At 61.6% G+C, this 56297-nt stretch carries 58 protein-coding genes and 1 pseudogene (3 of these 59 only partly in view); 31 read left to right on the forward strand and 28 right to left on the reverse strand.

What is annotated here, in order from left to right:
- Positions 1-839, reverse strand: the 5' portion of a protein-coding gene (locus tag OU994_RS17430; RefSeq protein ID WP_281606904.1) for a diguanylate cyclase domain-containing protein. It extends 43 nt beyond the left edge of the window; the window shows 839 of its 882 coding nt (coding positions 1-839); the start codon lies at positions 837-839; the stop codon falls past the left edge of the window.
- Between the two features lie 337 nt (positions 840-1176).
- Between OU994_RS17430 and OU994_RS17435 the strand changes: the two genes are divergently transcribed.
- Entirely contained in the window at positions 1177-1710 is a 534-nt protein-coding gene (locus OU994_RS17435; protein ID WP_281606905.1) for a response regulator, read from the forward strand.
- Positions 1711-1920: 210 nt separating this feature from the next.
- Here OU994_RS17435 and OU994_RS17440 read toward each other — a convergent pair whose 3' ends face one another.
- Together OU994_RS17440 and OU994_RS17445 are read right to left on the reverse strand one after the other, a co-directional pair.
- Complete coding sequence (locus OU994_RS17440) at positions 1921-2358, reverse strand: hypothetical protein (RefSeq protein WP_281606906.1); 438 nt, start codon at positions 2356-2358, stop codon at positions 1921-1923.
- Between the two features lie 115 nt (positions 2359-2473).
- Positions 2474-2833, reverse strand: a complete 360-nt coding sequence (locus OU994_RS17445) for a response regulator (protein ID WP_281606907.1) — start codon at positions 2831-2833, stop codon at positions 2474-2476.
- A gap of 262 nt (positions 2834-3095) precedes the next feature.
- Here OU994_RS17445 and OU994_RS17450 point away from each other — a divergent pair, with 262 nt between their 5' ends.
- The 18 genes and pseudogenes from OU994_RS17450 to OU994_RS17535 form a co-directional block, all read left to right on the forward strand.
- Positions 3096-3608, forward strand: a complete 513-nt coding sequence (locus OU994_RS17450; RefSeq protein ID WP_281606908.1) for a hemerythrin domain-containing protein — start codon at positions 3096-3098, stop codon at positions 3606-3608.
- 615 nt (positions 3609-4223) lie between these two features.
- A complete protein-coding gene (locus tag OU994_RS17455) occupies positions 4224-4427 on the forward strand; it encodes a hypothetical protein (protein WP_281606909.1) in 204 nt (67 codons plus the stop codon).
- A 221-nt stretch (positions 4428-4648) separates the two neighbouring features.
- Positions 4649-5857 carry a sensor histidine kinase KdpD gene (locus OU994_RS17460; RefSeq protein WP_281606910.1) on the forward strand — a complete coding sequence of 403 codons (1209 nt, stop codon included), beginning with the start codon at positions 4649-4651 and terminating at the stop codon, positions 5855-5857.
- A 250-nt stretch (positions 5858-6107) separates the two neighbouring features.
- Positions 6108-7256 carry a sensor histidine kinase KdpD gene (locus OU994_RS17465; protein WP_281606911.1) on the forward strand — a complete coding sequence of 383 codons (1149 nt, stop codon included), beginning with the start codon at positions 6108-6110 and terminating at the stop codon, positions 7254-7256.
- A gap of 77 nt (positions 7257-7333) precedes the next feature.
- A complete protein-coding gene (locus OU994_RS17470) occupies positions 7334-7474 on the forward strand; it encodes a hypothetical protein (protein ID WP_281606912.1) in 141 nt (46 codons plus the stop codon).
- A gap of 446 nt (positions 7475-7920) precedes the next feature.
- Complete coding sequence (locus tag OU994_RS17475; protein WP_281606913.1) at positions 7921-9075, forward strand: PAS domain-containing sensor histidine kinase; 1155 nt, start codon at positions 7921-7923, stop codon at positions 9073-9075.
- 298 nt (positions 9076-9373) lie between these two features.
- On the forward strand, positions 9374-10708 hold the full coding sequence (locus OU994_RS17480; RefSeq protein WP_281606914.1) for a hypothetical protein: 1335 nt from the start codon (positions 9374-9376) through the stop codon (positions 10706-10708).
- A gap of 10 nt (positions 10709-10718) precedes the next feature.
- A complete protein-coding gene (locus OU994_RS17485) occupies positions 10719-12014 on the forward strand; it encodes a metallophosphatase family protein (RefSeq protein WP_281606915.1) in 1296 nt (431 codons plus the stop codon).
- A 12-nt stretch (positions 12015-12026) separates the two neighbouring features.
- Positions 12027-14453, forward strand: coding sequence for a DNA repair protein (locus tag OU994_RS17490; protein ID WP_281606916.1), 2427 nt, complete (start codon positions 12027-12029; stop codon positions 14451-14453).
- A gap of 477 nt (positions 14454-14930) precedes the next feature.
- Entirely contained in the window at positions 14931-15890 is a 960-nt protein-coding gene (locus OU994_RS17495; protein ID WP_281606917.1) for a hypothetical protein, read from the forward strand.
- Between the two features lie 9 nt (positions 15891-15899).
- A complete protein-coding gene (locus OU994_RS17500) occupies positions 15900-16127 on the forward strand; it encodes a hypothetical protein (RefSeq protein ID WP_281606918.1) in 228 nt (75 codons plus the stop codon).
- A 1223-nt stretch (positions 16128-17350) separates the two neighbouring features.
- A complete protein-coding gene (locus OU994_RS17505) occupies positions 17351-18727 on the forward strand; it encodes a hypothetical protein (protein WP_281606919.1) in 1377 nt (458 codons plus the stop codon).
- A 424-nt stretch (positions 18728-19151) separates the two neighbouring features.
- The gene (locus OU994_RS17510; RefSeq protein WP_281606920.1) at positions 19152-19334 is read left to right on the forward strand and encodes a hypothetical protein; all 183 of its coding nucleotides are present in this window, start codon (positions 19152-19154) and stop codon (positions 19332-19334) included.
- Between the two features lie 101 nt (positions 19335-19435).
- Positions 19436-20125 (forward strand): matrixin family metalloprotease, encoded by a 690-nt coding sequence (locus OU994_RS17515; RefSeq protein ID WP_281606921.1) that lies wholly within the window; start codon positions 19436-19438, stop codon positions 20123-20125.
- 28 nt (positions 20126-20153) lie between these two features.
- The gene (locus OU994_RS17520; RefSeq protein ID WP_281606922.1) at positions 20154-22748 is read left to right on the forward strand and encodes a caspase family protein; all 2595 of its coding nucleotides are present in this window, start codon (positions 20154-20156) and stop codon (positions 22746-22748) included.
- Positions 22745-23284 carry a hypothetical protein gene (locus OU994_RS17525; protein ID WP_281606923.1) on the forward strand — a complete coding sequence of 180 codons (540 nt, stop codon included), beginning with the start codon at positions 22745-22747 and terminating at the stop codon, positions 23282-23284. Before OU994_RS17520 ends, OU994_RS17525 begins: the two co-directional genes overlap by 4 nt.
- A gap of 519 nt (positions 23285-23803) precedes the next feature.
- Positions 23804-24793 (forward strand): hypothetical protein, encoded by a 990-nt coding sequence (locus OU994_RS17530; RefSeq protein WP_281606924.1) that lies wholly within the window; start codon positions 23804-23806, stop codon positions 24791-24793.
- 154 nt (positions 24794-24947) lie between these two features.
- A pseudogene (locus OU994_RS17535) lies at positions 24948-25606 on the forward strand (IS3 family transposase); the annotation flags it as partial.
- 344 nt (positions 25607-25950) lie between these two features.
- Here the strand turns inward: OU994_RS17535 and OU994_RS17540 are convergent.
- From OU994_RS17540 to OU994_RS17550, 3 genes are read right to left on the reverse strand one after another with little or no spacing between them, the layout of a single operon-like run.
- Positions 25951-26496 (reverse strand): hypothetical protein, encoded by a 546-nt coding sequence (locus tag OU994_RS17540; RefSeq protein WP_281606925.1) that lies wholly within the window; start codon positions 26494-26496, stop codon positions 25951-25953.
- 21 nt (positions 26497-26517) lie between these two features.
- Positions 26518-27072, reverse strand: a complete 555-nt coding sequence (locus tag OU994_RS17545; protein ID WP_281606926.1) for a hypothetical protein — start codon at positions 27070-27072, stop codon at positions 26518-26520.
- Entirely contained in the window at positions 27072-28604 is a 1533-nt protein-coding gene (locus tag OU994_RS17550; RefSeq protein ID WP_281606927.1) for a hypothetical protein, read from the reverse strand. The genes OU994_RS17545 and OU994_RS17550 overlap by 1 nt, the downstream gene beginning before the upstream one ends.
- Before the next feature lie 490 nt (positions 28605-29094).
- Here OU994_RS17550 and OU994_RS17555 point away from each other — a divergent pair, with 490 nt between their 5' ends.
- From OU994_RS17555 to OU994_RS17585, 7 genes are read left to right on the forward strand one after another with little or no spacing between them, the layout of a single operon-like run.
- The gene (locus OU994_RS17555) at positions 29095-29559 is read left to right on the forward strand and encodes a PRTRC system protein E (RefSeq protein WP_281606928.1); all 465 of its coding nucleotides are present in this window, start codon (positions 29095-29097) and stop codon (positions 29557-29559) included.
- A 12-nt stretch (positions 29560-29571) separates the two neighbouring features.
- Complete coding sequence (locus OU994_RS17560; protein ID WP_281606929.1) at positions 29572-29787, forward strand: PRTRC system protein C; 216 nt, start codon at positions 29572-29574, stop codon at positions 29785-29787.
- Positions 29784-30002, forward strand: coding sequence for a hypothetical protein (locus OU994_RS17565; protein WP_281606930.1), 219 nt, complete (start codon positions 29784-29786; stop codon positions 30000-30002). The genes OU994_RS17560 and OU994_RS17565 overlap by 4 nt, the downstream gene beginning before the upstream one ends.
- The gene (locus OU994_RS17570; RefSeq protein WP_281606931.1) at positions 29981-31009 is read left to right on the forward strand and encodes a PRTRC system protein F; all 1029 of its coding nucleotides are present in this window, start codon (positions 29981-29983) and stop codon (positions 31007-31009) included. The genes OU994_RS17565 and OU994_RS17570 overlap by 22 nt, the downstream gene beginning before the upstream one ends.
- 26 nt (positions 31010-31035) lie before the next feature.
- Positions 31036-31767, forward strand: a complete 732-nt coding sequence (locus tag OU994_RS17575) for a PRTRC system protein B (RefSeq protein ID WP_281606932.1) — start codon at positions 31036-31038, stop codon at positions 31765-31767.
- A complete protein-coding gene (locus tag OU994_RS17580; RefSeq protein ID WP_281606933.1) occupies positions 31760-32398 on the forward strand; it encodes a PRTRC system protein A in 639 nt (212 codons plus the stop codon). The genes OU994_RS17575 and OU994_RS17580 overlap by 8 nt, the downstream gene beginning before the upstream one ends.
- Positions 32395-33189: a PRTRC system ThiF family protein gene (locus OU994_RS17585; protein ID WP_281606934.1), complete on the forward strand. Its 795-nt coding sequence runs from the start codon at positions 32395-32397 to the stop codon at positions 33187-33189. Before OU994_RS17580 ends, OU994_RS17585 begins: the two co-directional genes overlap by 4 nt.
- A gap of 158 nt (positions 33190-33347) precedes the next feature.
- Here the strand turns inward: OU994_RS17585 and OU994_RS17590 are convergent, their stop codons facing one another.
- Positions 33348-33710, reverse strand: coding sequence for a hypothetical protein (locus OU994_RS17590; RefSeq protein WP_281606935.1), 363 nt, complete (start codon positions 33708-33710; stop codon positions 33348-33350).
- Complete coding sequence (locus tag OU994_RS17595; RefSeq protein WP_281606936.1) at positions 33694-33975, reverse strand: hypothetical protein; 282 nt, start codon at positions 33973-33975, stop codon at positions 33694-33696. Before OU994_RS17595 ends, OU994_RS17590 begins: the two co-directional genes overlap by 17 nt.
- 169 nt (positions 33976-34144) lie before the next feature.
- Between OU994_RS17595 and OU994_RS17600 the strand changes: the two genes are divergently transcribed.
- The gene (locus tag OU994_RS17600; protein WP_281606937.1) at positions 34145-34375 is read left to right on the forward strand and encodes a hypothetical protein; all 231 of its coding nucleotides are present in this window, start codon (positions 34145-34147) and stop codon (positions 34373-34375) included.
- On the opposite strand, the gene OU994_RS17605 is transcribed toward OU994_RS17600, so the two are convergent.
- The gene (locus tag OU994_RS17605; protein WP_281606938.1) at positions 34361-34822 is read right to left on the reverse strand and encodes a hypothetical protein; all 462 of its coding nucleotides are present in this window, start codon (positions 34820-34822) and stop codon (positions 34361-34363) included. The genes OU994_RS17600 and OU994_RS17605 overlap by 15 nt on opposite strands.
- Positions 34823-35369: 547 nt before the next feature.
- Here OU994_RS17605 and OU994_RS17610 point away from each other — a divergent pair.
- Entirely contained in the window at positions 35370-35684 is a 315-nt protein-coding gene (locus OU994_RS17610) for a hypothetical protein (protein ID WP_281606939.1), read from the forward strand.
- 65 nt (positions 35685-35749) lie between these two features.
- Here OU994_RS17610 and OU994_RS17615 read toward each other — a convergent pair whose 3' ends face one another.
- Positions 35750-36433, reverse strand: coding sequence for a restriction endonuclease (locus OU994_RS17615; RefSeq protein WP_281606940.1), 684 nt, complete (start codon positions 36431-36433; stop codon positions 35750-35752).
- A complete protein-coding gene (locus tag OU994_RS17620) occupies positions 36405-37460 on the reverse strand; it encodes an integrase domain-containing protein (RefSeq protein ID WP_281606941.1) in 1056 nt (351 codons plus the stop codon). The genes OU994_RS17615 and OU994_RS17620 overlap by 29 nt, the downstream gene beginning before the upstream one ends.
- A gap of 1227 nt (positions 37461-38687) precedes the next feature.
- Here OU994_RS17620 and OU994_RS17625 point away from each other — a divergent pair.
- Complete coding sequence (locus tag OU994_RS17625; RefSeq protein WP_281606942.1) at positions 38688-39749, forward strand: PRTRC system protein D; 1062 nt, start codon at positions 38688-38690, stop codon at positions 39747-39749.
- Entirely contained in the window at positions 39742-39990 is a 249-nt protein-coding gene (locus OU994_RS17630) for a hypothetical protein (protein WP_281606943.1), read from the forward strand. The genes OU994_RS17625 and OU994_RS17630 overlap by 8 nt, the downstream gene beginning before the upstream one ends.
- Positions 39991-40014: 24 nt before the next feature.
- Here OU994_RS17630 and OU994_RS17635 read toward each other — a convergent pair whose 3' ends face one another.
- The 3 genes from OU994_RS17635 to OU994_RS17645 all read right to left on the reverse strand — a co-directional run bounded on the left by OU994_RS17635 (position 40015) and on the right by OU994_RS17645 (position 42066).
- Positions 40015-40404: a GntR family transcriptional regulator gene (locus tag OU994_RS17635; RefSeq protein ID WP_281606944.1), complete on the reverse strand. Its 390-nt coding sequence runs from the start codon at positions 40402-40404 to the stop codon at positions 40015-40017.
- Between the two features lie 77 nt (positions 40405-40481).
- Positions 40482-41480 carry a S49 family peptidase gene (locus OU994_RS17640; protein ID WP_281606945.1) on the reverse strand — a complete coding sequence of 333 codons (999 nt, stop codon included), beginning with the start codon at positions 41478-41480 and terminating at the stop codon, positions 40482-40484.
- Between the two features lie 16 nt (positions 41481-41496).
- The gene (locus OU994_RS17645; RefSeq protein ID WP_281606946.1) at positions 41497-42066 is read right to left on the reverse strand and encodes a hypothetical protein; all 570 of its coding nucleotides are present in this window, start codon (positions 42064-42066) and stop codon (positions 41497-41499) included.
- Here OU994_RS17645 and OU994_RS17650 point away from each other — a divergent pair.
- Positions 42065-42373, forward strand: coding sequence for a hypothetical protein (locus tag OU994_RS17650; protein ID WP_281606947.1), 309 nt, complete (start codon positions 42065-42067; stop codon positions 42371-42373). The genes OU994_RS17645 and OU994_RS17650 overlap by 2 nt on opposite strands.
- A 1-nt stretch (position 42374) precedes the next feature.
- Here the strand turns inward: OU994_RS17650 and OU994_RS17655 are convergent, their stop codons facing one another.
- Entirely contained in the window at positions 42375-45182 is a 2808-nt protein-coding gene (locus OU994_RS17655; protein WP_281606948.1) for a conjugal transfer protein TraG N-terminal domain-containing protein, read from the reverse strand.
- A gap of 34 nt (positions 45183-45216) precedes the next feature.
- A complete protein-coding gene (locus OU994_RS17660) occupies positions 45217-46635 on the reverse strand; it encodes a conjugal transfer protein TraH (RefSeq protein WP_281606949.1) in 1419 nt (472 codons plus the stop codon).
- Positions 46636-46644: 9 nt separating this feature from the next.
- Positions 46645-47484, reverse strand: a complete 840-nt coding sequence (locus tag OU994_RS17665) for a conjugal transfer protein TraF (RefSeq protein ID WP_281606950.1) — start codon at positions 47482-47484, stop codon at positions 46645-46647.
- Positions 47481-47876, reverse strand: coding sequence for a hypothetical protein (locus OU994_RS17670; RefSeq protein ID WP_281606951.1), 396 nt, complete (start codon positions 47874-47876; stop codon positions 47481-47483). Before OU994_RS17670 ends, OU994_RS17665 begins: the two co-directional genes overlap by 4 nt.
- Complete coding sequence (gene traN / locus OU994_RS17675; protein WP_281606952.1) at positions 47870-49180, reverse strand: conjugal transfer protein TraN; 1311 nt, start codon at positions 49178-49180, stop codon at positions 47870-47872. Before traN ends, OU994_RS17670 begins: the two co-directional genes overlap by 7 nt.
- 2 nt (positions 49181-49182) lie before the next feature.
- Positions 49183-49749: a type-F conjugative transfer system pilin assembly protein TrbC gene (gene trbC, locus OU994_RS17680; RefSeq protein ID WP_281606953.1), complete on the reverse strand. Its 567-nt coding sequence runs from the start codon at positions 49747-49749 to the stop codon at positions 49183-49185.
- A gap of 40 nt (positions 49750-49789) precedes the next feature.
- Entirely contained in the window at positions 49790-50776 is a 987-nt protein-coding gene (locus OU994_RS17685) for a TraU family protein (RefSeq protein WP_281606954.1), read from the reverse strand.
- 65 nt (positions 50777-50841) lie between these two features.
- Positions 50842-51495 carry a type-F conjugative transfer system protein TraW gene (gene traW, locus OU994_RS17690; RefSeq protein WP_281606955.1) on the reverse strand — a complete coding sequence of 218 codons (654 nt, stop codon included), beginning with the start codon at positions 51493-51495 and terminating at the stop codon, positions 50842-50844.
- A gap of 9 nt (positions 51496-51504) precedes the next feature.
- Entirely contained in the window at positions 51505-52035 is a 531-nt protein-coding gene (gene traF / locus OU994_RS17695; protein WP_281606956.1) for a conjugative transfer signal peptidase TraF, read from the reverse strand.
- Positions 52032-52385, reverse strand: coding sequence for a hypothetical protein (locus OU994_RS17700; protein WP_281606957.1), 354 nt, complete (start codon positions 52383-52385; stop codon positions 52032-52034). The genes traF and OU994_RS17700 overlap by 4 nt, the downstream gene beginning before the upstream one ends.
- Positions 52382-54943 carry a type IV secretion system protein TraC gene (gene traC / locus OU994_RS17705; protein ID WP_281606958.1) on the reverse strand — a complete coding sequence of 854 codons (2562 nt, stop codon included), beginning with the start codon at positions 54941-54943 and terminating at the stop codon, positions 52382-52384. The genes OU994_RS17700 and traC overlap by 4 nt, the downstream gene beginning before the upstream one ends.
- 22 nt (positions 54944-54965) lie before the next feature.
- Entirely contained in the window at positions 54966-55520 is a 555-nt protein-coding gene (locus OU994_RS17710; RefSeq protein ID WP_281606959.1) for a TraV family lipoprotein, read from the reverse strand.
- Positions 55498-56297: the 3' portion of a DsbC family protein gene (locus OU994_RS17715; RefSeq protein WP_281606960.1), read on the reverse strand. 13 nt of this gene lie beyond the right edge of the window; 800 of the gene's 813 nt are visible here — the last part of the coding sequence; its start codon lies off the right edge, out of view; it ends in the stop codon at positions 55498-55500. Before OU994_RS17715 ends, OU994_RS17710 begins: the two co-directional genes overlap by 23 nt.
- Positions 56294-56297: the 3' portion of a TrbI/VirB10 family protein gene (locus OU994_RS17720; RefSeq protein ID WP_281606961.1), read on the reverse strand. Its footprint extends 1352 nt past the window's final position; 4 of the gene's 1356 nt are visible here — the last part of the coding sequence; the start codon falls outside the window, past its right edge; its stop codon occupies positions 56294-56296. Before OU994_RS17720 ends, OU994_RS17715 begins: the two co-directional genes overlap by 17 nt.

Here is a 56297-nt window from a genome sequence, read left to right on the forward strand (position 1 = left end):
TTGGCGGCGTAGAGGGCCGTGTCTGCACGGCGAATCAACTCCGAAATCATGACGCTCTCATCTGGAACTGCGGTCGCAAGTCCAACACTAACGGAGATCAACCCATTCTTTCCTCTCGCGTGGGGGTATTTCATAGCGCGTACGTCCTCGCACACCCACTTCCCAAACGCGTCGGCCGCTAAGGCGGACGTGCCTGGCAGGAGCATGACGAACTCTTCACCGCCGTAGCGGGCAACCAGCTCCCCGGGCCTACGCGTTGCGTGGCGAAGCCGATCGGCGATCTCCATCAAGCATTCATCGCCTCGCATGTGCCCATAGTGATCGTTAAACGCCTTGAAGTGGTCCACGTCGACCATGGCCACTGCAATGGGCTCCTGCATTCTTCTGTGCCGCGCCCATTCGTCACGCATCCGATTATCGAAATAGCGGCGATTAAAGATCCCTGTCAGCGGATCGCGCCGAGTCATGTCGAGCAGCATTTCCGACTTCTCGCACAGCTCGATCTGGATCCTTACCCGCGCGCGAACGAGCATAGGACTCATCGGTTTTCGGATGACGTCAACGGCCCCCGCCGTCAACGCAGCGAGCTCCTCTCCCTCGTCCATAGAAGACGACACGCATAATATAGGGATATTTTTAGTGAAAACGTCGGCTTGCAGATGCCGGCAAAACAAGAGTCCGTCAATGTCCGGCATATCTATGTCGCAGACAATGAGGTCGGGCAAGATCCGCGCCGTTTCGGCCAACCCCTGGATGCCCCCCAACGCAGTATGGACCTCAGCCAAATCTCCCAAGAGCTTGGCGAGGTGCTCTAAAGCCCACGCGTCGTCGTCGATCACCAAGATTTTCATTGTCGAGAACGCTCTCACTTTCTAGCTAGCCAAACCAGCGAGTTATCAAGTATAGGGTATTTTGTCGTAGACAAATACTGCATCTTACTGGTGAACTGGAGACAGCTAGGCCTGAGATGCACTAGATCGAGTCCGTCAAATTTCGGCTTACTCTCCTATAGCATGCATGCTGTAGCGAGACTCGTTGAGGCACTGCAGACGCAGCATAGTGCTAGGCGTCCAAGAGACGGAGTGGCAAGTCGCACCGGCCTTGGACCGAACGCAAAGGGGTCCTGGCATTGGACTGGCGCTTGTCCAGAAGCTTGTTCAGCTTCACGGGGGATCGGTGGAGGCGCGAAGCGACGGCGCAGGCAAGGGAAGCCGTTTCGTCGGCGGCCTTCCTCTTGCCCAAGGCGCGGCGGTGGTCCCCGCCTCCCCCGATCCCGGCGTTACCGTCATGAAAGCCAGCTCGGGCGCGAAGCTTGTGATCGTGGACGACAACGTCGACTCCGCCGAAACGCTGGCCATGGCCTTGGAGCTGTTCGGCCACTTGCTGCGGACGGCGCACACCGGGGCGGACGCCTTGCGCGAAATCGAAGCGTTCGGGCCAAGCGTCGCTGTGTTGACCATTGGCTTGCGTTCCATGAGCAGGCACGACCTCGCGCGCCGAATCCGGGCCCAGCCTTGGGGAGACGGCATTGTTTTGATCGCCGTTCCCGGCTGGGGCCAAGAGTCCGACAAGCGAGCCGCGGCCGAGGCCGGCTTCGACGTCCACCTCACCAAGCTGGTCGACTTGCGAACATTGAACGAGGAAGTCGCGCGGCTTTTGCGGGCGAAAGCGCCTTGGACCGAACCGAACGCCGACCGCCTAGGGACCTGAAGCTACTCCCCGCATGCCGGATTCGGATGAACACTCGTTGAGGCGACTCGTTTGACGATCCATCCCAAATCAAGGATCCACGAGGCGCCCGCTCGGTCCGTTGAGAACCGTGCTCTGCGACCCCATGCCATTCCCCTGCGCCGGCTTGGCCGCCCCGCCTTGGCCGAAACGCCGCAACCGCGAGCGTCGAAGGACGGCCGCGCGTCAATTCTAGGAGCGCCAAAGGCCGCGCGGTGGCAATTGACAAAAGTCGTGGGAATAGCGATCGCTCAAAGCGACAAGGCACTCGGGACAAAGGCCGTCCTCCAACGCCGCCAGCAACGTCCTGAGCGACGCGGGCTTCGTCAAAAAAACGTCAAACAGGCGAACGGACGGGCTCGCCCGCCACGCGTCGGGGGTGGCGGTCCACCCCACCGCCCTGGCCGAATAGCTGTGGCCTTCCGCACGGCGCAGCGCGCCAAGCAACGCGGGGCCGCCGCAGTCGAGAAAGTCCAGGTCGATGAGGTAGACGTCGAACAGGCGCTCGCGCCTCGCCGCGATTGCCTCCTCCAAGCTGAAAGCGACGGTCGCGGCGTGCCCATGCAGGCGAATCAGCTGCTGGCACATTCGGGCGACTTCCAAGCTGCTGTCGGCGATTAGAATTCTCATTTGCCCACCTCGCTCCGCGCTATCGCGCCAAATACCGGCCTCCTCCAAGACGGCCGTGAGCCGATCGATCAAGACGAAAAAACATCCTCCTGCTCCCGAGCGGCGAGGAGTCGAGTCACTGGGCGATGTCGAGAAGATTGGTAAGGTTCGCTGGCTTCGTGAGGTGCATGTCAAAGCCGGCGGCCTTGCTTCTTTCCCGCGAGGTGGCGTCGCCCCAAGCAGTCAGGGCCACGATCTTCACGCCGCGAAACGCCTCGTCCGACCGCAAGGCCGTGGCCACTTGATAGCCGTCCATGATGGGCATCCCAATGTCCAAGAAGATGACGCTTGGGGCGGTGGCCTTGGCCGCAGCCAAACCTTCCAGCCCACCATACGCCACGTCCACTTCGAGACCGTAGAGGCGCAGCATTTCCGCCGTCAAATCCGCCGCGTCAACATTGTCGTCGACGATCAATATTTTCTTTGCTGATGCCATGCCAACCTCCTGACGCGGCCCGGCTCGGACGCCGCGAGATCGCGTCGCGTCTGGCAGAGTTCTTGGCCTGATTATACGGCGCGCAACCTCGAAAGTGGGTTGCATGAATGTATCGACGCGTGTCGTCGCTCATCCGGCAATTTGATGGCGCGCGTCCTACGCGAGCTCGGCCACTTACCTGACGATGGCCATGAATCCAACGCGTTATCATATTTCCAACATTGAAGGTTCCAAGCGGAGCCGCCAACTTAAGGATAATGACATGCCCAACACAGTCAAAGCCACGCCAAGCCCGTCGAAGAAATCTACCGTCGTCGCGTCTGAATCCTTGAGCGCGATCGACCTGCTCAAAGCCGACCATGACAAGGTTAAGGCCATGTTCGAAAAATACGAGGGGCTCGGCGACCGCGCCATGGCCGCCAAGAAAAAGCTCGCCCGCGAAATCTGCTTGGAGCTGACCAAGCACGCCATCGCGGAGGAGGAGATCTTCTACTCAGCCGTGCGCGAGGCCGTCGCCGACGAGGACATGGTCGACGAGGCGACCGTGGAGCACGCCTGCGCGAAGGACCTGATCGCACAGATCCTCTCCATGGAGCCAAGCGACGATCTCTACGACGCCAAAGTGAAAGTCCTGGGCGAGCAGATCGAGCACCACGTCGAAGAGGAGGAAAAGGAGATGTTCCCCAAAGCGAAAAAAGCCAAGCTCGACATGGCCGAGCTTGGCCATGCCATTCAAGCCCGCAAGGACGAAATAAGCTTGCCTCTCCCGAACTGAGCAGCCATCTCGGCCGAGCTCCTCGCGCCTGCGGGGCCTCGTCTGCGCGGGTTGGCCAGTCGACGCTGCCATCGTTGAATCCGCAACAGTTAGGTTCAAGCGAGTGGAAATCATTCAGCTGCGTTGCTACAATGCCGCTCGCAATTTTTGTCAGCCGCCCGCCCTGCTCCCGCGACGGTTTCCCGCGCCTCATGGCGCGCGGCTTCGCCAACGCGCCCCCATGGCCGCCGACGTTGGTTCCGCTTTCTCCGAAAGTATGAAATGTCCCCGGCGACGGATCAACACATCAGGCGCGCGCGCGCCTAGCGCCCCGCAATCCCGCCCCCTGCGCGACAATGCCTTGGGCCATCGTGAACGAGAGGCCCGCGCGCGCGTCGACGTCTCGAACGCCTTGCGCGGCTGTGCGTTGCCCCAGCACCTTTCAGCCCTTGCTGAAAAAGCTTCCAAGGCGCGTGGTTTCGACCATTGGCGTCTGGCCGGCGCGAGCCATGCGAACGGTTCATCAGCGCGGATAGGCGAGCACTCGATGGCAGCTTTGCCCTGTCTTGGGCAAGCCGTTCAAAGATGGCGCTTTTTCGCGCGACGCGCCATGGGCATGAGGCTAAGGAGCGGCTCATGAACATCCAGCTGAGGAACGACAACCAAATGGCCGACGCGGTTCGCCGCGGCCTCGAAATCGACGCGGTGCGCGGCAGCGTCGCAGCTTGGACGCACATGGCCGCCAACGGGGTCGCACCGGCCACGATCGCGCGAGTGTTGACCTCCGCCTCGCGCCGCCTTGGCGACCCGCCCTTTTTGCATGGCGCGCCTCGCGGCTGAGTCGCGTTCGAGCTCCGCGGATCGACGCCTTGTTGGTCCGTTCTCCCTGCCACCGTTGCGTTGCGCAAGCAATATTTGTATCCGCTGCGCCTTGCCCACGCTCAGCGACGCGTTTTCGCGTTAGGCTTGTCCTGAACAGCGGCGGCAGGCGCGTCGACAACAACGCCTGGTCGCGGACTTGGTCCGCGTTTCGAAGCTAACTGTCGATCGGGGGTGATGCGATGGCATGGGCAGCAGACAAAAACGTTTTCGTCGAAGGGCTCTCCGAGGAGGCCATTGAGCTTCTTTCCATGCGGGAGGCCGTCTTTGACCGTTGGCAGGCCAGCGCGCGCGGCGAGATCGAGGGGGCGGCCGAGCTGCTCGCCCCTGCCCTCACGGACAATCTGCCAAGCCTCTACGACAATCTGGCCGAGGCCATCAGCCCCGGCATGGCCCGCCAGACCGCCACCGAAAACACGACCGCCGCCCAATCCCACGGAAGCGAGCGCGCCCGCCTCACCCGCTTCGGCCCCGACGAGGTCTTGCGCGAATACCAGTTGTTTCGCGACGCCATTCGCGACGTCGCCCACGAGCGCGGCGCGCGGTGGTCCCCCGAGACCTGGGCGTGGATTGGGCGCTCGATCGAGATCGCGGCGCGCGAGTCGCTTCGGGAGTTCGCCGCGACGCATGAAGCGCTGCGTCGCCGCCTCGCCGCGACGCTTTCCCATGACATGCGCGCGCCGCTTTCGGTCATCGCCACGGGGCTGCAACTCATCGCGCTGACCAACGACCTCGGCGCGGCCCAAGTTTTCGCGGACAAAATCAAGCATCAAACCGAGCGGCTCGACGAGATGATCGGTGAGCTTCTCGACGCGCTGACCGCGATGCGGCAGGAGTCGCGCCCCTTGGCCCTCTCGCGCTTCGACATGCTCGATTTGGCGAGCAAAGTGGCGGACGAATTCAAGAAGGAAGGCTCCGGCGCCTTGGCCGTCTCGGGAGAGGTCATCGAGGGCTATTGGTGCGCCGCCGCCATGCGCAGGGCCTTGGAGAACCTGGTCGCGAACGCCATCAAGCACGGCGCACCCGGCGGCGAGGTCGCGATCACCGTCAAACAGGAGCGCGGACGCGTCTCCGTGTCGGTCCACAATTTTGGCCCCGCAATTCCCGCGGACCGTCGCGAGCGCATCTTCGGCTACCTCGCGCGCGACGTCGGCTTGAGCGTCGCCGGGTGGGGCATCGGCCTGCCGTCCGCGCAAAGCGTCGCGGAGGCCCACGGCGGCAGCGTCTTGGTGCACAGCTCCGATGAAGCGGGCACCACATTCACGATCGACGCGCCTATTGACTGCCGGCCCTTCTCAACGGCGCAGTCGCCTTCGCTTCCCCCATCTCTGCGGTCCGAAGGCCTGACTCGATCGGTTGAGAAGGCGCTGATTGTCATTGGGGATTCCTAGCGATCCGCGCTACCCCCATGGCTCCGAGCGAGAGCCGCACCATGGCAAATGTGGGCTTGGCCGCGTAAATCAAATGCATCCAGCGACGGCCCAGTAGGCGTTGGACCAAATGCTGCGGCGCGCAAAACAAGCGCCATGGTTTTTTCCTTTTAGTTACGCTTGCTGCTTGACCATCTGGCGACAGGCGCGCCCCGCCCGCCCGCGGTCCCGACCCTCGAAGCGGCTCGTATCGCCGAGAAAGGATAGCAAGATGAATGTTGTAGCCACGGCGCGCGCGGACGAAACAAAGCTGTCGCTTGAGGCGCGGGAGCTCTTGGCCATGCGGGACGCCGTCTTCGACCTTTGGGAGGCGAGCGTGCGGGCCCAGATCAAAGGCGCTGCCGAGCTAATCGGCCCCGCGCTCACCGACAACTTGCCCAGCCTTTACGAGAATTTAGCCGAGGCCATCAGCCCTGGGCTCGCGCGCGAGACCGCGACCGAAAACTCGACCGCCGCCATGGCGCACGGCAGCGAGCGGGCGCGCTTGACATGCTTCGGGCCCGACGAGGTCCTTCACGAATATCAGCTGTTCAGGGACGCCATCCGCGACGCGGCGCATGCCCGGGGGGCCGCTTGGCCTTCAGAAGTTTGGGCGGCCATTGGTCACTCGATCGAAATCGCCTCACGCGAAGCGCTGAGGGAATACGCCGCCACGCACGAAAGCATTCGCCGCAAGGTCGCCGCTGCGCTGTCGCACGACATGCGCGCCCCGCTGTCGGTCATGAAGACCGGCGCGCAGCTGGTCTGCCTCACGAACGACTCGGCCGTCGCGCACCGAAGCGCGGAGAAGATTTGTCGCCACGCCGACCGGCTCGAATCCATGATGGGCGACCTGCTGGACGCCCTGACGGTTTTTCGGGAGGAGACGCCTCCGCTAATCCTGTCGAATTTCGACATGCTCGAGCTGGTCAACGACGTCGCGCGCCAGTTTTCCGACGGCGGCGGCGGGCCATTCGCCGTTGTTGGCGACAGCGTCGAGGGCCACTGGTGCGCGCCGGCGATGCGCAGGGCGTTGGAGAACTTGGTCTCTAATGCCCTGAAGCACGGCGTCGCCGGAGAAGTTCAGATCGCGATCCGGGAGCGTCGAGGCAGGCTTTCCCTCTCGGTCCACAACCATGGGCGGCCCATCCCGGAAAGCCAGCGCGAGCGTATTTTTGGCTACCTCAACCGCCATCAGGGCGAGGGCGTGCTGGGCTGGGGCATCGGGCTGTCCTTCGTCCGCAGCGTCGCTGAATCCCATGGTGGCAGCGCGGCGGTCGACAGTTCCGACGTCGAAGGCACGACGTTCACCATCGAGGTTCCGGTCGACTGCCGGCCTTTCGTCAAGCACGCCACGAAGTGCGCGCAACCCGCGCGCTGACCGAGACCCATACGGCATACGATTGCGAAAGGCCAGCGCCGCGCAACCGATCCCGCAATGGCAGACAGGAGCGAAACATGTCGATGAACGTTCCAACGCAGGCGCCTCGGCTCGACTCGTCGGCCTCAACCGCGCCGACGTCGGCCACGGGCGGCGCCAAGAATGTCCGCGCCTTCGCCGCCTCAGTCGGCGCCGAGCTTGCGCGCGACGTTCAATGAGACGCGTCGCAGCGGCGCCGGGCCGAGCTCTTCCTTGACTGGCCAAAATTGGGCTGCGGCTCCCCACGCCAACGCCCATTTGGCCGCCGTGCTCCGCCCGCCCAGGTCGGAGCTCGCCACCAGCCGCTCCATGGCGACCGCCTTGCGCTATCGCGCGTAGGCGTGGGCTCAGCCGCGCGGTCGGCAAATGCTCAACGCGCCCTACATGGTTCTCCTGAGCAGCGTCCATCGTAACGCTTAGCCGCTTGAGCAAGCTTGGCTTGGCGATTGAGCGTGGCAATGTTTGATCCAAATCAAAGAATCAATCTTACTTGTTGCGTTTCAATCCGCCAACCGCCGACAGGCCAATGAGACCTATTCCTACTTCGATTCAGACTTGCTGCCCCATAATTGACCCGCTCTGGCGCGCCACGAGCGCGCCGGCCCTGAAACGACCGGAAGATCACATGACCACGGATTACGAACAACCCTCGCCCTGCCCATGGCCCACCGGGTTGCCTTGGACGGCGGCCTACGATTGGGCGATCGGGCACATGCCCTGTCCCGCCTTTCGTTGCGACGCGCAAGGAGCGGTGGTGGGGCACAATGCCGCAGCCGAGAGGATCTGGGGAGGCCCGCCATCGCCCGTGGCCGGCTTGTGGAGCGGCTTCGCGGCCCTTCGACGTCCGGACGGGACGCCCGTCGCGCCGTCTGATTCGCCAGCCGCAGTCGCGGCGAGCGGCGCGTTGCTGTTTCCTGAGGAGATGTTGGTCAAGTCCTTGGACGGCCAGTCCCGCCACGTGGTCTTCCATGCGCGCCCCCTCCTCGACGGTCAAGGTCGCCCCGGCGGCTCCCTGTGCGTCCTTACCGACGTCAGCGAGCGCCGGCGTCTTGAAGACAAGGCCAAGGCGGCCGAGGAGGACCGCTCCGTGTTTCTCTCCATGCTGGGCCACGAGCTGCGCAATCCCCTCGCGCCGATCATGAGCGCGGCGACCGCCATGCGCGCGCTGTCGGCCGACCCTTCGATTTCCCGAATGGCCGAGGTCGTCGAGCGACAAGCCCACCAGCTTTCGCGCTTCATCGCCGACTTGCTGCACGCCGCGCGGCTCGACGGCCCCGCCGCCGTACCCATCGCGCAGCGCGACACCGACGTGGGCGAGGTACTCGACCGGGCCGTGGACATCGCCTCGGCGTCTATGCGTGCCCGGGGCCAGTCCCTGTGCGTTGACGCCGCCAATCGCTCTGTAGGCCTGCGCTGCGATCCGGAGCGCATCGCCCAAGCCCTGGGCAACGCCCTGCTCAACGCCAGCGACTATTCCCCCGCGGGCGCCAGCATTGGTCTGCGGGCGTCGGTCGGCGGCGGCCTGCTCGAAGCCAGCGTGTCCGACGAGGGGATGGGGATCGAGCCTGGACATCTTGGCGAAATTTTCGAGCCGTTCAAGCGCTTCGCCGCCGCACCCAACAAGCCTACGCCCGGCGCGGGCCTGGGCTTGTCGATCGCCAAGAGCGTCGCCGAGGCCCATGGGGGAGCGGTCTTCGTCCGCAGTGCTGGGCCCGGCTTGGGGACGACCGTCACGTTTGCCCTCCCCATCGCTCGCCCATCCCATTGTCCGCGCGGCTAAGGCGGCCGGGCGCGAGTTACCATCTCCGTTGACCTCATATCGATTCCAGCCGCCCGCCTTGCCTGAACAAAGCGCCTTGTCCACGGCCTTGACCAAGCCCAATGGGCGCATGAATCGTCGGGGACGACGGTGGCCAACCCTGTGCTGATCGGCAACTGACCATTCTGCCCCAACGCGTGCGGATAATTCTGGGCTTTCCATGATTTGACGGATACTTCCTGCTAGTCGCTGGACTTGCACCTCTCGAGTCCGATGGAATGATAGACCCATTCCCAAACCGAGACATCCGGAGGCAACCATGAGCAACCCTACCGTTGCGACGCAAGCAATCTCGACTGTCCCGGCGACGATTCTTGGCCGCCACCAACCTCGAATTCCCACAGCCGGCAGGATCCGTGCCGGCATCAAGGTACTGACCAAGGCTGCCGCCAGCGATCCCCGGATTCGGGCCCTGTATGAAGACGGACTAGCGCACCATGCCACCTTCGAGCAGATCGAGCAAAGGATCACCGAGCAGTTCCCGGACGTGAAAACGCCCTTGGCACCGAAGAACGTGGCGTGGTTCACCGTCCGTCCCAACGACTTCCCGAATCCTGCGGTTGCCAGCCAGATTCTCGACGCCTATGGCGAGGACCGCGGCGACGGTGTCATTCGCCTGTACCGCTTCCCCGTCCTCTTCCCTGCCGACGCTTGGCAAAGCGTCATGCCACACGAACTGGTTTGCTGGACACGCAACGAAAAGCGCTACTGGAGCGAATACTCGGCCGACGGCCAGACCCGGCGCTGCATGATGTTCGCGCCGGCCAAGATCGACGCGCGCAGCCAGCGTGCCGTGCGCACGTTCGGTGGACGGGGTACGCAGCCCCGCCCCGACAACGGCGGCCTGTGCGATCCCGAGCGCTGCCACGAATTCCAGCATCGTCAGTGCAACCTGTCGGGCCGCTTCCTCTTCTACATTCCCGGTATCCGCTCGCTCGACGCCTTCGAGCTGCATACCAACAGCTTCTATGCCCTGTCGCGCGCCATCGAGCGCTTCGAAGCCATTGCCTTCCTGCGCGGCGGACGCATCGCAGGCTTCCTCGACCGGCAAGGCACGACGTTCTACCTCACCAAGAAGCTGCGCGAGGTGTCGCATCTCGACCAGAAGACGGGACAACCGGTGCGCAACGCGCACTGGATCATCGAACTGGAAGCGCCGGTGGACGTGGCCGCCCTCCTCGACCAGCGCGATGATGACGCCACGCTGCGCATGGCAGACGCGGCAGCCCAGGCCCTGCAAGGTGGCGAGCCGGTCATGCACGACATGCTGCCCGATACTATGCCCCAGGCGCATCAGCCGGTGAATGAGGCAGCGCGTGACGCAGCGCACAGTTCCCGCGCCAACCAACCAGCGCCAGTGCAAGCAGCCTGTACGAACGAATCAGGTACCGGCGTGGATGCGGTCTATGCGCTGGCCGTCAGCCTGGGCATCGACCGCGCCGAGCTGGATACCTATCTGAACCGGACATGGGGAGAGGGCTGGTGTCGCAATGCCCAAGGCGTCAAGCGCGTGCTGGCCGAGTTGACACGCATGCAGGATGATCCCGACGGATTGCGCACCCGGATCCATGCGGAACCCAGCGCCCGGCCCTGAGGAGCGTACCATGCTCACGATTGCACACTTCTCCGACCTGCACTATGCAAACGAGACCCTGGCGGAAGTGGACCCGTGCTTCCGCTTCGCAGTGGACGAGGCCATCCGGCGACGCGTCGATGTCGCCATCATCACCGGTGACACCACCGACCACGCCCTGCCCGCCCATTCCCCGGCTTTTGCCGCGCTGGCACGGAACATTCGACGCTTGGCAGACCATTGCCCCGTCCTGCTCCTGCAAGGCACGTTCAGCCACGAGCCGCCGGGCATGCTGCGCCTGTTCTCCCTACTGGGCGGACGCCATCCCATCCATGTAAGCGACCGGATCGAGCAGGTGGCGCTGCTCGATCGCGGTAGCTGGGAACCCTCAGCCAGCTGGCGGTTCACCGCTGTCCCCGCCAACGCAAGGCTCTTATGCCATTGCCTTCCCACGCTGAACAAGGCCACCCTCGCGGCGGCAGTCGGCGCCGGCGACGCCACCACCGCGATGGGCGATCAGCTCGCCACCCTGCTGGCCGGACTGGCGCCTCTCAACGCTGCCGCCCGCGCGCAAGACCTGCCAACCATCGGCCTGTCGCACGGCACGGTACGCGGTTGCACAACGGAGCATGGCGTACTCATGGCCGGGCTGGATCACGAATTCACCACCGGCGCCCTATTCGCGGCCGGTGCCAGCGCCTTCATGCTTGGCCATATCCACAAGCATCAGGCGTGGCGCGAGGGCGAGCGTCTCATCGCCTATCCAGGGTCGATCGGGCGGCTGCACTACGGCGAACAGGGTGACAAGGGCTTCTTGCTGTGGGAGATCGATGCGCATGGTGCCCGCGCCACGCACATTCCGACGCCAGCGCGCCGCACCCACGAACTCGTCTTCGACGGCGCCCCCGACCTGGCCACCCTGTCGGCCTTCGCCGCCGAGCATGATTTGAAAGGCGCCTGGGTACGCGTTCGCTGGAGCATCGCCGAGGAAGCCGCCCACGCGGTCGATCGCGACGCCATCGCCGCCACGCTGGTTGGTGCGGCCGGCATCAAGCTGGAAGGCCGCGTGCTGCCGGTGTTGCGCTCACGCGCCGCGGGTATGGCCCGCATCCACGACCTACGCACGCAGCTAGCGACTTGGGCGAAAATGACCGCCACCGATGCCGCGCCCCTGCTGGCATGCCTGCACGCGCTGGATCAACAGGGGCCCGAGGCGATCGCGCAGCAGCTCCTCGCCGCGCAAGTCGAGGATGCCGACTTGCACGCGGAGAACGGTGAGGGATCATGGAATCGTCCCTCGGAGCCGCAAGGCCCACTCACCGCATGAAAGGAGCACGCCATGATCCCGTTGAAGCAAATCCTGACCGGCTTTTGCGGTATCCGCGATGGCCTGGGCCGTGAGACTATCACCATCGACTTCGAGGCCGAAACCGGCGGCGGCCAGCTGGTGGCGCTGACCGGTCGCAACGGGCGCGGCAAAAGCACCATCCTCGACAACATGACCCCCTACCCCGTCATGCCCTCGCGTGTCGGCGCCGACGGTCTGGGTGCGTTCTCCTACTACGACGAGGTCTACCTGCCGGAGAACCACAAGGAACTGGAGTGGGCCATGGACGGCGTGCGATACCGCAGCCACCTGGTGATCCGCATGAACGGCAAGCGCCGCACCGAAGCCTACCTGCACTGGTTGAGCGACAAGGGATGGATGCCGATGCAGCTGCCGGACGGCACCGTCTCGGATGGCAGGATGGACACCTACAGCCGCTGCGTGGAAGGCATCGCCGGCTCGGCCGCCACGTTCTTCAGCACTGCATTCTCCGCCCAGCAGCGGCGCCAGCTATCGAGCTATCGCAATGGCGAGATCAAGAGCCTGCTGGCCGACCTGCTGCGCCTGGATGCGGTGCGGGCACGGGGCGAACGCGCGGCCGAGGTCCAGCGCCTGCTACGCGCCGGCCTGCAAACTGTGCAACAACAGGTGCTGCATCAGCGCCAGCAGCTGGTGCGGCTGGCCGCCGAACGGCACCAATTGGGCGGCGCTGACGCCAGGGCGGAGCTGGCGCGTCACAATCGCAACGTGGCCGCCGCACGGCTGGATGTCAAGCGCACCGCGCTGGCGGCCCTGCGGGCGGACCAGGCGCTGGCCGCCACCCACGAGGCACGACGCGCACAACTGCTGGCCGAACGGACCGCCACGCTCGCCGAGCGGCAGCGTGCCATCGATGCGCTCGATACCGAGTGCCGGCGCGAGGACACTGCCTCCGACGACATGGCCGAACGCCATGCCCAGCGCGCCAGCCGTCGCGAGACTGCCCTCGCCTCCTTGCGTGCGCAGCGCACCACGCTGCAGGCGTCGCTGGAACAGGTCCGGCATGCCGAGCGCGCTACCCGACGGTTGCCGAGTTGGCGCAGCGTGGTCCAGCGACGCGCAGCCCTGCTGGAGGGACTGCGCCAGAGCTTCGCCAGTGCCCAGCGCGTTGCGGCCGACCTGCGGCTGGCGCAAAGCCAGCGGGCCGCCATCGAACGCGAGGCCGGCCAGGCGGCACTGAAAGCCCAGGAGTTACGACAGCGGTTCATGCTGACGGCCGAGGTGCCATGCGCGGGAATGTCGTTGCAAAGCGGCTGCAAGCTGCTGGCGGACGCACACACGGCCCACGCCCTGCTTCCCGACGCCAGCGCCGCGGTGGCGCGCCTGAACGCGGCGCATACGCGGCTGGACCACGAGATCGCCGGGCTGCGCCAGCAGGCAGGGCAGATCGCGCCCCTGCGCGCCGCCGTGGCGCGGGCGGAAGCACGCTTGGCCCGCAGCCGCGAGCGCCTTGCCGGGTGTGAACGTCTCGCCGCCCGCTGCGCATTGCTGGCGCAGTCCGGCAGCATGCTCACGGAGGTCGAAGCGCGCCTCGCTGCCCACACCCAGCAATGCATCGCCGACGCCGCTGAAGAAGAAAAGGAATACGGCGCACAGCGGCGCAAGATTGCCGAACTCAACAATCGGCGGCAGAAGCTTGCACGGCCTTGCGAAGTGGTACAGCGCATCGACGCGCTGCTGGCCGACTTTCCTGCCCCGTTCAACGCGCAAGCGCTGACACAGGCCGTTGCCGACTGCGAACAGGCCAGCGCGCGCCTGCAAGCTGCGGAGCAAGCGCAACTGGAAGCCCTGCGCGGGCAGGAACGCGCCAGGGAACTGGCGCGCCAGGAAGCGCAGCAGCGCCGCGCGTGCGAGGCGCAGGAACGCCGGATACAACAGGTGGCGCAGCACCTGGAGCAGTGGTCCTTACTGAACAAGGCGCTGGGCAACGATGGCATCATCGCGCTGGCCATCGATGACGCCGGGCCGGAACTTTCGGCGCTGGCCAACCAGTTGCTCCTGGCCTGCTACGGACCGCGCTTCTCGGTGGCCATCAAGACCCAACTGGTCACCGCCAAGGGCGAATTACGTGAAGGTTTCGACATCACCGTGCATGATGCGCAATCGGCCAGCACCAAGAGCGTGACGAAGATGAGCGGTGGCGAGAAAATCTGGATCAACGAATGCCTGACGCGCGCCATGGCGCTGTACTTGGCCCAGACCGACGGGCCGCGCTACGCCACCTTGTTCTCCGACGAGGCCGACGGCGCGTTCGACGCCCAGCACAAGCGTCGCTTCATGGCGATGAAGCGCGAGGTGCTGCGCATCGGCGGCTATGCGCAGGAATACTTCATCTCGCATACGACTGAACTGTCGGAAATGGCGGATGCGGTGATCGCCCTGGAACGGTACGCAACGTGAAATGGGATGGAGCGATAAGTTACCTCGCCGCATGTTCGCTATGAATGGATGTAAGGCGTAGCGATGAGTGGAACGGCGTCGCCTGACTACCGCCAACCAATCTCCACAGGAGCCGGGACAATTCGCACTTTCGCGGCGATACCGTAGGGCAGTCGGTGATGACATACGATCCACTTGTCGTTGGAACATCTGCACACGTCGCCTTGAATCGGCTACTATTGCAACTTTTTCATACGACGCACAGTGTACGTTACCTAACAGTTCAGCATGAGTAAAGTGCTAAGATAAAGCTTACAGACTAGTTGCATTCCGAAACATAAATTTCCTTAATTCAATAAATTGGCCAGTTTTTATGCCACAATGTAGTAGGGGTGACTTCTTTTTGCGACATGGTTGCAATCGTCCGCCAGGTTTTTTTGACAGCTACACAGTAAAGCGCTTTAATGACATCTTGTCATCGCTGCGCGGAGTGTACTCATGGAACTCGACTCAGTCCGGGAACTAAAAATGGCTGCGATGCAAGTCGTTGCCACTATACCAAAGGGAATAACTGCGGCGGGGGTTGTGTCGCGTTTTGTTTCGTTGGGAGTAGCAGCAGGATCGACAAGCCAAGGGTATCGGCTTGCCATACGTCTCCAACAAGATAGCCTAGGGACAAATGCCATTGTCGATCGTCTCAAGCACATCGCACGTGGCGAAGTAGATATTCGCATTACGGGCAGAGTTCGACCTGCAGCCTTAGCTAGCCCCGCTACTGCACGCAAGCGGCCAATCCATATCGGCAGTTCCGTAGCTCACTTCAATATGACAGCGGGAACCCTTGGGGCATTCGTTCAGACCGACAACGACGATAGTGTTCATCTGTTATCAAACAATCACGTTATTGCAAATTCAAATGCTTGCGGCTTGCAGGACTCAATCCTGCAACCTTCTCCAATGGACGGAGGCTTACAAGGCGACCGAGTCGCAGGCCTTGCGAACTGGATACCGCTGCAAACCCAAGGAAATTTAGTCGATTGCGCTATTGCGAAGCTTGATCCTGATGTTACCTATGATGCCAAGAATGTGCCCCAAATTGGCCCCCTAGGTGGCGTGTCTACAAATCCTATTTACATTGGTATGCCCGTATCGATATTTGGCCGGTCATCAAAAATGTCAGACGGTAAAGTTACCGCATTCGAAATGGATAATATTTTGGTAGGCTATCCTGTCGGAGATCTCGGTTTCGATGGACAGATTGAGATTGAAGGCGCCAGACCCGACATGCCCTTTGCAATCCATGGGGATAGTGGATCGCTCGTAATGGATAAAAAGCGTCTCGCGATCGGTTTGCTTTTTGCTGTCTCGACCAATGGTGGGACGAACGGACTGGGTTTGACTTATGTCAATCCAATAGATTCGGTATTGCAAGCCCTAAATGCTCAAATACTTTATTAGAGGACAGTAATGAATACATCCAATATTAATGAAGCTCGACACGCCAAATCAATTGCCAAGGTACACCTCGCGGATGTTCCTGGCGTAGAGGTTGCTGGTTTGGGCTTGACTCAGAGTGATGGAGGATATGCTGTGAAGGTTAATCTAGCTCATTCTGCTCCCAAGGGTTCAATACCGGATAAGCTAAATGGCGTTCCGCTTATTGTTGAAGTGGTTGGAACTGTTGCCGCTCTGTGACTTACTGCTGCGATTCTGCTTTGTACCCTGTAGCAGAGTATGACCCCGTATTGACGACACCTACTAGGCAGGAACAGTTTCGTAGTTAGAACTTGCCTTCACACAAATTCGGCGCGCATGCCCTTCCACCGCTGCGACGCACTGCGACTGAACATGCAGTGGCTAATAAATTACCTATTAATTCATTGCCGTCAAGGCGAACTGATAAGTATATTTTACCGTTTTTGCACCATTTTTTACGCATCCTGTAGATTCCGCATACGGCCATATTCTTTTCAAAACTTGTCATTCAACATGTGCAAGGTCGATTCACTACTCCTACCAATATTCGTCGTCTTATCAACGTGCTCATCCTAAGTGCGCAAAACCCAAGTCCTGTCATACTACCTTCATATCCTATTTGATCGTTCCCTCTAGGAACTCAAATCGATCTGTCACCCATCTATCTCTACACGCCCCTAGCGAGTATTATACGGCTACGAATTATCAAAGGCCTGCACATCGCCTTCGGCAGATCATTAAGACTGCGATCACTTCCAGTGGCAATGCCGATTTAACTCCTATTCGCGCCCCTCTAGATATTGAGGAATACTGGAAATGGCGCCACGTACTGAAGACAGATTGCTGCCAATCAGTTTTCCATCACCTCTGGCAAGCAATTCTACCAACATCATTGCCTGACTGCTAAAACTCATCCATACACAAAACTTGGCAGGCCTGATCATAATCTAGCCGTTTTACCGGTCTACTGGCAAACAAGCAAAGCGTGCGACGCTTCCATTATTTCTTTAAATGCACGTTTGCCGTTTGTGATTATTATGGATCGCGTTTCTTGTTGGAAGCAGGTTTTCCCATCTACTAGCCACGCACACTTTACTGAACTTACCAGGAGTTTTTTTACAACAGACAGTCGCTAAGATATACGCTAATATTATTGGATAATAGAAGGACAACAATATAGAAGCCAGCAGCTGCGCGAAGCGAAGGTTGCTGTGGATTCCCATCTCTTCCTTCTATAGCTAGCTGATCGGGTCTCGTCTAAGCGCTTTTGCTCCGCCGTACAGAACAACACGCTGCACCCTGAATGGAACAGTTGGAGCAAATCTGATGCGCATATGCCGCAACGTCGGTAGTCTGTATTGACAGTTACAATTAATGCCTAGACAATTGGTTTCAATTGAGTCAGGAAGATAGCGAACCGGTTTCGCTTTGCGAGGTCTGCCATGCCAGATGATGAACAAGATAGGTCGCTCCCTGCCAATGCAAAGGCAAAAGCATTGTCCGCCGAAACGGCTGCCATTAACGCCGAGATCGCGTACCTAGCCGCAACTCGCAAGCTGGCCGATGCCCGCGCCCCACTGCTCCAAAAGCGCCCGATCGATGGCGCTCTCGCGGCGGCAAAAAGCGCGGCCGAATTAGCTAAGTCCAGGAAGGAAGCAGCCGAATCCGATCTGGCGTGGGTGAAAGCGAGCATCGGCGACATCTCCGCTTCGGGGCTTGCTGGCGCAGTGGAACTGGGCGACAAAGTGGCGTCGATCGAAACTGCGTTGCTGGCGTCGAAAGCGCTGGCCATGGCTGCGGGCGAAGCCGTCTCCTGCCTCGCGCAGCACCTCGACGGCAGTGGCGTCGTCATCCTCGTCTATCCTTCCGGCCAACTGCCCGACGTCAAGGCCATTACCTGCTTCCGCGCGTGCAGCCGGATAGTGTCGAACGAATTTGCTATTTCGCTGCTTGAGCTTGACAACGCTATCGACATACAGGATGCAGTAAAGCTCGCGACGCCGCAGCCGGCGGCTGCAGCGAGCATGGTCCCCGCCATCGGACTCGCTGTGGAGGCCGTCTCGAAAATCCTTAGTTATTTTCGTTCCGACTTTAAAGTGGCCGGCACCGAACTGGATGCTGATCATGTGACCTTTGCCGAACTGGTCGCCGACGCATTGCACGAAAAATTGCCCAGCGCACAAGTTCGCCTGCCGCTGATGTACGAACCAGTGCCGAACACTGTCTTTGACGACTTTTTCAACAAGGAATTAGGGCCACTGGCCAACTCCCGCCAGCAGGCGCTAGCGATGCTGGAAGCCAGTGACAATCAGCTATTGCGGCTTTCCAATCAACTCGCGCAGACCACGGACACAATGGAGGAAGACAAGAGTCGGCAAGAGATGCTCGCGCGCCGGATCGCCCGGATCCGCACCGCTTCCGATCGTTTGAAGCAGGTTATACAGACCCACGATGCCTTTCTCGACAGCCTCGTCGCCAACAAGGACACCTTCGATGTTTTGATCCGCCAATACGCGGGAGTCATTAGGCAGGACGAGGAAAAACGGTTTGCCCTGACCGCCAGGGTGCACCGGATGGGCGGCTCGCACTACACGGAAAAGAACTTGTGGACGCTGTTCGGAACCATGCCGTTTCATGTAATGGGCGGAGCAGTCGTCAGTTGCTCGCTGTTCGACCTCGGGAGCGGGAACCTGCTCGCGTCAAAGACGATACCGGTGCATAGCGGCTTCTATCCCGTCAAGGACTTGGCCGCGTCTATCTCGCCATCCCAGGAACGCCATCGCGACGGGCTCGTGCCCGGCCAGAAGCCGGGGGCATAACCGCTTCCGTACTCAACAACCCAATTGGCAACACGGACAATTCGATGCTCCATTTCACCACAGTGCGATCGACGTTCTCATGGTCGTGCCTCGTTGCGCTCGGCGACGTTGTCGAGGATCGATCCGTCAAAGCAATCCAGGTCGTTGGTGGGGCCGTTGCGACAATGCTGCCCCTGCTGCAGCCGCGCCAAAGCGCGACCGCACCGCCCCTGTCCGTCGCGCCGGATGTCAGCGCCCCGGCGACATGACAGGTTATCCCGGGAGAATCGGCCAAGGCTGGGCATACCGTGCCGTACTGCGCCCGGAACGGCGCTCCTGGGCATTCCACCAGGTAGGCCTTCTTCGGGGACGGCACTGCAAGGCGACGCAGCTGCTCCCCGTTTACGGCTGCACCGGGGCCATCGTCGAAGTCACGAACGGTCCGGTGAGCGGAAACCGCATTGCTTGCTCGGTGACGATCGCCCATTCCGACCTCCCAAAGTCGATTACGGTATATGGCGCCTGCAGGGAAAACCTGACCGTCGGCGCGACAGATGACAGTACGGCCAGCGTTTTCGCCGCGCTGGAAGCGGTCTTCGAGCAGGTACAGGCGATTAAAGCGGCGTAGGACGCCGACAAGGAGTAAGCGATACGCAGGACAGCAGTTGCAGCGCGCAGGCTGGTCGATCGCGGTGCGATACGCTCACCGCCCACTCAATGGAGGTTTTCATGGCAACGAACGACAAGCACTACTGTTTCATTCCCAACAGGACCGAGGAAAGTGCCTCGGGAACCAAACAAAAAGCCGCAGTACTCAATGGCGTGAGATGGGACGCCGGCGCCACGGTGACGGTACGGTTCATGGAAGGCGACCAAGACCTGCGCGCCCGGGTCAAGGCCGTCGCCAGCGAGTGGATGGAGCATGCGAATGTCAAACTGAGCTTCGTCAATGAAGGCGAGGCTGACATCCGCATTGCGTTCAAGCAGGGCAACGGCTCCTGGTCCTATCTCGGGACGGATGCCACGTCGATTCCAGCAGACCAGCCGACGATGAATTACGGCTGGCTCACGCCCGACTCCCCGGAGGATGACGTGCGTCGGGTGGTGCTACATGAGTTTGGCCACGCGCTCGGCCTGATCCACGATCACCAGAACCCCAATGGCGGCATCCGCTGGAACAGGGATGCTGTGATCAAGGACCTGTCAGGGCCGCCGAACAACTGGGACCCGGAAACCATTGAAAACAATATCTTCAAAACATACGATGCAAAGGCGGTCACCGCCAGCGATGCCGACAGAACGTCGATCATGATGTATCCCATTCCGCAAGCATGGACGCTCGATGAATTCTCCGCTGAACTGAACAACGAGCTGTCTGTACTAGACAAGGAAATTATCGGCAAGGCGTATCCGCGCTGATCAACTCTTCTTCAGGCGTGGGGATATCATGAATGATTCAGATTATGCGATCGTGGTCGGTATCTCGCGTTATCCGGGTTTTGGGGTGACATCCACCGACGCCGCTAACTTGGACGCCCCAGTGCGCGATGCCAACGACATGTATGAATGGCTCGTTTCGCCGCGTGGGGGCGATCTGCCGCGGGATAATGTCAAGCTGATCTGCTCCAACGAGGGAACGGCGCCAGTCAGCGTTCTAGACGTTGACCCGAAGCTGCAAGAGATCCAGGATGCCTTCCATGAACTGGTGCTGAAAGCCGAACAGAACGACGCCGCGGGAAACCGCTTCCAAGTGGGCCGGCGCCTATACATCTACATGTCCGGCCACGGCTTCGCACCAAGTACTTTCACGGGCTCTCTGTTCACCGCCAACGCTACCCGACTGAACGTACCGAACATCTATGCCAGCGGCTGGCTCCAGTGGTTCGAGGACGCGGGCTGCTTCAAGGAGTTCGTCCTCTGGATGGACTGCTGCATGGACCGCCTGGTGACCGTCGAGCCAGAAGCGATCTCGCTGCTGCCGCAGGTGGTTCGTAGGCCGGCGCCGCCCACCATGGTCGCCTTCGCCGCCACCCGTTCGCTGCGCGCCCTCGAGACGGTCATCGAAGGGGCGCCCCACAGCGTGTTCACCTATACCCTGCTCAAGGGATTGAACGGCGCTGCGGTGGACACGAAGTCCGGTAGGGTCACAGGACGTTCGCTCGGGGACTACCTGCTCAACGCCATGAAGGAATGGATCCCCGCCGCGGAGATGAAAAATCCCCAAATCTCGAAGGAGCCGAACATCATCAAGGCCGACGCGGATCTGATCCTGGTCGAGCCTCCTGCGCCGGGCTTGAATCCGCCGCAATACGCCGTGACGGTGCGCTTCCCGGGCACTCCGCCGCCGGCGCGGGCCAAGATATGGTACGGCAGCCCTCTCCGCACCGATGAGCTGGAGATTGTGGATGGTCTAGCGACGCGCCCTTGTCCGCGCGGTCTGTATGTCGTCGAGGTGCCGGGACAGGGGCTGCGCAAGGGTTTCGAAGTGACAGGAAGCGGACCAGTCGACGTCACCGTCGGTCTCGCGGACCGCGGGGTTCCTGTCAAGGAGGCACCGGCGGACGGCATGTGCAGACTGCACATCGACTTGGGGGGAACATTCGAGATCTTCGTCGTCGATGCAGACTTCCGGCTGGTCGGGCGCGGCCGGGGCGGGGTTCTGCGCGAGGATATGCCGTTCGGCGTCTACAAGATCAAGACACGGCTGGGCCGCGAACTTCGCGAGGATATCATCTTCCTGGACAACGACGATCCGGTCCGGCTCGACGCCCTGCCCCGGCCAGATGCACCCATCCTGCCGGCAACGGACTCGGCTCTGGCCGAAGACAGCCTCTGGCAAATACGCGTACGCGCCGGCGATGGAGCGGAGATTTTCCTTCTGGTCAGGGACGAGCCGTCACTTGCCAGTATCGCGGACTTGAACTTGACGGCGTACGGCACCAGGCTGCTCGACGATGGCGGACGTGTATTGGCAGATCTCGACATCCACGGGGTGCGTCGGCGGCATGGAAAGAACGGTGCCGGCCACGACGTGACAACGGCGTTCGCATGCTGCCGGATCGCCCTGTCGCCAGGCGTGTACTTCCTTCAGCGTCAGTTGTCGGGAGGGACGATTCAAAAGCAGACCGTCGTGGCGCTCGACGGATGGCGCACGGAACTGCACGAGGTCCGTAGCATGGTGACGCTCGGGACGGGCCAGGATATCTCGCGCCAGCAGGTCATGGTCATGTTCGATCTGCTGGCTCCGGTGTCGAACACCGAGGGACGCCGCTACGCGGAATTGATCGCAGCGGCCACCGTGGCGCTTGCGGACCACCGCAAGATACTCGCAGGCGAGCTATACGACCGGTTGGTGGCTAGCTTTACGGACCCTATTGCCGGCCTCCTTGGCGGTCATCTGTTGTTGATCGAAGCGGAAAGTAATCCGCAATTCGACCCCACGAAAGGCCTCCCGGCCCTAAATGCGGTGGTGACACGGCTGCGCGAGCTGGTGCATGGGGCGCAGCAACCCGACATTGAGGCGCTGTCGCAGCGGTGCGCCGACCCTGCGCTGCGGGGCACGACGCCGCTCCAGTACCCGCCGCTCTACTCGCGCAGCTGGAGGCTCGCCGTCGAGGCATCCCATGAGGCCGGCAGCCTAGTCCCCGACGAGCTCTGGGGACGGGTCCATGCAAAACTGCCGACGGTGCCCTATTTTGCGTGGGCTGCCGACGACAGGAGCCGGGAAGCGCACGCGGACGGACTCGTCGCCAAGGCGCTCGAAGCCATGACGGAGCGACCGCGCTCTGCCGAGCGGCATGCGCCAGCGGCGCCGCGCGTGCCGGTGCCCACGTCCGTCACTAAGCCAGTGGGTACAGTCATGCCTTCCGGCCCCACTGCTGCCGCTGCCGCTGCCTTGCAAATGCCGGATAAGGGACCGGGCGGCGATGATGTCATCTCTAGGTTGGCGCGGCAGTGGCGTATCCCGACGGCCGCGCTGGACGGGCTGATTGCGCAGAAGGCGCCGAACGCCCTGCGGCCTCTGCGTGGCAAGCCGCCTTGAGTGCAGCCACGGACGATGGGCGCATCAGCGTAGCCGGCCTGGCCTGGCTATCTGTTCAACGATACCCGCTGCCAGCGGCGGGGTTAATCGCAGGTGCGATGCCCAGTTGCGGGGCGGCGCCGCTGCATGCGATCGATATGCAGCGCATCGTAGTGCCTGTACATGACGGCGACGCCGTCTGGCTCGGCCTCACCGCCGTGTCGGCGGCCGGGCTGCGCGTGTGGGGCGTGGTGGAAACGGCGCACAATGGGCACCTGAAAATCGGTTCCGTCGCAGCAGCGCCAATGGCAATCCTGGCAGGATTTCCACGCGACGGCGGCGGCTTGTGGCCATTCACCCGCCGTCCCACGGTGCCTGGAGCGCCCGCATGCCGTCGACTGCTTCTCTACTTGGGTGGGAGCGCGCCAGCCTTGGGGGAGGATGCGATGGTAAAGCTGAGCTTCGTCAGGCCGTACGAGTACTGGCGGCTCGCCGGCAAGGATCCAGGGCAACCCGCCGACCCGGCTCACCAATTCGGGCAGTATCTGCTGGGATGAGGCGCGAACGCCGCGCGCCGAATCAGCGGCTCAGTTGTTGGATGCGGCGCTCGGCGAAGCCGGCAAGTTATGGCGACAGCGCGCCGCTGTCGTGCGCCCGCTGAAGTCGTCGAAGATCTCCACGTTGCGCTTCTCGGCCTGAAGCGACTTGACTGGTCTTCACCAAAGCCGTGGCAATTCACCAACTCGGCTTTGGTATGACGTGTAGCGCGTGTGGTTACCGTTGTTCATACTTGTGGTCTACCCCACTTATATTGACACTGGGCTTACGCCAAGACAGCGACAATCACCGAGGAGAACACGAGTGAGCGACGAGATCTCGTTTGAACGGGAAAAATGGCTAGCCGAGCTAGAGCTCAGGAAAGCGGAGCTTAATATCAAGTCGCGGGAACAGAAGACTAGAAGACTCGGGAAGCCGAGCTTGAACTCCGGCGGACGGAGCATGCGACCTCAGCGTGGCGCAGTCCGCTTACTGTGGCCGTGTTTGCGACCGCGATTGCCGCGCTAGGGAACGCTGTAGTGACCATAGTGAATGGCGCGCAACTGCGAGAGCTGGAACAGAGAAAGCGCACAGCCGAGATCACCATGGAACGAACTAAGGCCGAATCGACCCGGATCCTCGAGATGATCAAGACGGGCAATACGGAAAAGGCTGCCGACAACCTGAAGTTCCTACTTCAAGCAGGGCTGCTTAGTGATCCGGGGCTGATGGAGAAACTGGACAAGTTTCTCAAGAATCGTTCGCCAGGCACCGGCCCGTCATTACCCGCTGCGAACGGGCGGATCGGATTCGAAGCCAGCGAGTCTCTCAGTCAGCCATTGCACGCTACGCTGCAAGCCCTGCTGAACCGCTACTTCTCCTATCTCGACAAGACAGGATTTCCGAAGCCGAAGCAAAGGGTCATGGTAAGGGTCCAGGAGCATGCCGCGGGCCTTGCGCATTATGATGAAGCCAACCATACAGTCGTCATCGATAAGCGTGTGGCTGACGATCCCTCCGTCCCCCTGCAGTCGTACAACCACTATATCCTCAACCACCCCGGCAGCCCCCAGGAGGGCCATTACGCGGCCATCCGACGTGGATTGGCCGACTATTTCGCATGCAGTTTCCTGAACAATCCTCACTTGGGTGAGAAATCCGCGCCGATACTGACACCAGGAAAACCTTATTTCCAAAGTTTAGTCAATGAGCGCACATACGCCGATTTGCGGGGTCCGTGGCCTGAAGCCAAGTCGTATATCGGTACTGAAGTATGGGGTGGCTTCTTCTGGAAATTGCGGGCAAGGCTCGGCGCACCCTTGGCCGATTCGACGCTCGCCTCAGCGTGGATGGGATTTTCAGTCCCCGGAAAGGATTCCAAGATTCCCGGGCAGTTTATCCGCGCCCTGCTCGATGAACTCAGGTCGAAGCGCGCCAGCCCGAAAAACATCGATGACGTGAAGGCGCTACTGGCGAACAGCGGGTTCCCTGACGTCGAAGAGCAGGCAGCGGTCACGCCAGCGCATTAGCGCGCGAAAGCCAGCCCGTCGGCACGTCGGCCGATTCCCGGAGCGCGCGGGTTGTTGGCACCAGCAGCGTTGATGAACAAGAACTCGCTGCGCTGTGCGCCAGTTCCCCGCACCGCCGCCAAAACACTGGACCACAACCGCCGCAACATTCTTCTTGGCGGCACAAGGCTTTGTGGCGGGTCGCGACAGGATTGCGCGCTTGCGTCGTGAGCTCGGCGTGCGCTGCAAGCAAAAGCGGAAATGCAAGGCGACCACGAACTCGAATCATGATCTACCGGTCGCCGATAACTTGTTGAATCAGACCTTTGCTCCCACCCGGCCAAACGAAGCCTGGGTGACGGATATAACGTACATCGCCGAAGGATGGCTTTACCTCGCCGGCATCAAGGACGTCTTTACATGCGAAGTGGTTGGCTACGCGATAGGCGAGCGCATGACGCAGGGGCTGACCGCTCAAGCGCTGTGGCGGGCTGTGAAGAACAAACGCCCGGCGCCAGGACTGATTCACCATTCCGATAGGGTAGCCAGTATTGCGCGCATAAATATCAGGAGCTAGTTGAACAATTTGGCATGCAAGCATCCATGTCACGCAAGGGGAACTGCTATGACAACGCGCCCATGGAAAGCTTCTGGGGAAGCCTCAAAAACGAGTTGATACACCATCAGCGCTACGCTACGCGAGCTGATGCAAAAGCCGCAATACTGGAATACATCGAATGCTTCTACAACCGCCAGAGGCGCCACTCACGCCTCGGCTATATTGCGCCAGCACTGTTTGCTGAACAATTCGGCAGGCAGCAGCAGGCAGCCTGAAACGAGAGTGTCCGTTATTGACAGTACACCTCACACCTCATTTCCTGCTTGCGCTGACCATCCTCGCTGGCTTCTACCTTCTGATTTTGAACGACACGGGTTTCGGTTCACCAAACGATTTCTTAAATTGTCTGCTATGGGGCCTTGGATTGCCGATGGGGACAATGACAGCGGCTACCGTTGTCATCAACATCAATTCTGTGTATCGCCCAACGCCCCAGTAACCGCAAGAGCTCGTTTGGTTGAGTATCTCTTTTAGGCTCGTGTCACAACAGGTCGTCTTTGAGGGTTATCGATGCCTGATTGTTTATGCTTTGCCAGCGACCGCGCGATAGCGAGCTCACTCAAGGTTGATTTGGCGAAGCAGCTTCTGTCGCGGCACCCCGCTGGAGGCGAAGCCAGTCGAGATTGGAACGTAACCGCTGCGTGCCGGTTTGAATGCTTTCGATCACAACAATCGACTCGGCTCCTGCAGTGGTACCGGCCAATTCGTGCGTCGCGGTAGCCAAGTCGACCGACAAGGCCTCGCGTCCCGTCAATGTACGCCATCCCACCACGAGTCGCGTCACAGCACTGAACAATACGGCTACCTGTTTTTCCTGTTGCAGCACTTGCGCCAAATCGGTGACCAGCGCCAGCGACCGTGCAACTGTCTCAGGCGTTGGTGGTGGCACCCCCGGGCCATGGGTGGCAATGAACGTGGCATGTGCCGCATCGAGCTGCCCAAGCTCCCTCGTCATATCGAGCGACGCCGCAGTGGCGTCTGCGCGCTGGTCGCGCGGCTGGCCCAAGTCATCGGCTATCGCGTCGAATCGCGCTTGCGTCGCCTGGAGTAGTTTCCGGGCCTCGCGGAAGTGCAACAGATAGTCATCTATCGTTTCGCTTGACATGTCGGTCTCCCTTTATCTGCACTATTTGGCTGCGATGGCAGCGTCGCTGGCTTTGCGCATGGCATCCCGGTTCGCCTTGACGCCATTTCGCACTGCTTCAACAAATGCTCGGTGCTCCTTCCACCGCGTCTCGGCACTAAGCTCTTCACTCATGATCAGCGCGGCGCGTTGCGTAGCGGACAGCGACTCATCGGTGACAGGCGAGCTCGTCGTCGCGCCAGTAATTGCCTCGACCCGCTTCAATAGTGCCGGGTCATTTGCCGCCTTGAGCGCACTCGCATCCGCAGCAGCGGTCAACGCATCCGCCACGACGAAACCTTGAAGATCACCGGCCGATCGGCGCACGGTCGCATCAACAACGGCGCGTGTATGGGCCTTGGCGATATCCTGTTCTTGCAGGATCAGGGATTCAGTAATGAGGAACATGACAAGTCTCTGCTGACGCTGGAAGTCGGTAACGCTTTGCCGCAATTCACCGACCAGCGCGGCGGTATTCTGCGCTTGCCGCGAGACTTGTGGCACAGTCGAACATCCCCCTAGCGCTACCAAGGTCATCAGAAGTAAAAGGTATCGCATCAGTTCACTCCCTCCCCGATCCACAACAAACTGACGGCGTTGATGAAGCTGACGAGCGTTTCCGGTTTGATGCCGCCCTGGCCATAGGCAGCGAGCTGTTCGATACTGCCACCAATGAGGGTCGACCATTGATTCAAACTAGCCTCCGCATAGATCAGAGCGCGCTCGCGCTGGAGGTAGTGCTGCTCATAGCTCAGCTTATCGACTTCTCCCTGGACACGGATTTGCGCATCCAGATACAAGCCAGCGGCTTCGAGCAATCCAGCATGTACACCGGGTGTTATCGCCCCGTTCTTGCCGCTCATCCCAGCGTTATCAAACACACCGCGAAACGTCAGCGGCAATGCCTTCGACATTCCTAGTAGCGCGATCGCGCCCCGTGCTCTGACCAAGGTTTCAATCTGTTCGTGGTACAGCGCCACGACTGCATCGAGCACAGCGATCTCGCGCTGTTCCGAGAGAATGTCCTTTTCCAATGCGTCACTCTGCGCTTTCTCGAAGTCGCGCTGCATCAGCAAGGGCTGGAGTGAAGGTATTCCGGTGGCGGCTATCTCGGCCTTGGTCTCTTCGAGCCACTTCGGGAACAGCCGGAAGAATAAGGCAGCATTGCTAGCCGACGCCGGCAGTGCGTCACCATCCTTAGTGTCCAGCACCGCAGTGAAGAAGCGGTCAATCGCCGCCTTGCGCTCCTTCGACAGGAAAGCCAACGAGTACTTGTCGTTGTCTGACAGACTGTCCACCTGCTCAAATGCCGCTCTGGCGTCTTGCAGCGCTTTAGTAATCCGGACATTGACGTCCGATTGCTCTGTTATGCCTTCCTTGGCCGAGTCATACGCCAAGATTGCGGCTCGGTAGCGCAGACGTTGGGCAACCGTCTTTTTCTGTAAGTCGCCAATGCGGGTCTGTAGCGCATCTCTTTGTGCTCTTGCCTGCGCCAGCCTTGAGGTCGCTCCCAAGGCGATGCCCTCCGTGGCATGGAGGTCCTCACTGCCGCAGGCCGCAATCAACTCCCTAATGTAGCCTCGCGCCAATCCATCAGCCTTGCTGACCTCCGCGAGCGCCGCTCGCACGTCGGCCTCATTACGCACCGCCGCGCAATCAGGCACTTCGATACCGATGTGCTGGAGCAGCCGGCGCTGGCTACTCACGGCACTCTTTGCATCTCTTTCACGCTTAGCGGCAGCAGCAATGCTTGTAGCGTTAGCGGGACTATCCGCCAATGCGATCAGCGTGGCGTCGATCTTCGTAAATAGCTTGTCCTGCACAGTGCCGCCTGCTGCCATCGCATTGATTTCGGCAGCCCGTCGCGCCACGGTCAACCGGTCGGAGGTAATCGCCTGTTCCTTTTGGAGGCCGGCCAAATTTTGCCGCGCCAACGCAACTGCCTGGTTGACAGCCGCTGTCTCCCAAGCGCTTTTCAGTGCGACACTCTGCTTTTCACGAGTTTCACTATGGACACGCATGCTATTGCATCCGGCGACTAGAGCAGTCAATAAAAAGATAAGCGCACATGCTGTTCGGTGTTCGCGCATGTATTTCCCCTGTCTTGTCAGTGCACACATCGCAAGTATCGTGCACAACGAGTTCAGCAGAATCGCCTGTTGTAACTATTAGTTTTATTTTTGGAGCGTGACAATTGGTGAGAATGTTGTGCTTGTTATACGAGCAAAATACTTAAGGGTACGTCTGCGTTGTTCATCTCCGTGTCCTACAGGCAACCCCAAGATGAGTAAAGAGCGTACGAATATTCCCTGGATTCAAGGCACCGATCTTCAGGACTTGAAAGGGGCCCAAATGCATGCTGCCCTTGCGGAATCTGGACTTACACCAGTTCGGTAGACAAATCCTGACCTCAAGTTCGAGGCCTTTTCAGGCCACCTTGTCTCAGCGCCGCACCGCTCGCGGTCATTGCCTGTCGCCTTGCTCGCCAGGGCAGACACCATCTGTCTTTACTGCCCACAGCACTTGAGCCAACAGCGAGCGGGCGTAACCTTGTTCTATCCCCACCAAAGGAGATCAACCATGGGAATGTTCACCGAGCTATACCCGCTGGCCGTCACGACGCGGCTGGCCATGCTGGTCAGTGCCGATGCGGAACGACGCGTGATGACGATCTCCGTCATGCCGCGTCCGACGCAGGATGCCACTGCCAAACTTGCCACCGACCTGACGCTCACCGCCACGCCGGAAGATTTCGATGCCGGATTCATCGAAGCGCTCACCGGCTACCGCGTCAAACTCGTGCCGCTGTTGGAGCAAGCTGCGGCTGCTGGCCGCGCCATCGAAGCAGCCCATGTCAATCCCCCAAAGCAGCCCAAGGCCGCAGACAAACCCGCCAAGGCGACGGCACCGCCCAAGCCATCCGCGCCATGTGCAGCCCCCCGCATCGCTGCCGCCGATGGCGAGAACGACGCAGTCGAGGACACCAACCCGAACAACGACCCTGACCGGGACTGGATGAAGAACCGCCAGCCCGAACTGTTTTGAGCAGGAGGCACCATGAGCATCACCATCACTGAAACCCTGCGCCGCTACCGCTACAACGGCATCGAACTACCCGCGCCGCCGGGCATGTCGCCGCGCGACGTGCGCGACCTGCACAGCGCAATCTTTCCGGAACTGATCAGCGCAGAGATCGTCATCGCAGACGAACTGGTAAACGGCGTGCAGGAAGTCACCTTCCGTCGCAACATCGGCACCAAGGGGCGGCAATGAACTGGCGCGAGTTCACGGCGCTGACCGAGGAAATGGCAGCTGGCAGCGTCGCAGAGAACGCCGCCGCCATCCACCGCGCACTCGGCAAGCGAGCCCTCGGCCACACGGCGGCGTGCTGGCTGCGCTTCGCCAGCACATGCAGCAGCACTCCGGCCAACCTCGCCGACCTGCCACGCGCGACCGCGCCCTCGCCATGGCTGCCACCCACGCCCTAGCGATTGCCGGCCAACCGGTGCTCGCCGACGATATACCGGCCTTGATCATGCCCGCCGCAGGACAGCGGGTGGCTGGTGTGCTGGCCCGCTACCTCGTGCGCGGCGGCGCGGTGACGGAGCGCAGCTTTCCGCAAGCCAGCACCGATCCGCTCCTGGCCTGCGCTGCCGTGCTGTCGGCATGGCTGCACCAGCATATTGGCGAGACAACGTGCCTGGCTCCCGTGTTCTCCTTGCAGCCCGTGGAGACGTGCAAGGTGGACGAGATCGAGGAAACGCAGGCAGTACAGGAGCCATCCGATGTGGACCGCGTGCGGGGAATGCACATCTACTGGGGAGAAGGCTCGGTGCATCGCTGGGCCGTCGGTCCTCGCCTGGACCGGCTAGAAGCTGTCGTGCCCGGCCTCGGTGCCACGGTGCTGCGCGTGCTGGAGGACAAAAGCTGGGCTGTCTATCCCCTCTTCACGCCGTCCATCGCACTGGACGAGGCATCCCACCTGTACTGGCTGGACGAACCGGACGAAACCGAGTACCTCGATGAACACTGCGATGGCGATCCGGAAGCGCGGGACGCCATGCAAGCCGAAACGGTGACGCGCGCAGAGATCGAAGCCGCGTTCCCCGCATGGGCATTGCGGCGGACTGCGGGGCTGTCGCAGCGACGCCTGCATATCCTGTCCGAACATCACGATGACGCCTTTGTGCGCCGCGCGGCGGCACTGGCGCTGGCGCTGGCCCGCACACCGGTATCCGGTGACTTCACGGCACGGCGTGAAGGGCTCTTTACCGGCTTTGGTGCGGTGTTGTGCTGGGCGGACGACGACGTCGCCGTACGCGTGTCGGATGACTACGCGGACTACGCATGGCAGGCCGATTCGTTCGACGAGATCGGGGAAGTCGTGCTCCCCGCCGACCACCCGCCGGCCCTGCGCCGATGGATGCGGATGATCACGCCGCACCTGCGCGCCATTGGCCTGATCGACCGCTTGCTTGCCCACCTGTCGGAGTGATACTGGTTGGACAGGAGGACACCATCATGCCAGCACAGTTCCGTATCGAAGCCCCGCGCGCCGCCAGCCTCGTACTGGCACAGGCGGTACTCATCTACCGGGAGGCACAGCACAACGCCACACATGCTTACGCCAGCATTCATCGGGTCGATCTGAGCGGGGGCCGTCCGGTCATCCTCGCCGGCAAGCCCATGTCGCCGCGCGCGGCAAGGCGGCTAGCCCGCGAACTGGCGCGGCAGGCGCCCGCCTCGGCATCCTATCTCGACGGGCGCCTGCTCTATGCGGGCGACACCTTGCGCGTGTGGTGGCACCCCGCCGAAGTACGCCACATCGCCTTTCTCTGCGCGGAACTTGGCGAGCGTGGCGAGGCGGTACCGCATCCGGCGCTGGTGTTCGCGGTCAGCGCCAAGGGCTGGTGGGTCTGGGCCTGCAAGGACAATGTCCGCCCCACGCCAGAAACGCCGCTGTGCCGGGCGCCCTACTTCAATGTCAGCGACCTTGGCGTGATTTGCCAAGGCAGCACTGTCGTGCCGACGGGCGAAGCCAGCCATTGCATCGATGCATGGACCAACGCGTTCTTTGGCTCCTTCTTCTCCCATCCCAACGGCACAAGGACGGTGCGGTACAAGGACGGCGCCTACGCCTTCTGGAAGGGCTTGCTGGATGCGCCGCCGGCGCGATTTCCCTCGCGCGCCCTGATCGCAATGGACAGGACGCTGGGCGACATGGTCGCCCTCTTGGGAGACGGCCATGACTGATCCACGTGACGCCGCGTTGCTGGCTGCCTGTCCCGTTATCGCCGCGCCCCGCCATGGCGCCCTGCCGCCGATGTCACCCGGACTGCGCCTCCTGGTGGCCGCCAACGGCGTGTTCGTGCAGGTACGGCTGCCCTGGCTGGACTGTCTGCAGCGCTGCGGTGGCATCGACAGCGGACTGCCTCTGCCCTATGGCGCGTTGTCGCCATGGCTGCGCCTGTCCTTCGGGGTAATTCCTGCCGATCTGCTGCGCCGGTTCATCGCCTCGGCACGGTATGCCGCGCCCAACGAGACGGCCGCTGCGATCATCCATGACGGGCGATCCGGCATGTTACGAGTAGCGACCTGCGAGACGGTCGAGGCCGACCTGGACCATGTCGTCTACCGTCTCCCGCTCCTCGCCGCCACCGAGCAGGTGGTACTCGACCTGCATTCCCACGGCGATACGCCGGCGTTCTTCTCCGCGCTGGACGATGCGGACGACCGCGCGATCAAGCTGTGCGGTGTATTCGGGCGAGTGCGCAGCCGCCATCCGGAAGCGCGCTTCCGTCTTGCCATTAACGGGCTGTTCATCGACCTGTGTGACCAATGGGACAGCGTCGTCGGACTAACCAGACTGGAGGGCGAAGCATGATAACCAGCCTGCCACACCGTATTCCAGGCGAATTGCTAACGCGGCGCGTGACCATCCACCTGGCCGGGGTGGGTGGCAATGGCGCACAGATGGCGGGTTGTCTGGCGCGGCTCGATATCGCCATGCGCGCGCTCGGCCACCCCGGCGGCCTGCACGTGCATGCGTTCGATCCCGATACTGTCAGCGAGGCGAACGTGGGGCGCCAACTGTACAGTCATGCCGACGTCGGCGCGCACAAGGCGGTGGTGACGATCTCGCGCCTGAACCAGTTCTATGGACTGGATTGGGACGCCAGCGTGCATGCCATCGAAGACACTTGGCGAGGCGACTATAGCCTTAGCCAGCGCAACGCCGATATGCTGATCAGTTGCGTGGACACACGCGCTGCACGGCGACGCATGCATGCCTACTTGTTTGCGGGCGATCATTACCGCTACTGGCTGGACCTGGGCAACAGCCAACACGATGCGCAGGTGGTACTTGGCCAGCCTCCGACCTTCCATAGGCCGGTGGACGCCCAAGAGCGGCTGCGCTGCGTCACCGAGCGCTATCCTGAACTGCTGGACGACACGGCGCAGGAGGACGACACGCCGTCTTGTTCGGTGCGCATGTCGCTGGCATCGCAGGGGCTGTTCATCAACGACGTCGCGGCGCGCTACGCAGCCCAGCTGCTGTTTGAGTTATTCACTTCCGGGGGCATTGAATCGCAGGGCGTCGTGATCGATTTGCAGGCGAAACGCGCTGCACCAATGCGGCTGATGCCTGCAGAGGGCACCAATGGACCGCCGTGAAGATGGTGCAAATCACCACGGTGTCGCCACCACGCCGCCTGGCATGGCGGCAAGCTGCGCGAAAAAAAACAACCACTGTCATGGCGCCTTTCTCGCTGTAGGTTGGCAGGGCGGCCATACTGCGCCACCCGCCAAATCCAATGACACCGCCCTTCCGCTCAGCAGACGCCTTGATGCGGCTTGGCAGGGCTTGCAAAACAGCGGAGCGCCGTTAGCTCGGCATCCATTCGTGCGCTGGCAAATCCCTCCTGCCACATCGTGGCGAACTGCTCATTGCTGGAGAAGCGATCGGGCATGACCCGCTCTCCCCGCAGGTAAGCCGCATAACCGTGCTGCATGACACGCCGAAAGATCGCTTGCAGCTGCTCGATCTCGGCGTGCGGGTCCGGCAGTGGCTGCCATCTTGCACGCCAATCTTCCATGTCCAGCCATTCCACCAGTCCCGGCACGACATCGCCATCGAGCGAATCGCTCGATAACCGTTGTCGCCATGCGGTGTTCTGATCACGCATTCCGTCCATGTTTTACTCCCTTCGACTGCCTCAGCTCGCCCACAGCCACGCCGCCATAGCAACGGCAGATATCCCTGGCCGAGCACAAGGAGCCATCTCTCAGATTGCAGAAGCAGATACAGGTGCGGTTAATGCGAATGAACGGCGTACCGTCCCTCGCACGCAACCGCCTGCCCGGCCTCAACTCTTCCAGCCACACCAGCAGCGGGGCATACAGCGCGTCGTACGACGCATCCCCGCCCTCCGGCACCAGATTTCCGTCCATGCGCTTCATGATGACCTCCCTCCTCGCATGATTGCCGATTCTTCCAACGACCATCGATCGCGACGCGCCCAGGTTGAACACGCCATAATCCGTGCCTAATATGGTCGCAGCGAACCGGGCTTGTGCAAGTACCCTTGCACCGCTTTTCCATTCACGACATCGACACGGTGAACATGCCATGCTGAGACTAGGCTCCCACATCCGCCTGACCGCGCCCGAAATCGAATACCTGTTCTACGTCACGAATATCGATCCCGGGAACATCCGCAGTCTCGCCCAACTAAAGCGCTATATCCGCAAGTGCAAGCGGCACTATTGGGGTACTTCCCAGGCAACCCGGACGCTGCATCGCATGATCGATGACGCGTACCAAGGCTGCCTGGCTGGCACCATCCTAGCCACCGCTTGAGCTACCGGCTTGTGCCGCGGGCGCGACTTTTGCCGGTTTCGGCTTCTGCTTGCGCATCGGCCGCTTGCTCATTTCACTCAGTTGGATTTCCGCCGGCTCGCCATGGCGGGCCAACAGCGCTTCACAGGCACCGAGGCAGAAGCGACCGCAACGGATCAGCGCCACGACCGGCCAGCCAAACACCCCGAACAGCAACGCGCGAATGGCCTTGCCCACCGCATGCGCCCTCGCCTGCCGCTCCTTCGCGATGCGCAGCGACTGGCGGCAGCGCAGATACAGGGCAGAATGCAGCCGCCGGGCCTCGTCGTCCTGGTCCATGTGAGCGATGAGTTCAGCGGCAACCGTGGGGTTGCCCACGGAGTGGTAGAACTCCGACCACAAACGTTCTTCTTCACGGCCCATCCGGCGTACATGCCGGTTGCCACGTTCTTCCTTCTCCTGGTACATGGTGACCTCCCAAAAAAACGCGCAGCACCATGCCCTCGCGGGACGTCGATGCCCCGCTGGTTCAACAAACACATCCAATGGTAATGTCCGCGCGAGCGGACGTGAAAAAGGCCCGTGATTCTTGCGAATCAGGGCCTCAACCGAAGAAGCGAAACATCAGCTTCTTGTCAGCACGGGCAGTGATGCCAATGCCAATCTGCTTGCACTACGATGCTAAGTCCTCCGCGAAGCGAAGGATGGAACTGGCAGAGACGCCAGCAAGATGAAGACGGGTGACGACCGCAACGCCCTGGAAAACTCAGGGTCCAGAAGCAATACCGCGATGGCATGCGCCTGGAGCATTGTAGGAACGATTCCCACAGAAAGCCTTTACATCATGGCACCTGGAACACGGAAATTCAAGGGGCTTTGCACGAGGCGTGTACTGCAACTCGGTGCGCAATACAGAGACAGGTACGTTCACGCCGCGCCTCGCCAATCCATTGCAGGATCATTGGCAGCTCCTATAATTTCCATATCCCCCCACCACTGCAATCCCGCGTGCATCATGGCTTCCGAAGCAGACGACGATTTTATCTATAGCTACGGCATTGTGCCCCTGTCGGCGGCACCGCGTAGCGGCTGGTGCCTGCGGCTCTACGAACACCACATCACCGTGGCAGAGCAACATTTTCCGACCGCTCCAGGCAGCCTGGCGCAGAGCATGAACTGGTGGTACACGTTGAATGACGTGGAGCGCACTGAGTACACGATCTCCTTCAACGGTATCGTGGAAGCCTACAACGCATATCTCGTCGGCGCGGCCTACGCCGAGGCAGAAACGGTGGCCTGCGCGTGGCTGGACGCGCACAGCGGTTCCTAGCTTCTCCCGCCGATACACTGGTCTACCGCTGTCCTGCATAGTCCCCATACAGACGGGATCAGCCCTTACCGGGCCGCCACGCCCCGCCTTGCCCTTAGCCGGACATCGAGCACGCGCTCCCTCACCAGGCGGATCAGACGCTCACCACTCAACAATGCGATCCCGCCTGCGTCCATCTGCGGATACAGCGCCGCACCGCTACGGCCGGTATGCACGAACAGGCCCCCATCGAAATCCTCCGACGCCAGCACTTGGCTGAAAGCGCAGACGTGTTCCAGGCACACGTGGTGCCGGTACCGCTTGGACTGCACGGCATACCAGCCACGTCCCGGCAACCACACCGTGCCATCCACGCCGCCATCGCCACTGTAGCGCCTGCTGCGCAGTACCAGGAGGCCCACGTCCTCCAGCGCCGACATCACAACCTCCTCGAAGACCAGCGGATCGACCGCACGCAGGTAGGCCAGGCTGCGCGCCCCCACACTCGGTTCGGTGAAGCCACGAACGGCACGCAGGACGCGCCGCGACTGGCGTACATTGCGCTGGTGGCCCGGCAGTCCAGATATCCTGCCGGCGTTGAGCCAGCGCGAGAAACAGCGGATGGCTAGCTTCGACAAAGCTGTTCGCCAGCGGCGAAAGCGTGCAGCCCAGGCAGCGTCCCAATCGGCATGATGTTGACGCGATCCGGCAAAGCGATGGCCATTCTGTGACGGCGGTGCGTCACCCTTGATGCGGCGCGCTTGCTTCATTGTCCGTTCCTCCTTCCTTACGCAAAGAACCCAGATAGGCGGTGCTGACCTGAGGTCGATGATGACCAAGTTGCTCTGCTACCTGGCGGTAGGCCTCCCGCCGCACGGCCGGGTCGAGCGCTGGGTCGCCGCCACGCACGGGCGAGCGCACCGTCGCGATCTCGAAATACAAATCATTGGCAAACTGGTGGCGCAGTCCGTGCGCGGTCACGCCCAGTCCCTTGCGCGATATACCCACGGTACGCACCACGTTGGAGAACCGGTCGAGCGATTGCTTGAGCGTCAGGCCTGGGCACCCGACATGGCCATCCCTGGTCCTCGCAATGCGCCTGGCCTCCTCCAGCGCCTCGCGCTGCTCGTCGCTGCGCACTGCGGTATAGCGGAGGTGGCCGCCCTTGGTGCCACGCTTGATACGCAGGAAGCTGACGAACCGCGTTGCCGCCGGATGGTCTTTCGGCAGCGCGTAATCAGGTACCTCGGCCACATGCGGCGAGAACATCACCGCCTCCTTGCGGCGCATGCCGAACGCGAGCATCAGGCGCAGCTGGATGCCTACGTACCTGTCCAACTCGGCGACCTTGGCAACCAGCGCCTGCGCATCGACGCCATTCGCCGCCCAGCTGAAGTCGCGTTCCGCAGCATAGTGCCGCGCCACCAGCGCCGGCTCTTCCACGTAGGCTTTGACCTCGCGCACCAGGCCGGCCTTGCCGATCCATCCGGCGAACACCCGCAGGACGGACAGCTGCTGCTGGATGTATGCCGCGCTGCAGGCCTGCTCCCGCGCTGCCATTCCGGCCGCAGGCTGCGCACACCAGTAACGTACCAAGGCCCGAACGTGACGATCGCCGATGTTGGCCGGCGCGACCATGAAGCCGAGCTGGCGCAGCAACCCGAACATTCGGAACAGCGACTGTCGGCGCGCCTCGCGGGTACCGTGGGAAATCGTCTTGTGGCGAAACGCGTGCATCTCGTTGTGCCGCTCGATGATGGCGGCCAGTTGTCCTTTCCAATCGCGAACATAACTCATCTGCCACTCCTGCTGTTCGCCAGCGACCAAGGCCATCGCGCGTCGATGTGCAACGCCCCGCGTCGACCAGCGTCCATCCGTTTCTTCCTTCGGTGCCGCCACTGTCCTGCCGCACTGTACTTGGCCAAACCGATCCTGCCGTGCTGGCCAGGCGCGACAAGTCCCGGGACTGTTGTCGCCGCGCTGGTCCCGGTCCCAGGCGTGCGTAGTGGATACCTTCAGTGTCGTAAAAATGCGCATGTACACGGGCGGCGGATTTCGCCTTCCGTCCCGTGCTTCGCCTCTCGGGCGAACAGGGCCGCGACCAATGCGGCCAAAGACAGCAAGTGAGGGCATCCCATGCCCTGAATACCTGGAGTCACCTCACACGGTTATCCCCGGCCCTACCACCAGGCCGCTTCGTGATGCCGCATGTACCATGTCGCGCAACGCTTCGATGACGTCGCTACGACACGGCGCCGCTCGCGCGGTGACCATGCTTGCAGAGGGGTGTATTCGAAATCGAGGGAATGGCATCGCCATTCCTCTGCACCCGGTCTTGCCGGATGCGCTCAGGATGTGCCACGGGCGGCATGGGCCGATCGAGGCCTGCCATGTATTCATGGGCGCGAAGACCCACTTGCTCAGGAGAAGATCGAGAAGCTATGTTCCAGTGTCGTCATCCTCGTTGAGGAGAGCACTGGCACAATCGGCGCCTGGTAGCACGCTAGATTATCGGCATCGCCGATCTGAAGACGGGTTACGACCGCAACGGGCAATATCGCAGGCCTGCGCCGCATTGAGAGCACGATGCTCACGGAAGCGGGTCCGGACAGTGTAGGCAGAATAGGAAGCGAAACGGGCGTTGTCAAGGAGCGCGTGCGCACGAAAAATTGTGATTTTGGTGCCAGAATAATTTGTAGGTCAAGAATTCAGTAGGCTTTCCCCTATGGCGGGACCAGTCCTCCGAACTCCTCTGATTGTAAGTGGAAGCGAGCAGCACCGTTATGCCCAAGCCAAGCAGCTTCCCCGATCAATAGCATCGTATGTGGACCTGATGGAGCCGGACTAGATCCGCCTCCATGCTCATGGTGTCCTCAAACTTCGTGCTGACTGCGGCCCTGGCAGTTCTGCATCAGGCCCGCATCCGTAGTACTCCGCAAAATGGCCGTTGGAACGGGGTCATTTCGCATGGACCGGGCCGCGCCAGGCACTGATACTTTCCTTTTCTCACGCAGGAGAAGAATCATGGAGCCCATTGTGCGAGCGGTCGATGTCGGCCGTGGAAATACGAAATTCATCAGCGGGATCAAGAATGGAGAACTGCGGTGCGAGATGTTCCCGTCGCAGGCCCACCCATCGGAGGTAGCGGTAGAGGCCGAGGCATGGGGCGCCCGCCGTAAAACCGTGGGCATCCCCGCCGGCGGCCTGGTGTACGAGGTTGGCCCCGACGTGCATCTGGCCTCTGACGTGTTCAACGCGAACGTGCTGCAGCACGATCGCTACTGCGACACGCCGGAATACCTGGCGCTGCTGCTCGGCGCGCTCCACTACATGCAGGTCGACCACATCGATCTGCTGGTGGTGGGTTTGCCGGTCGCGACCTACAAGCTCAAGTCATTGGTGACGGCACTGGAACGGCGACTCACCGGTGACCATGAACTGGGCAAAGGCAAGCGCGTGAAGGTCATCCGCGCGAAGGCGATCGCGCAACCGGCAGGTGCCTTGATGCACTATGGCCTCATGCAGGGAAAAGTGGCCCAACTACGCAAGGAGCGAAGCCTGATCATTGATCCGGGCCGGCGTACGTTCGATTGGCTGGTCACGCAAGGCATGCAGCAAATCGAAAAGCGCAGCCATTCGGTTCCCCGCGGGATGCACGATGTCCTGCACGCCATCGTGGAAGGGATCAGCCGCAGCACCGGTTCGCATTACCGCGACTACGACACAGTGGATACGGCCCTGCGAACGGGAAAGCAGCCTGTGGTATTCCAGGCGGAGTATGACCTGGCGCGCCACCTGCCGCTGGCAAGGAAAATTCCAGAACAGGCAGTCGCCGAAATGCTGCACTACGTGGGCGACGCCAGCGACATCAGGAACATCATCCTGGTGGGCGGCGGGGCATTCTTCTATCGGGCCGCGCTGAAGAGCGCATTTCCAAATCACGCCATCCATGAGCTGAAGGATCCGATTTTCGCCAACGTGAAGGGATTTCAGCAAGCCGGTATGGAGCTGGCACGCGCAGCAGTCGGAGCCGGCACCGCAGTACCGCTGCAGCCAGAGGTCACGGCGGGAGGCCGCGATGAGTAAAACGCTCCGCATCAACTTCGAACTCGACGAAGCAGACAATCCGCCGCTGTACGATGAGCTTATGCGATTCACCAAAGGGGCCAAGCGAGCGAACCGCCTGCGGACGCTGGCCTATGCAGGCTTGATGAGCCAGATGGGAGCCAATCCCGCCAAGGCGTCAAGTGAATTGGAGCCGCAGGCTACGTCCGCAGATCCGACGCATGCGGCCGCGACGCTGGAATTATTCGGACCTGCGCTTTGAACCAGGCCATCCGACGGTCAACATTTATTTTGCCTCGTTCAAGGCTTTTTTGAAGAGTTCCAAACTCAAATGGTCGTCCAGTCCCAACTGGCGTGCCTCGCGTGCTGCCTGCTTCAGGGATGGCAGCAACAGCGCCTGCCGCTGCGCGTGTTTGTCAGTATGCCGTAGCGCCACCCGCATGCCCTGCCCGCGGACGCGCTCGAGTACGCCTTCCATCTCCAGCAAGCGGTAAGCCTTGGAGACCGTCATCGGATCGACCGCCAGTGTCCGCGCCACCTGACGCACGGAAGACAGGATATCGTCTGGAGCCAGCACCCCGGCGGCGATCAGGCGCTGCACCTGTTCCATCAACTGCCGATAGATGGGTAGCGAGGAATCTGTAGCGATCGAGAACAGTTGATGGTCAGGATCCATGCTTGATCTCGATGTCTATTGAACGCCTGGCTTGGGGGCTGGTGCATTATGCAGAGCGTGTGATGCCTTGCCGACGATCAGCGCAGGCTGGAGCTCCACTGCCAGCCCGGCATACCGACGATGGTGTCTACCATGGCGCGCCCCATTGAGGTAGCAAAGCGGGTGAGCGTGGATTCCCGTGGCCCGAAGTTGAACGTCTCGACCGACTGCGAATTGCGGACTAGGGATTCAAGGCTGCCGATTTCATCGACCAGGCCAAGTGCCTTTGCCTCCTCGCCGCTCCAGATCTCACCGGTTCCGAAATCCACATGCTGCTTCAAGCGCGAGCCGCGTTGCCGTACCAGCTCCTTCACGAACATGTCGCCCACATGGCTCACCAGTTGCTTCGCCTTGGCGTCGGACTCCTGAGACACCGGCGTGAAGGGGTTCAGGAATGCCTTGAGCTTTCCTGATGCATAGACCCGCTGCGACACATGAAATTGTGCGATCGCCTGGTCCAGGCGCCACGGTGCAATGATGGCGCCAATCGATCCGACCAGGCTGTATTTGCCGGCCACGATGTGGTCCGCATGCATTGCAGCCATGTATGCGGCCGATGCGCCCATATTGCCGATGACAGCCGTCACAGGCTTCGGATGTCGCTTCTTCAGGATAGTGATCGCCTGGGCAATGCGCTCTGCTTCTGCAGGTGCTCCACCGGGGCTGTCGATAGCCAGTACCACATGCTTGACATGACTGTCGGAGAACGCGTCTTCCAGCGCCGGCACCACCTTGTCAGCGGACGCCAACATACCCTGTGCGATCTCACCTTGGATATGCACGACACCGACCACATCCTGATAGGGTCCAAGCGAGAACCCAGTCGAACTTGCCAGGAACATCGCACCGGCGACAACGGGCACGAACACCAGCACTGCCTTAAATGCGATCCCCCATCGGCGGTCCGATCTGCGTTCTTTGGCCGCTTGCCGCTGTTCCTCGCGAATTGCAATATTCTGTGCATGAAGGTCGGCAACCAATCGCACCAACGATTCATGCGGCAAGCCACGCTCAAACTCGTCTTTTTCCGCACCCATTTGGTACCTCCAGGTTTCAACGACAATGTCCACCTAGCCCGAGCAAACTGCCGAACGTGATCTTTCCACCGCACTCCTCTTTACCAGCCGGCTTCTCACTTGAATCAGCGTGACCATTAGGAGGCGCACCTTCTTTAATCATCAGCTCCAAGGGCTTCGATCGCTCGGCTGCGGCCAGCCGCTGTTTTGCATCTTGAATTTTTATCAGGCGGCACCTAACCTGAAACGAATGGGGATACTCAACGGTCTCGGTTGCAGCCCGGCTAACTTCAGCAGCGCTGCATAGTTCATCAGTGACTGCGCGGAATGTCTGCTCGTCTTCCGAGTTCCCCAGGTCCGAGTGAAGTAGTAGGATCTGCCCGTTCTTGCATTGGGAGGTGATGAACTGCAGAGCAAGTCGCGTATAAATCTCCGGAACCCCGCTACTTCCTGCAGGTACGAAAACCTTCTGGCTTAGCCGGTAGGTTGTCATCGGTGTTAGGTCGCACACGCTGTCATCGGTAGGACGGCCAGACAAGGAAACTGCGTGCACGTTCGTGCTGATCAGTACGCTTGCCGCTGCCAACGTCAGGAAACTGGTAGTCATGTTGAACCTCCTTTCGAGGGTACTGCACATGCTAAAGCACATTCTTCTGATTGCAAGTGCCGGATTTATCGCCGGCGGGGCCATGGTCAAGGTTGGCTTGGCAACCATTCCGCTTTTGGCGGGTGGACTAGTTGCCGGTGCTCTGGTTGCGCTGTACCTGGGCCTCACCTTCCTTGTCTGGCTGACCCGTTCCCGGATGGAGTGCCTTCATGAAGACGACGATGATGGCTGCCACAATGACTCCCTCTTTGGTTTCGATTCCCGCGGCGACCTGCGCATCGACAGCGATTACCCATCACGGCGCTGACTCATTTCCAGCCCCGCTCGATCTTACCCATGACCTCCTTAAGCTTGCGGGCGACGACGTCAGGGTCTTCTTTCATCTGGGTAGTCGCCTTTCCGAACAATGATCGATCGGTTGCCACATGGTTTTCTTCAGTCCTGGAGACGCCCTCGGCATCGAACCGCTTTCTTTGCTGATCGACACGTGCCTGCAGCTCATCACCAGTTTTATCAACATCTTTCCGCAACGGTGATTCCTGCTCCTGAGAATTCCCGGGGCGCGCAGCGTCTCCATGTGCAGGTCGACCTCTCACCTGGTCCCGATATCGATCCATCGCCTCACCAACATCCGCCGCGGACGGCTGTTCACTCCTCGAATGCCGGTATTCCTCCTGCACATCATTGAATGACGTGGGAAGACGGCTGGCGCCAGATACAGGCACCGGCGTACGCGTGATATTGCCGAGGAAGGATTCGAGCCGCACCAATGCCGCAGCACTTCCCCCTGCTTCGTCCTGAAGAAGCTGCTCGAAGAGCCCGATGTTTCTAGGATCCTTTGCCAAGTCCTTGCTGATCGACTCTCCTCGTTGATATGCCGATGTAAGGCTTTCGGAAAATTCCGATTGTTTCCGCAGGTTCGCTTCCGCTCGTTCACTCCGCGCAGTCGACTCGGTAAGGCGGGACGAAATTTCCTTGCCACTTCGGTTGTCGCTCAACACCGTGGAGAGAGATGACGAGCTTCTCGTTATCGTGTCGGCAAAAGCCTTGAATTTTGCCTTGTCTTCGCTGCTGATCGAGCTATCGATAAGCTGGTCCTGCTTCTGAATCGCAGCCGAATAATCCTTGCCCCCCTTGCCGAAGGTCTGAGCCTGCGCATCTACCGGGGAGTACCTCTTCAGTGCACCGGGGACGCCAACTCCGACCGATGACGATCCGCCGAATGCGACCGAGGCCACCTGTTGTTCGCTTGCCCCCGTCGAAGCGGCAACAGCTTTGGAAATCTGCATCAACTCGCCGACCTTCTGACCGATGCTTTCGCTGTTCGCTGTCGAGGTTCCGTCAGTTCGGCTTTGCGAGGAAACGCGACCACTCACGTTCATTAGGGCATCGCTCAATGCCGCGGCCCGGTCGTGGGACGCCGCCACTGACTCGGCTTTCGCCGTGGCCACCGACCGCGAGGCTGCTTCAACATGCTGTTGCGTGACCTTCGCATCCACCACCCGCGATACAGGCCCTTCATTGGCAAGAGCCTTGGCGGCAGTGAGGCCGCTGAGCAAATTCGACGTATATGTATTGCCCGTTACGTCGTCCTGTTTGCTCCTGAAGAATGCGGAACTCCGCGTTGGGGCAAGTGCCACCTGGTCCATGGAAGTGTTCCCTAATGAGACGTTACCAGTGGAAGCACTGGATGACGTGGTCGTCAGTAGCGACTGCAGCGATTGCGCACCAGAGACAAGCGCGCTTCCTAGGGTTTCCATTCGCTTCAGGGCAGCCCATGCAATCAATGGAATGCTCATGGTCATATACCCGACGACCGCTTCGCCGGATACGGCGCCTGAATATATCGAGGGCGCTGTGACCAACGACAGCGAGTAAGCACCACTTCCTACGTAAGCCGCTGCTGCCAAGTCCTTCGCGGCGTAGATCATCGCCATGTAATTGAGAATGGCATACAACGGCGGCCATAACTGAATCCAGATCAAAAGGGAAATGTAGTTCTTCAACGCCGTCATGGTTTCACGGCCGCTGGTGAGCATCAGCAGCAAGATCGTGATCGGAAAGAGTGCATACGAAATGGCTTCTATTGCATTTCGGATCACTGGCAGTGCCTGCTCTGCCACTTTTCCGTTGTTGATCCAGGCGGCATTGGTCTGTGCCATTGCTTGCGCCCTTCCTACGGCGAGGAGCATGGAAGCGGGATCGTTGATTTTTTGCCCAGCCAGCATCGATGCATCGTTGATGGCATTGATCAGCGCATTCTGTCGAATGAGATCTGCTGCTGTGGAGGCTGCATCAGCGATGCGATTTTTTACATACGCCTGCTGGATCTGGCCCGCTATGACGGCCCCCGCTACCGCTCCTGATAACGTTGGATTCATGCGACCAGCCAGCAGCCCTTGAATGTGGCTCAATTGAGCCGGGAGTCTGCCATTCAGGGTAGTGTACGCAGCCGTACATGGCGCAATTGTCATCCCGCTGGCGCCATCGGAAATTGGCGTAAACCGGGCCGGATTCGGTGTGGCCATTAACGGCCAAACGTCAGCCGACTTGGCGAAAACATCTGGCGCAAGATCGCCGGAGGCCAGATCGTACATCGTGCAATTGTTGATGAAGTTGATCAGGTCTGTTCGGAAGTTCGGATTGTCGAACACAACTCGGCTAGTTTCCCGGATCATACGGTTGCCGAACAGAAGACCGTTGCGCTGGTAGCTCAGTTCCGTTGGGAGTCCAGCAATCCCTGGAAGATACTGCATTGCGGTCTCGTACAGCTCGGTCAGCGTATTGCCGACTGTACTCGATAGCGAACCCAGTGCGGCCAAGCCGAAGGGTACGTTGTCGACGATGGTTACCGCACTTCCACCTGTTTTATCGATAATGCCCACTGTCACCTTCGGGACGAACAATACCGAAAGGACTAACGTGATCGATGCCAACCAGTACCAGCCCTGCAGTTTTTGGGGCGCTATCGCATATGCGACCATGGCAGTAAAAAAGCCACACACTGTGACCAGGGCGAGTGCACTGAGGTATGAGTCTGAACCGCAAATGCCTGCGATCGCATTGAAAATTCCGAACAGACTTTCGTTGTTCTGGTATGCGTAAATTTCCCACATGTCCGGCTCCCACTGAGGACGAGTATCCCCTTGATCACTTCATATACGCCGCGTGCCGGCCGAGCATGTCGAGCACGTGCTGAGGCATTGCGCTTCGCATCTGGCGCTCTACTTGTTCAAGGCTATTCGTAATTGCGTTCAGGGACCCAACTTTTTGGTAGAGCTGCGTTTTCTCTCGAGAGACGTTTACAAGCAAGTCCTGCGCGCGCTGCCGAAGTTCCTTGGCACGTAACGCTTGCGCGGAGCTCAGTGTGTAGTCCTTATCCAGTGCCAGAATTCCCTGGCGTAGATTTTTCTCCAGGAATACATATGCATAATCTGCCGCGATCAGTTCCCGGAACCGGGTGATCATGTCTTCCGTGATGCTGGAGCCCGGCACGGATGTCGTGACAGATAGCATGCGGTACACCGGCTCAGTGGTTTGATTTACGAAGCCGATCTCGGCAGAATTATTAGGAATCGGCGTGCGGGTGAGAATCTTGGTCGCGATGGAGCGCATCAATTGTTCGACCTTTACGGTAAACGGCGTATGGGCGTAATTGGATTGAATCGTGACCGCATCGCACTCCGTGTAGTTATTGCACCTCAAGATCTCCTGCATCACTTTGCCACCGGCCGCACCCGATGTGCCGTATAAGAGCCGATTGATGGAGGTGATGGTCGGCGCTACCGGTGTCGCAACGCGTCCGTCCTCATAGAAGACCACCGTGCCGACCAGGCTCATGATCAGCTCACGTTCTTGATCATCGAGGTTGGTGCCGGCAAGCTTTAATGCTTTCCATGTGAGGTTTCCGACGAACGGTGCCTTGTTCTGCACCTGCGGATCAGACGATCCCCGAGCGGTCGCAAACACGGAAGGCTTCGCAGTCTGGCAGCGCTGCTTCGCAGCGGCATAATCAGACTCCAGGCCGAGCGACACAGCCAGGTCCTCGCAGAGCCTGTCGCCACTCACCCCAGTCGCCTCCATCGCCGAGCTCACCAGCGACTTCGCCGTGTTGCAGGTGCTGATATTGGCCTGGGTAAGCATGCTCTCCAGGTTCTTGGTCCACTTCGTCACCCCGCCCAGCAGGGGCGACACCGACTCCAGCGCCAGCTGGAAGGCCACGCCGGGTAGCGCGGCGGTGATGTTCTTCAGCATGTTCTTGAATTCCGCAGCCGAGATATGCGAGAACGAGCCACCGAAAACGTCGATGCCGCCACAGCCGGCTTTCACCGTCGGGAAATCCATCGCCATCAGCTGGTAGGTCTTGTTCTGGCTGCGCAGCATCAGGCTGCCGCCGCTGTAAGTGTTGAAGACCTGTCCCTTGAACGCCCCTGGCGCCGTATAGTTGCCGATGGCGCCCAGGTCGTTGAACATGGTCTCGATGGCCGCGTTCAGGTCACCCGCGCGCGCGCCGCCGCACACCACGCCAGCGAGCGATACCGCACCAATCCACTTTGCAAGTTTTCTCACCGTGGCCTCCTATCGTTGTTTAGTCCAGAGATCGGGGCGCGGTGTATTCTTCCCGTCGCGCCCTTCGAAAATCGTGACGATCCGCTCGGCAAGCTGGGCCTCCGACAGCACGCCAAATCCCACCGGCTCGATCCGGCCCGTATAGGGCTGCGCCAGGAACAGCGCCGGCACCTGCTGCACCTTCAGCGCCCGTACGGCGCCGTTGTCGCTGCGCGCGTCCGGAAATGCCGCCAGCCTGCCGCCATCCATACTGATCGGCACCAGCTTGATGCCATGCCGCTTGCGGAAAGCGTCCAGTACCGGCGCCATCGCATGGCAGTAGCCGCAACTGCCGCGAAAGAAGAACATCAGCACGTGCTCCTTCGCCACTTGGGCCAAGACCCCGGCGCTCTCGCGCAGGCGTGCCTGCTCGAACACCTCCAGCGCGGTGGCGTTCACCGGCCGGCCCTGGGTGGAAGGATCCAGTTCCGGATGGGCCCAGGCAATGCGCCGCGCGATGTCGGCGAAGAGCGACGCATTGCCCACCACCTTCGCCTCCAGCTCCATGTAGCGCCGCACATTGGGCTCGGTGGGCGAGATCACCGCGAGCGCCCGGCGCTCCTCGACTTCTTTCTGTAACTGCCGAAAGCGCGCCAGCGCATCCTGCTCTTCGTCCATCACGCTAGGTGGCCGAGCCTTCGGCCGGGATGGCGGCGTCAGGGGCGGATCGAGATAGAAGTGCCAGCCGGCCCGTGGATCGGACCCCGCGGGGGCGTCGCCTGCCAGTACCTCGCCCGGATCGGGCGTGGCTGCCACCGCGCCAGCCGTAGCAAGCGCCAGGCCAAGGCAATAGAGCGCGCGCCTGATCATCTCGCCACCTCGAGGCCGCGCGGCGGAAGGCCATCTCTGCAATAGTTCAGCTCGAAGCGCAGATGCTGCTTGCCCGGTGTCACCGTCGTATTTAGCCGCACGCCATCCTGCGCGACCTCCACCCGTAACCGAGCACAGCCCTGTTGCCGGTAGCGCACAATGGTCGACACATCGATATGAATGGGGGCGCTGGTCTGGTATTGGCGACTGATGGCAGCGGCAAGGCCGCCAGTCAACATGCCGCGGGCGGTGCCATCGGGAGACTCGAGCGCGGTCCGCAACAACGGCGCAAACTGCTCCACCGGCGTACGTGCCGCAGCGCCCTCCATGGCGGATACGTCCAGGACCAGCAACAGCGCTACGCCCATTACCAGGAATGGTCGGATTAACATTTGCCACCTCCCGCGTAGCATTTCGCTGCCTTGGTGGCCGCCGCGTCCTGCAGCGCGCCGACGTTCGGCGATATCGGCACGATCGAGGCATAGAATTCGGACAAATCGAATCTGGAAAAATCCATGGCCTGCAACTGTGCGATCGAGAAACCGCCACAGGCCGGGTTTTGCGCGCGGCCCCATCCGATACCCAGTTGCGCCCGCCCCTGCTCGTTGATGAGACGGGCCAGCACGGAGTTGAAGCAGCATTTCGACGTGGTGTGCTCGATGCACGACACGCACCTGCCAAGCACCCTGATGCACTTGGAACACCAGGTCCCGATGCTGCGGCATAGACGTGCCCCCTCTTTCATGGACAGTTGCCCCTCTTCGGCATTGCACGACAACATGGACATCACGACCATGAAGATGACCATGATGACCAGCGTCCAGGGCGTGAACGCCACCACGATGTTTTGCCCCGCCGCGATGGTGATTGAACCTGCCGGCAGCGCGACACCGTTCACGGCTACCGTCACCCCGTAGGCGGAGAAGGTGCCGCTGAAGCCATAGCTGGTCAGCGCGGCCTTGATGCCGGAGGCGATGAAACTGCGGTTGTTCGAGTTCATCAGCACATCGAACACCAGCCTGGAGCCGACACCGAACAGCGTGCCATTGTTCTGCGCCGCGCCGGCGCGGTCGGTCTTGCAGCAGTTGGCCAGCAGCCGGTTCCGGCAGCGGTTGTCCTCGCCCGCGAACACCTGCATGGTGGCCGGGTCCATGTACACGCCGGCCTCCCTTGCCGCTTCCAGATACGTCATGGCCTGCGCGAAATCCGGATCGTTGACCTGGCTGGTATCGAAGCATTGCTCCCCCAGACAGAACATGCCCGCGGCGCAAGGCCCCGGTCCCGGGCAGCCCACGTACAGGCCGCCCAGATGGCTTTCCGTCGCCAGCGGATTTCTCGCCACCGCCGCGGCACCGGCAACCTGCGGGTCGCTGCTCGGCACGGGAGGGCGCGGGGTGCTGGCCGACGTCACCGCATGCTGTCCAGCCTCGCATGCCGCCGGATCGGGATGCAATCTGCACAGTGCCAGCTGCGCCTGCGCCTGGGCAGCCAGGTTGGCCTGGCCGTACAGGGCGGTCTGCGGCACATTGGTTGTATAGCCGGGTACCACGCCAGCGGCGTCCTGTGCATTGACCATGCCGCGCGCGAGCACGTTGGCGGCCCGCGCGGCGGCCAGGTCGTCGGACTGTGCGAGCGCCAGCCGGACCTGCGAGGTCAGCAGCGCGCAAAGGACGATCCATGCGGTCAGGCGGCGCATGATCACGGCTCCAGGCCGGCCCGCAGACGACGGGCCTCCCGTGCGAAGCGCGGCGCACTGCGGGCCACGTGATCGAGGGCGTGGGCCAGCGTGACATCGCCTGCCACGGCCACGAATCCTTCCGGCGCAGCACAGCCGCGCTCCTGGCATGGCGAAGTAGCGGCAACATCGCGCGCGAGGATCATAGTGGGCACCTGCTCGATGCCGAAGCGCAGAAACGCTTTGGGATCGATCTGGATCGATGCCTTTCCCGCGCCGCCCAGCTGCCGGATGCGGGCAGCGGTCTTGATCATCGATCCGCCTTCCAGGCCGCGCAGCACCAGCACAGCGCCCACACGCGGCGCATCGGCCGCGAGCCTGCGCAGCGAACCCTCCGGCAAGGCCAGGCTGATGAATACCAGCAGCCGCGGTCCGGCGGAATGGGTTGCTGCGCCAACGCCAGCCGCCTCGTAGCCACGCGCCACGGCCGCCAGGTCCACCTTTGTCCCGGCTATCGGCTGCGGCAGCGCGTCGATGCGGTGCTGACGCGCAGGCTCTGTCGCCCATGCCGGCCCGACGCCCAACGTCAAGGCCATCACCAGCGGTCCCGCGAAGCGGGCTGGATGCCATTCAGTAGCCAACACAGCAGTTCCCCTTCCGAAACAGCATGAATGCGAAATCCTCTCCCTGCACGGGGTACTCCTTGCCCGCACCCCACAGCACCGTACTGCGCCCAAAGGGCTGGCAGCACTTGCCGGCGTCCTTGACGGTGGCGGGGATCGGATAGGTCAGCTGGCTCTTGTAGGCACGTTTGTCCATCACGGGCAGGAAGTACGGTCCGCACAGCCCGGCGGATCCGTGCCGTCCCCAGGCCAGCAGCTCACGGTGCAGCTTGGCCGTCAGGCGCTGTGCCAACAGTTCAGCTGTCCGTACACCGCCCAGGTGATATGGCACATGGCCATCGAGCGGATGGATCGCCCCCTGGCAGCCTGCGCACCAGAATAGCTCCGGACGGCCGAAACCGGCGGTGGCTGCCACGCAATCGGCGGCGCAGGCAGCTTGCGCCACGGGGTTGGCAAACAAGACCGCCTCCGGGTTGAGAATCAGGGTCAGCTCGTCGTCATTCCAGAGCGGATCGACTTCGGTGAGGTAGGCCAGATCGAACGAGCCCTGCTCCAGGCAGGGAAAGTCGGCCACTACCTGGAGCCAGAACAGCACGGGGTTGGCGTAGAAATGCGCCTGGTAGAAGCTGTTCTGGTCGCCGCCCGCGTCGACCGAGCGCCCGGCATCCGGCGTGGCAATCCCGGGATTCAGGTCCACACCGCCCAGCGACACCAGGCAGAACGCCCTGCGCACCACTTCCACATGGCGCACCGGCTCCCAGAACCCGATGGAGATACCAACCGTGGGATTCACGCCACAGGAGCACACCGGGACACTCGGATTGGGAATGTCTTCCTGGCCGCCGATCGTGGCCAGGGTGCCGCCACCGAGCGTGATCGGCATCAGGCAGCTCCAGCAAATATCGGTGACGGGGTTCGGAAACCGCCCGGTGCAAGTGCTGGCCGCATCGGCTGCCGGGCAGAGCAAGGTCAGCCATGCTGCGGCCACCAGCATGCCCGCTGCGTGGCGGCACCGCCCTGCGCAATTGCGTAGGCCCTGGAGGACAGGCAAGAAGGCGGTCATGGCGTCACCCCGCTGGCCGCCGCTACAGGCGGTACCATCTCGTCGATGCGCAGGCGTTTGCCTTCCTGCGACACCAGCGCCGGCACGCGCGCGATCGACAGCTTGCGTACCAGCAGGCCGCGCTGGTCGAAGTAGACCGGCATCCGCCAGCGCCGCATCAGGTCGAGGTAGGAGCCTCCGGTCAGCACCGGTTTCACGGTGCCGGCCTGTGCGCCGACCAGCTGGGCCGCCAGCGCAACCTGGCGTACGTCCCGGCCGTCGAAGAACAGCAACTTGCGCGGCATCGGCACGATATCGAGCGGATTGGCACGCGTGCCGGCCGCAAACAGCAGCCTGCCGGTGGCGTCGACGATATTCTTGTCGAGCACGTAGGTCGGATCGACATGATAGGTCCGCGGCACCTGCACCACGGGCAGCGCCAGCGGCGCGGGCCGCAAGACGGCCTGACGCCCCCGTTCTACCGCCTGCGCGCGCAAGCGGGCCAGTTCGCCGCTGGCTTCCTTCTCCCGCAGGCGGCGCTCGATCATGGCCAGCAGGTCTTCCTCCGCGATGCGATAGACCGGCCCGATGACACCGAGCGATTCCGCCTGCGCGCCTGCTCCCATCGCCAGCACGACTGCCAGCCACCACCTGTGTCGAGTTCTCGTCATGATGCCCCCTCAGAACAGCGGTCGGACCACGGCCAGCACGTCACGCAGCGGCACCAGGCCGCACAGGCGATAGCGGGAGTCAAAGCTGTCGTCACCGGTTCCCTGCATGTAGAAAAAGCCTGCCGGAATCACCGTCGGGCCAATTGGCTCCAGCGCCACGTGCGATACCGTTGCGAAAGGCTTGGCCAGACCAACGTAGACGCCATTGACGAACACGCTGCGCCCCAGTACATGGACCCGGTCACCGGCCACGCCGGCCACGCGCTTGAAGAACGGCTGGTTGCGCAGGCCGGGGAAATGGCGCACGCCCTCGCCCCGGAAGGAAAAGATCACGTAGTCGCCACGGGACACGGTAGGGTCCGCGTGGCGCACCACGGCCATCAGGTACGGCAGGCTGGGCGTCACGTTGAAGAGCAGCGGCAGGCGCGGCGTGGGATCGCCCAGCACGCGGATGCTCGCCAGCAGCCAGATGGCCGCGAGCAATGCGTAGCAAAGCCAGTCCTTTCGCATGGCACGCACGAGCTGGAACAGCCGTTTCATGGCCGCACCCGGTGCCGCAATTGCGGCGTGAGGTCGATGATGGCACCAGGCGCTGCGGCGATGGCCGAGCGGTCGACCACCAGGCAGCGGCAGTCCTGTTCCAGACTTGCTAGATGAGCGGGAAAGGTGTTGGCAAAGCCCCTGGCAGCGGCAATCGCCCTATCCCGCGCGGCGTCATTCGAACTGGCGGAAATCGCCTGCAGGTAGCGCTCCTGTTCCTCGCGGTACACCCGTGCAGCATCGACCACCCCGATCGCGGGAATGGGCCTAACGAGCCAGTAGTGGTAGGCACCCAGCATGGCGACGTTCATCGCCACCGCGGCCACGAATGGCATCAACGCGGGTTTCATACCAGCCCCCGTTGTTCCAGCACGCGCGTGATCGCTTCGTCGATGCTCAAGCCCTGGGCGCGCAGCGCATCGATGGGCTTGTTGTCTTCGAGCTTGTTGGAAAACAGCAGATGGGTGGCCGGATCGAGCACCAGGCGCGCGACGCCCTCACCCACCGGCGACGATACATACATCTCGGCATAGCAGCCGGCCTCCGTGCGCAGGGAGTTGAGCAGGCGCTTTTTCGCAGCATCCATCAGCAGCCTGCCTTTACGGTCCAGCAACTCGATCGACTCGGGCTTCTGACGCAGCAGGAAGACCCAGTCCGAGCAGTTGAAGGCCGCTTCCATCTGCGCCGAACCGTAGTAGTCATCAGCCCCTTGCGTGGCAGTCACGAGCGAGCCGCCATACTTGCGCGCCCGCCGCGCCGCTTCCTCCACCACAGCGGCCTTGAACGGGTCGTCGCTGCCGATCTCGCCCAGCTGCTGCTTCAATTCGTCCATGATGAGCAGCTTCTTGCGATTGCGCGTCAGGTACATCTCGGCGGTGATCTGGTACATCAGGAGGATGTTGACCACTGCGTGCAGGTCGGGCCGGCGCTTGAGCTCCTCGTTCTCGATCACGATGAAGTCGTTGCTGAAATCGATGTTGTTCCTGCCCTCGAAGTAGCGGGCATACTGACCGCCCTTCGCATAGGGGTTGAGCATGACGGCCAGATCACGGATGCGCTGGTCATCGCGGATGTCCAGGTCGGGAATCGCCCCGCTCTTGAAGGCGTCGCGCATGGCTGTCATCGTCATGTCGCGGCCATACTTGTCCCACTGCTGCAAGAGCACCGCCGAAATGGCCTTGTATTGCACCTCTTCCAATGTGCCCTTCATCGAGCACATCTTGGCGATGGCCGGCACCAGCATGTCCATGTCATCGCAGATGTCATTGATCGCCGTGAAGGGATTGAGGTTGATGTCGCTGCTGGCCGTGAATTCAATGTAGCTGCCATTGGCCTTGCGGCACAGCTTTTCGAAGGAGCGGCCCAGGTCCATCATCCAGACCTTGGCGCCCACCGAGCGGTAGGACCATGCCATTTCATTGAGGAGCACCGACTTGCCCGACCCGGGCGCGCCGACCACCGCCCCGTTGTAGTTGCCCAGGTCGTTGTCGAACAGGTCGAGCGTGGTGATCTGTCCGCGCCGGCCAGCCAGCACCAGCGTGGGCGTGCGCGTGCCGCGCCACTCCGCCACCAGGGGCGCCAGATGAATGGCATTGGCATCGGTCTTGCGCGTTACCCGGCGCATCTTGCGCAAGTCGTCGTGGAAGGTGGGGGACAACGTCATCGGCAGGCTGGCCAGCAATGCCTGGCGCTGCTTGAACACGTCCGCGTTCAGCTCGAAGCCGCACGAACGCCAGATCGCACGGGCAGCCTCGCAGGCCTGCGTCGCCTGCCCGCTAGTGGAAAAGATGCCGATCTGGTGGTACATCGTCACCAGGCGGCCGCCATTGTCGGCAGCGTCCGCGGCGGCCTTCCAGTCCTGGCGCTTCTGCTCGACATCGGGCATGACCTGCGCCAGCTTGCTGTCCGAATTCTGGTTGGCACGGAAGTGGTTGGTCGTGATGGCGCTGCGCGTATCCGCGTGATCGAGGATGTGCACGCCCATGGTCAGCAAGAAGGGCGCGCTGTACTGCAGCGGCGGCTGCATCAGGTCCCCGATCAGGGTGCCCATGCGCCACAGCTCGAATTTCTTGGGAAAAGACTTGATCGACATGAAACGCGCTTCCAGCGCCGCTGCGCCGCTCAGTTTGGAGAAGCACAGCCCTTCGGGCGTGGCGTCCTGGATCGTGTCGAAGTCGACGATCTGGTCGCGTACTTCCCTGCCGGGGTCGTAGTGCAGGTCGCCGAAACCGGTGCGCGTCATGCGGTCGGGGTTGGTGAACTGCGCGCACCAGTTGATCAGCTCATCCGCGTCGCAGCGTCGGTTCGGCAGCGAGGCTGAGGCCAGTGTCACGGACATCGAATCGCGCAGTGCGCACAGGATGCCGAGGCGCTGCGTATCGCCCCCCGATCCGGGAATCGTCACCGAGACCAGCAGGCGAAAATCGCGCATGGTGAAATGGTAGGCGGCGGTCAGCGAACGTTGCGCCCCGGCCAGCAGATGCTGTACCCGCTGGCGCGCCAGTTTCCGGTAGAGATTGGTATTGCGCGCCGGACGGCCGCCTTCCCTGCTCTTCTCGTACTGGTCGGCATCCTCCATCCGCAGGTTGGCGTAGTCGCGCAGGATGGGATGCACATGAGGCGAGCCAAACAGATGGTACTGGATGCCGGTGCCGATCGGGCAGTTGAGGTACAGGCTGGCCAGCACGTCCACCATGCGCTCGTCGGCGCCGCACTGCGGCAGCACGTCGAGGATGAACCCGATGCAGCCGTTGCGGTTCACGAACAGTTGCTGGTCGGGGATGTAGCCGCTATAGGGCAGCCAGGACGCGAACTGATCCGGCGGCGTATCGATCCCGGTACGCAAGCCCAGCCATTCCAACAGGTGGCGCGGTCCACCGCGTGTTTCGTCGCTGGCGAAATCGAACATGATGTGCTCCCTGGACGAATGGCTACCGTGTATTGCCGACGACCGGCAAGCTCCCTGCGGCGCCTCGTGCTGTTTCAGCACCATCGCTCGTGGACGACGGCTCCGTGGTGGGCTCCGGCTGTGCCATCGGCGATGCTGGCGGCGGGCGCAGTGGCGCATAGGATTCGCGGGCCGCGCGCTGCACATGGGCGACCTGCCATTGCCCTTCATTGATGCGGACATAGACATAGGATTGGTCCACCAGATCGTGGTCGCTGTCCTCCCATGCCTTGATCCATAGCCTCAGGACACGCACCGGTGTACGCAGTGCCACCGGGTCGAGACCAGGACGCATGGCCACGCCTGCCGATTCGGGCGTTGCCGACGCTGCCGGACTCGCTTGCCGGGTGCCATCAGCGGCCCGGTTGTGATAGTTGGCGGTCACCGACGCGCAATGCACGCCCTCCGGCGCCTTGCAACTGAACTTCGGCGAGCCGTCAAGTCCAGACAAATTGCCGCAGCCCGTCAAGGCCAACGCGGCCAGGATTCCGGCCAGGCACGTGCTGCGGACCCGTCTATCGTTTGCGAGAAGTTCCATGTTTGCTCCTTGCTATGCCATCAGCCCTGGCGGGCCCATCGGCGGCGCGCGCCAGGCCGGCTTCGATTTCTGCAGAAGGCAGCACACCCGCGGTAATGCGCCCATCAGCAAACAAGAGCGTGGGCGTGACACGAATGCCGAGCCGGCCGGCGAGCGCCACGTTGCGCTCGAGCGGCGTGGCACACGCCGATACAGACGACTGCGGTGCAGTGCCATCGGTCATGACCTGCCGGTACGCTGCGTCGCGATCCGGTGCACACCAGATTGCCTCTGGCAGTGTTCTGCCCTGGAACGGCATGAGGTAGTGCAGTACCGTGACGTCACGCAGTTCCCGCAGTTCCTTGTCGAGCTCGCGGCAGAAGCGGCAAGCAGGATCGGTGAAGACCAGCAGGCGCCGTGCGCCGTTGCCCTGGGTGGCAACGATGGCATCGGCGACAGGCACGTCAGCAACAGCCTGGCGGTGCACCGTACCTGTTGTTTCCTGTAGCGGCTCTCCATCGCTGGCCGGCCGACTAGCCTTGCGCGACGCGGTCAGATCGCGCATGTGCCGCACATCGTAGAGATGACCGAATATCAGGTAACGTGTGCTGCCGCGGCGGACATAGGCGACGTTGTCGCCCATCCAGACTTCATAGATGCCAGCGACAGGTGTCGGCGCTACCCGGTCGAAGTGCGTGCCGGGATGTGCCTTGCGCAACTGTGCCAGCATGGCGTCCTCGGCTCGCGCGGCGAGCGCGGGTGGCAGTCCCACCGCCAGCAATAGCGGTATCCAGTTAA

The sequence above is a fragment of the Pseudoduganella sp. SL102 genome (assembly GCF_027856995.1).
Classification (GTDB): domain Bacteria; phylum Pseudomonadota; class Gammaproteobacteria; order Burkholderiales; family Burkholderiaceae_D; genus Rugamonas; species Rugamonas albidiflava.

What these genes read in the sequence shown, in the direction of transcription:
- OU994_RS17440 (WP_281606906.1), bottom strand. Translation starts at nt 2,358, where the DNA reads ATGAGAATTCTAATCGCCGACAGCAGCTTGGAAGTCGCCCGAATGTGC.
- OU994_RS17445 (WP_281606907.1), bottom strand. Translation starts at nt 2,833, where the DNA reads ATGGCATCAGCAAAGAAAATATTGATCGTCGACGACAATGTTGACGCG.
- OU994_RS17450 (WP_281606908.1), top strand. Translation starts at nt 3,096, where the DNA reads ATGCCCAACACAGTCAAAGCCACGCCAAGCCCGTCGAAGAAATCTACC.
- OU994_RS17455 (WP_281606909.1), top strand. Translation starts at nt 4,224, where the DNA reads ATGAACATCCAGCTGAGGAACGACAACCAAATGGCCGACGCGGTTCGC.
- OU994_RS17460 (WP_281606910.1), top strand. Translation starts at nt 4,649, where the DNA reads ATGGCATGGGCAGCAGACAAAAACGTTTTCGTCGAAGGGCTCTCCGAG.
- OU994_RS17465 (WP_281606911.1), top strand. Translation starts at nt 6,108, where the DNA reads ATGAATGTTGTAGCCACGGCGCGCGCGGACGAAACAAAGCTGTCGCTT.
- OU994_RS17470 (WP_281606912.1), top strand. Translation starts at nt 7,334, where the DNA reads ATGTCGATGAACGTTCCAACGCAGGCGCCTCGGCTCGACTCGTCGGCC.
- OU994_RS17475 (WP_281606913.1), top strand. Translation starts at nt 7,921, where the DNA reads ATGACCACGGATTACGAACAACCCTCGCCCTGCCCATGGCCCACCGGG.
- OU994_RS17480 (WP_281606914.1), top strand. Translation starts at nt 9,374, where the DNA reads ATGAGCAACCCTACCGTTGCGACGCAAGCAATCTCGACTGTCCCGGCG.
- OU994_RS17485 (WP_281606915.1), top strand. Translation starts at nt 10,719, where the DNA reads ATGCTCACGATTGCACACTTCTCCGACCTGCACTATGCAAACGAGACC.
- OU994_RS17490 (WP_281606916.1), top strand. Translation starts at nt 12,027, where the DNA reads ATGATCCCGTTGAAGCAAATCCTGACCGGCTTTTGCGGTATCCGCGAT.
- OU994_RS17495 (WP_281606917.1), top strand. Translation starts at nt 14,931, where the DNA reads ATGGAACTCGACTCAGTCCGGGAACTAAAAATGGCTGCGATGCAAGTC.
- OU994_RS17500 (WP_281606918.1), top strand. Translation starts at nt 15,900, where the DNA reads ATGAATACATCCAATATTAATGAAGCTCGACACGCCAAATCAATTGCC.
- OU994_RS17505 (WP_281606919.1), top strand. Translation starts at nt 17,351, where the DNA reads ATGCCAGATGATGAACAAGATAGGTCGCTCCCTGCCAATGCAAAGGCA.
- OU994_RS17515 (WP_281606921.1), top strand. Translation starts at nt 19,436, where the DNA reads ATGGCAACGAACGACAAGCACTACTGTTTCATTCCCAACAGGACCGAG.
- OU994_RS17520 (WP_281606922.1), top strand. Translation starts at nt 20,154, where the DNA reads ATGAATGATTCAGATTATGCGATCGTGGTCGGTATCTCGCGTTATCCG.
- OU994_RS17540 (WP_281606925.1), bottom strand. Translation starts at nt 26,496, where the DNA reads ATGTCAAGCGAAACGATAGATGACTATCTGTTGCACTTCCGCGAGGCC.
- OU994_RS17545 (WP_281606926.1), bottom strand. Translation starts at nt 27,072, where the DNA reads ATGCGATACCTTTTACTTCTGATGACCTTGGTAGCGCTAGGGGGATGT.
- OU994_RS17550 (WP_281606927.1), bottom strand. Translation starts at nt 28,604, where the DNA reads ATGCGCGAACACCGAACAGCATGTGCGCTTATCTTTTTATTGACTGCT.
- OU994_RS17555 (WP_281606928.1), top strand. Translation starts at nt 29,095, where the DNA reads ATGGGAATGTTCACCGAGCTATACCCGCTGGCCGTCACGACGCGGCTG.
- OU994_RS17560 (WP_281606929.1), top strand. Translation starts at nt 29,572, where the DNA reads ATGAGCATCACCATCACTGAAACCCTGCGCCGCTACCGCTACAACGGC.
- OU994_RS17565 (WP_281606930.1), top strand. Translation starts at nt 29,784, where the DNA reads ATGAACTGGCGCGAGTTCACGGCGCTGACCGAGGAAATGGCAGCTGGC.
- OU994_RS17570 (WP_281606931.1), top strand. Translation starts at nt 29,981, where the DNA reads ATGGCTGCCACCCACGCCCTAGCGATTGCCGGCCAACCGGTGCTCGCC.
- OU994_RS17575 (WP_281606932.1), top strand. Translation starts at nt 31,036, where the DNA reads ATGCCAGCACAGTTCCGTATCGAAGCCCCGCGCGCCGCCAGCCTCGTA.
- OU994_RS17580 (WP_281606933.1), top strand. Translation starts at nt 31,760, where the DNA reads ATGACTGATCCACGTGACGCCGCGTTGCTGGCTGCCTGTCCCGTTATC.
- OU994_RS17585 (WP_281606934.1), top strand. Translation starts at nt 32,395, where the DNA reads ATGATAACCAGCCTGCCACACCGTATTCCAGGCGAATTGCTAACGCGG.
- OU994_RS17590 (WP_281606935.1), bottom strand. Translation starts at nt 33,710, where the DNA reads ATGGACGGAATGCGTGATCAGAACACCGCATGGCGACAACGGTTATCG.
- OU994_RS17595 (WP_281606936.1), bottom strand. Translation starts at nt 33,975, where the DNA reads ATGAAGCGCATGGACGGAAATCTGGTGCCGGAGGGCGGGGATGCGTCG.
- OU994_RS17600 (WP_281606937.1), top strand. Translation starts at nt 34,145, where the DNA reads ATGCTGAGACTAGGCTCCCACATCCGCCTGACCGCGCCCGAAATCGAA.
- OU994_RS17605 (WP_281606938.1), bottom strand. Translation starts at nt 34,822, where the DNA reads ATGTACCAGGAGAAGGAAGAACGTGGCAACCGGCATGTACGCCGGATG.
- OU994_RS17610 (WP_281606939.1), top strand. Translation starts at nt 35,370, where the DNA reads ATGGCTTCCGAAGCAGACGACGATTTTATCTATAGCTACGGCATTGTG.
- OU994_RS17615 (WP_281606940.1), bottom strand. Translation starts at nt 36,433, where the DNA reads ATGAAGCAAGCGCGCCGCATCAAGGGTGACGCACCGCCGTCACAGAAT.
- OU994_RS17620 (WP_281606941.1), bottom strand. Translation starts at nt 37,460, where the DNA reads ATGAGTTATGTTCGCGATTGGAAAGGACAACTGGCCGCCATCATCGAG.
- OU994_RS17625 (WP_281606942.1), top strand. Translation starts at nt 38,688, where the DNA reads ATGGAGCCCATTGTGCGAGCGGTCGATGTCGGCCGTGGAAATACGAAA.
- OU994_RS17630 (WP_281606943.1), top strand. Translation starts at nt 39,742, where the DNA reads ATGAGTAAAACGCTCCGCATCAACTTCGAACTCGACGAAGCAGACAAT.
- OU994_RS17635 (WP_281606944.1), bottom strand. Translation starts at nt 40,404, where the DNA reads ATGGATCCTGACCATCAACTGTTCTCGATCGCTACAGATTCCTCGCTA.
- OU994_RS17640 (WP_281606945.1), bottom strand. Translation starts at nt 41,480, where the DNA reads ATGGGTGCGGAAAAAGACGAGTTTGAGCGTGGCTTGCCGCATGAATCG.
- OU994_RS17650 (WP_281606947.1), top strand. Translation starts at nt 42,065, where the DNA reads ATGTTGAACCTCCTTTCGAGGGTACTGCACATGCTAAAGCACATTCTT.
- OU994_RS17645 (WP_281606946.1), bottom strand. Translation starts at nt 42,066, where the DNA reads ATGACTACCAGTTTCCTGACGTTGGCAGCGGCAAGCGTACTGATCAGC.
- OU994_RS17655 (WP_281606948.1), bottom strand. Translation starts at nt 45,182, where the DNA reads ATGTGGGAAATTTACGCATACCAGAACAACGAAAGTCTGTTCGGAATT.
- OU994_RS17665 (WP_281606950.1), bottom strand. Translation starts at nt 47,484, where the DNA reads ATGATCAGGCGCGCGCTCTATTGCCTTGGCCTGGCGCTTGCTACGGCT.
- OU994_RS17670 (WP_281606951.1), bottom strand. Translation starts at nt 47,876, where the DNA reads ATGTTAATCCGACCATTCCTGGTAATGGGCGTAGCGCTGTTGCTGGTC.
- traN (WP_281606952.1), bottom strand. Translation starts at nt 49,180, where the DNA reads ATGCGCCGCCTGACCGCATGGATCGTCCTTTGCGCGCTGCTGACCTCG.
- OU994_RS17685 (WP_281606954.1), bottom strand. Translation starts at nt 50,776, where the DNA reads ATGCTGGTGGCCGCAGCATGGCTGACCTTGCTCTGCCCGGCAGCCGAT.
- traW (WP_281606955.1), bottom strand. Translation starts at nt 51,495, where the DNA reads ATGACGAGAACTCGACACAGGTGGTGGCTGGCAGTCGTGCTGGCGATG.
- traF (WP_281606956.1), bottom strand. Translation starts at nt 52,035, where the DNA reads ATGAAACGGCTGTTCCAGCTCGTGCGTGCCATGCGAAAGGACTGGCTT.
- OU994_RS17700 (WP_281606957.1), bottom strand. Translation starts at nt 52,385, where the DNA reads ATGAAACCCGCGTTGATGCCATTCGTGGCCGCGGTGGCGATGAACGTC.
- traC (WP_281606958.1), bottom strand. Translation starts at nt 54,943, where the DNA reads ATGTTCGATTTCGCCAGCGACGAAACACGCGGTGGACCGCGCCACCTG.
- OU994_RS17710 (WP_281606959.1), bottom strand. Translation starts at nt 55,520, where the DNA reads ATGGAACTTCTCGCAAACGATAGACGGGTCCGCAGCACGTGCCTGGCC.